Origin of the sequence: Microcoleus sp. w2-18bC1, from assembly GCF_036700365.1 — a bacterium.
In the GTDB taxonomy this organism is placed as follows: domain Bacteria; phylum Cyanobacteriota; class Cyanobacteriia; order Cyanobacteriales; family Microcoleaceae; genus Microcoleus.
On record NZ_JAUBOS010000043.1, the window covers coordinates 1 to 50,762 of the forward strand.

At 45.9% G+C, this 50,762-nt stretch carries 47 protein-coding genes and 1 pseudogene; 23 read left to right on the forward strand and 25 right to left on the reverse strand.

Translation table 11 applies throughout. From position 1 onward, the window contains the following. Positions 1-316 precede the first annotated feature (316 nt). On the reverse strand, positions 317-3,469 hold the full coding sequence (locus QT979_RS19780) for a PAS domain-containing protein (protein WP_333213394.1): 3,153 nt from the start codon (positions 3,467-3,469) through the stop codon (positions 317-319). 562 nt (positions 3,470-4,031) lie between these two features. Next, positions 4,032-4,970 (reverse strand): glycosyltransferase, encoded by a 939-nt coding sequence (locus QT979_RS19785; protein ID WP_333311462.1) that lies wholly within the window; start codon positions 4,968-4,970, stop codon positions 4,032-4,034. Positions 4,971-5,278: 308 nt separating this feature from the next. On the opposite strand from QT979_RS19785, the gene QT979_RS19790 reads away from it, so the two are divergent. Continuing rightward, positions 5,279-6,487: an argininosuccinate synthase gene (locus QT979_RS19790; RefSeq protein WP_333311463.1), complete on the forward strand. Its 1,209-nt coding sequence runs from the start codon at positions 5,279-5,281 to the stop codon at positions 6,485-6,487. Between the two features lie 276 nt (positions 6,488-6,763). On the opposite strand, the gene QT979_RS19795 is transcribed toward QT979_RS19790, so the two are convergent. From QT979_RS19795 to QT979_RS19820, 6 genes are all read right to left on the reverse strand, one after another. Next, positions 6,764-9,406: a polynucleotide kinase-phosphatase gene (locus QT979_RS19795; RefSeq protein WP_333311464.1), complete on the reverse strand. Its 2,643-nt coding sequence runs from the start codon at positions 9,404-9,406 to the stop codon at positions 6,764-6,766. Between the two features lie 290 nt (positions 9,407-9,696). Further along, complete coding sequence (locus QT979_RS19800) at positions 9,697-9,957, reverse strand: AbrB/MazE/SpoVT family DNA-binding domain-containing protein (RefSeq protein WP_333311465.1); 261 nt, start codon at positions 9,955-9,957, stop codon at positions 9,697-9,699. Positions 9,958-10,023: 66 nt separating this feature from the next. Next, the gene (locus tag QT979_RS19805) at positions 10,024-11,418 is read right to left on the reverse strand and encodes a 3' terminal RNA ribose 2'-O-methyltransferase Hen1 (RefSeq protein WP_333311466.1); all 1,395 of its coding nucleotides are present in this window, start codon (positions 11,416-11,418) and stop codon (positions 10,024-10,026) included. A gap of 97 nt (positions 11,419-11,515) precedes the next feature. Continuing rightward, the gene (locus QT979_RS19810; RefSeq protein WP_333311467.1) at positions 11,516-12,985 is read right to left on the reverse strand and encodes a GTP-binding protein; all 1,470 of its coding nucleotides are present in this window, start codon (positions 12,983-12,985) and stop codon (positions 11,516-11,518) included. Between the two features lie 179 nt (positions 12,986-13,164). Then, positions 13,165-13,587, reverse strand: a complete 423-nt coding sequence (locus tag QT979_RS19815; RefSeq protein ID WP_333311468.1) for a hypothetical protein — start codon at positions 13,585-13,587, stop codon at positions 13,165-13,167. A 107-nt stretch (positions 13,588-13,694) separates the two neighbouring features. Next, positions 13,695-15,803 (reverse strand): hypothetical protein, encoded by a 2,109-nt coding sequence (locus QT979_RS19820; protein WP_333311469.1) that lies wholly within the window; start codon positions 15,801-15,803, stop codon positions 13,695-13,697. Positions 15,804-16,018: 215 nt separating this feature from the next. On the opposite strand from QT979_RS19820, the gene QT979_RS19825 reads away from it, so the two are divergent. Then, on the forward strand, positions 16,019-16,852 hold the full coding sequence (locus tag QT979_RS19825; RefSeq protein WP_333311470.1) for a CPBP family intramembrane glutamic endopeptidase: 834 nt from the start codon (positions 16,019-16,021) through the stop codon (positions 16,850-16,852). Positions 16,853-16,933: 81 nt separating this feature from the next. Then, the gene (locus QT979_RS19830) at positions 16,934-17,308 is read left to right on the forward strand and encodes an S-layer protein (RefSeq protein WP_333311471.1); all 375 of its coding nucleotides are present in this window, start codon (positions 16,934-16,936) and stop codon (positions 17,306-17,308) included. A gap of 81 nt (positions 17,309-17,389) precedes the next feature. On the opposite strand, the gene QT979_RS19835 is transcribed toward QT979_RS19830, so the two are convergent. The 4 genes from QT979_RS19835 to psbH form a co-directional block, all read right to left on the reverse strand. Further along, a complete protein-coding gene (locus tag QT979_RS19835; protein ID WP_332958583.1) occupies positions 17,390-17,656 on the reverse strand; it encodes a DUF3146 family protein in 267 nt (88 codons plus the stop codon). Beyond that, positions 17,653-18,315: an aminoacyl-tRNA hydrolase gene (gene pth, locus QT979_RS19840; protein ID WP_333213677.1), complete on the reverse strand. Its 663-nt coding sequence runs from the start codon at positions 18,313-18,315 to the stop codon at positions 17,653-17,655. The genes QT979_RS19835 and pth overlap by 4 nt, the downstream gene beginning before the upstream one ends. Beyond that, positions 18,316-18,579 (reverse strand): TatA/E family twin arginine-targeting protein translocase, encoded by a 264-nt coding sequence (locus QT979_RS19845; RefSeq protein WP_333213679.1) that lies wholly within the window; start codon positions 18,577-18,579, stop codon positions 18,316-18,318. 151 nt (positions 18,580-18,730) lie between these two features. Next, positions 18,731-18,934, reverse strand: coding sequence for a photosystem II reaction center phosphoprotein PsbH (gene psbH, locus QT979_RS19850; RefSeq protein WP_333082642.1), 204 nt, complete (start codon positions 18,932-18,934; stop codon positions 18,731-18,733). Between the two features lie 213 nt (positions 18,935-19,147). Between psbH and psbN the strand changes: the two genes are divergently transcribed. The 7 genes from psbN to QT979_RS19885 all read left to right on the forward strand — a co-directional run bounded on the left by psbN (position 19,148) and on the right by QT979_RS19885 (position 26,019). Beyond that, positions 19,148-19,279: a photosystem II reaction center protein PsbN gene (psbN, locus tag QT979_RS19855; protein ID WP_190742515.1), complete on the forward strand. Its 132-nt coding sequence runs from the start codon at positions 19,148-19,150 to the stop codon at positions 19,277-19,279. 244 nt (positions 19,280-19,523) lie between these two features. Next, positions 19,524-20,624, forward strand: coding sequence for a chorismate synthase (gene aroC, locus QT979_RS19860; protein WP_333311472.1), 1,101 nt, complete (start codon positions 19,524-19,526; stop codon positions 20,622-20,624). 1 nt (position 20,625) lies between these two features. Further along, on the forward strand, positions 20,626-21,537 hold the full coding sequence (locus QT979_RS19865) for an MBL fold metallo-hydrolase (protein WP_333163148.1): 912 nt from the start codon (positions 20,626-20,628) through the stop codon (positions 21,535-21,537). Positions 21,538-22,171: 634 nt separating this feature from the next. Further along, on the forward strand, positions 22,172-23,095 hold the full coding sequence (locus tag QT979_RS19870) for a hypothetical protein (protein ID WP_333311473.1): 924 nt from the start codon (positions 22,172-22,174) through the stop codon (positions 23,093-23,095). Positions 23,096-23,926: 831 nt separating this feature from the next. Next, positions 23,927-24,559: a class II aldolase/adducin family protein gene (locus tag QT979_RS19875; protein ID WP_333311474.1), complete on the forward strand. Its 633-nt coding sequence runs from the start codon at positions 23,927-23,929 to the stop codon at positions 24,557-24,559. A 262-nt stretch (positions 24,560-24,821) separates the two neighbouring features. Beyond that, entirely contained in the window at positions 24,822-25,376 is a 555-nt protein-coding gene (locus QT979_RS19880) for an Npun_F5560 family protein (protein WP_333311475.1), read from the forward strand. Then, positions 25,369-26,019: a hypothetical protein gene (locus QT979_RS19885; protein ID WP_333311476.1), complete on the forward strand. Its 651-nt coding sequence runs from the start codon at positions 25,369-25,371 to the stop codon at positions 26,017-26,019. Before QT979_RS19880 ends, QT979_RS19885 begins: the two co-directional genes overlap by 8 nt. Before the next feature lie 44 nt (positions 26,020-26,063). On the opposite strand, the gene QT979_RS19890 is transcribed toward QT979_RS19885, so the two are convergent. Further along, positions 26,064-26,408: an STAS domain-containing protein gene (locus QT979_RS19890; protein ID WP_333096247.1), complete on the reverse strand. Its 345-nt coding sequence runs from the start codon at positions 26,406-26,408 to the stop codon at positions 26,064-26,066. A gap of 131 nt (positions 26,409-26,539) precedes the next feature. On the opposite strand from QT979_RS19890, the gene QT979_RS19895 reads away from it, so the two are divergent. The 3 genes from QT979_RS19895 to QT979_RS19905 all read left to right on the forward strand — a co-directional run bounded on the left by QT979_RS19895 (position 26,540) and on the right by QT979_RS19905 (position 27,702). Further along, positions 26,540-26,698, forward strand: a complete 159-nt coding sequence (locus QT979_RS19895; RefSeq protein ID WP_333311477.1) for a hypothetical protein — start codon at positions 26,540-26,542, stop codon at positions 26,696-26,698. Positions 26,699-26,755: 57 nt separating this feature from the next. Further along, complete coding sequence (locus tag QT979_RS19900) at positions 26,756-27,379, forward strand: DedA family protein (RefSeq protein WP_333167522.1); 624 nt, start codon at positions 26,756-26,758, stop codon at positions 27,377-27,379. 101 nt (positions 27,380-27,480) lie between these two features. Beyond that, complete coding sequence (locus QT979_RS19905; protein ID WP_333311478.1) at positions 27,481-27,702, forward strand: hypothetical protein; 222 nt, start codon at positions 27,481-27,483, stop codon at positions 27,700-27,702. 201 nt (positions 27,703-27,903) lie between these two features. Here the strand turns inward: QT979_RS19905 and QT979_RS19910 are convergent, their stop codons facing one another. Then, positions 27,904-28,437 (reverse strand): transposase, encoded by a 534-nt coding sequence (locus QT979_RS19910; RefSeq protein WP_333311479.1) that lies wholly within the window; start codon positions 28,435-28,437, stop codon positions 27,904-27,906. A 20-nt stretch (positions 28,438-28,457) separates the two neighbouring features. Beyond that, a complete protein-coding gene (locus tag QT979_RS19915) occupies positions 28,458-28,850 on the reverse strand; it encodes an IS630 transposase-related protein (RefSeq protein WP_333311480.1) in 393 nt (130 codons plus the stop codon). 25 nt (positions 28,851-28,875) lie between these two features. On the opposite strand from QT979_RS19915, the gene QT979_RS19920 reads away from it, so the two are divergent. After that, positions 28,876-29,013, forward strand: coding sequence for a hypothetical protein (locus tag QT979_RS19920; protein ID WP_333311481.1), 138 nt, complete (start codon positions 28,876-28,878; stop codon positions 29,011-29,013). 412 nt (positions 29,014-29,425) lie between these two features. Here the strand turns inward: QT979_RS19920 and purM are convergent, their stop codons facing one another. Further along, on the reverse strand, positions 29,426-30,454 hold the full coding sequence (purM, locus tag QT979_RS19925; protein ID WP_333311482.1) for a phosphoribosylformylglycinamidine cyclo-ligase: 1,029 nt from the start codon (positions 30,452-30,454) through the stop codon (positions 29,426-29,428). Between the two features lie 428 nt (positions 30,455-30,882). On the opposite strand from purM, the gene QT979_RS19930 reads away from it, so the two are divergent. Then, positions 30,883-32,025, forward strand: coding sequence for a septal ring lytic transglycosylase RlpA family protein (locus QT979_RS19930; RefSeq protein WP_333213697.1), 1,143 nt, complete (start codon positions 30,883-30,885; stop codon positions 32,023-32,025). 279 nt (positions 32,026-32,304) lie between these two features. Next, the gene (locus QT979_RS19935) at positions 32,305-33,921 is read left to right on the forward strand and encodes a bifunctional pantoate--beta-alanine ligase/(d)CMP kinase (protein WP_333311489.1); all 1,617 of its coding nucleotides are present in this window, start codon (positions 32,305-32,307) and stop codon (positions 33,919-33,921) included. Here the strand turns inward: QT979_RS19935 and QT979_RS19940 are convergent. Continuing rightward, positions 33,911-34,048 (reverse strand): hypothetical protein, encoded by a 138-nt coding sequence (locus QT979_RS19940; RefSeq protein ID WP_333213698.1) that lies wholly within the window; start codon positions 34,046-34,048, stop codon positions 33,911-33,913. The two genes, QT979_RS19935 and QT979_RS19940, sit on opposite strands and share 11 nt — an antisense overlap. A 364-nt stretch (positions 34,049-34,412) precedes the next feature. Here QT979_RS19940 and QT979_RS19945 point away from each other — a divergent pair, with 364 nt between their 5' ends. Then, positions 34,413-35,348, forward strand: a complete 936-nt coding sequence (locus QT979_RS19945) for a polysaccharide deacetylase family protein (RefSeq protein ID WP_333311483.1) — start codon at positions 34,413-34,415, stop codon at positions 35,346-35,348. Positions 35,349-35,448: 100 nt separating this feature from the next. Here the strand turns inward: QT979_RS19945 and QT979_RS19950 are convergent, their stop codons facing one another. From QT979_RS19950 to QT979_RS19960, 3 genes are all read right to left on the reverse strand, one after another. After that, positions 35,449-35,592, reverse strand: coding sequence for a hypothetical protein (locus QT979_RS19950; protein WP_333167512.1), 144 nt, complete (start codon positions 35,590-35,592; stop codon positions 35,449-35,451). A 39-nt stretch (positions 35,593-35,631) separates the two neighbouring features. Further along, a complete protein-coding gene (locus tag QT979_RS19955; RefSeq protein WP_333311484.1) occupies positions 35,632-36,699 on the reverse strand; it encodes an FAD-dependent oxidoreductase in 1,068 nt (355 codons plus the stop codon). A 64-nt stretch (positions 36,700-36,763) separates the two neighbouring features. Beyond that, positions 36,764-37,516: a methyltransferase domain-containing protein gene (locus tag QT979_RS19960; RefSeq protein WP_333311485.1), complete on the reverse strand. Its 753-nt coding sequence runs from the start codon at positions 37,514-37,516 to the stop codon at positions 36,764-36,766. 478 nt (positions 37,517-37,994) lie between these two features. Here QT979_RS19960 and QT979_RS19965 point away from each other — a divergent pair, with 478 nt between their 5' ends. Both QT979_RS19965 and QT979_RS19970 read left to right on the forward strand, forming a co-directional pair. Further along, positions 37,995-38,840: a YaaW family protein gene (locus QT979_RS19965; RefSeq protein ID WP_333311486.1), complete on the forward strand. Its 846-nt coding sequence runs from the start codon at positions 37,995-37,997 to the stop codon at positions 38,838-38,840. Between the two features lie 43 nt (positions 38,841-38,883). Next, complete coding sequence (locus QT979_RS19970) at positions 38,884-40,383, forward strand: O-antigen ligase family protein (RefSeq protein WP_333311487.1); 1,500 nt, start codon at positions 38,884-38,886, stop codon at positions 40,381-40,383. Positions 40,384-40,536: 153 nt separating this feature from the next. On the opposite strand, the gene glmS is transcribed toward QT979_RS19970, so the two are convergent. From glmS to QT979_RS19990, 4 genes are all read right to left on the reverse strand, one after another. Further along, positions 40,537-42,459 (reverse strand): glutamine--fructose-6-phosphate transaminase (isomerizing), encoded by a 1,923-nt coding sequence (glmS, locus tag QT979_RS19975; protein ID WP_333311488.1) that lies wholly within the window; start codon positions 42,457-42,459, stop codon positions 40,537-40,539. 159 nt (positions 42,460-42,618) lie between these two features. Continuing rightward, a complete protein-coding gene (gene psaC, locus QT979_RS19980) occupies positions 42,619-42,864 on the reverse strand; it encodes a photosystem I iron-sulfur center protein PsaC (protein ID WP_015175986.1) in 246 nt (81 codons plus the stop codon). Positions 42,865-43,461: 597 nt separating this feature from the next. Then, on the reverse strand, positions 43,462-44,673 hold the full coding sequence (locus QT979_RS19985) for a chloride channel protein (protein WP_333213712.1): 1,212 nt from the start codon (positions 44,671-44,673) through the stop codon (positions 43,462-43,464). Between the two features lie 730 nt (positions 44,674-45,403). Further along, positions 45,404-46,309 (reverse strand): CoB--CoM heterodisulfide reductase iron-sulfur subunit B family protein, encoded by a 906-nt coding sequence (locus QT979_RS19990; protein WP_333213714.1) that lies wholly within the window; start codon positions 46,307-46,309, stop codon positions 45,404-45,406. A gap of 383 nt (positions 46,310-46,692) precedes the next feature. Between QT979_RS19990 and acpP the strand changes: the two genes are divergently transcribed. From acpP to QT979_RS20010, 4 genes are all read left to right on the forward strand, one after another. Further along, positions 46,693-46,947 (forward strand): acyl carrier protein, encoded by a 255-nt coding sequence (gene acpP, locus QT979_RS19995; RefSeq protein WP_333082619.1) that lies wholly within the window; start codon positions 46,693-46,695, stop codon positions 46,945-46,947. A 97-nt stretch (positions 46,948-47,044) separates the two neighbouring features. Then, positions 47,045-48,298, forward strand: coding sequence for a beta-ketoacyl-ACP synthase II (fabF, locus tag QT979_RS20000; RefSeq protein WP_333213717.1), 1,254 nt, complete (start codon positions 47,045-47,047; stop codon positions 48,296-48,298). A gap of 173 nt (positions 48,299-48,471) precedes the next feature. Beyond that, positions 48,472-49,779, forward strand: a complete 1,308-nt coding sequence (locus QT979_RS20005) for an AAA family ATPase (RefSeq protein ID WP_333213718.1) — start codon at positions 48,472-48,474, stop codon at positions 49,777-49,779. Further along, complete coding sequence (locus QT979_RS20010) at positions 49,767-50,492, forward strand: DUF4276 family protein (RefSeq protein ID WP_333213720.1); 726 nt, start codon at positions 49,767-49,769, stop codon at positions 50,490-50,492. The genes QT979_RS20005 and QT979_RS20010 overlap by 13 nt, the downstream gene beginning before the upstream one ends. Before the next feature lie 135 nt (positions 50,493-50,627). Here the strand turns inward: QT979_RS20010 and QT979_RS20015 are convergent. Then, positions 50,628-50,762: pseudogene (locus QT979_RS20015) on the reverse strand (photosystem II q(b) protein); the annotation flags it as partial.

Sequence of the window (50,762 nt, forward strand, 5' to 3'; positions counted from 1 at the left end):
TTAAACGGAAAAACTTTTTGACTCCAACTTTTCACAACTGATAAAAAAATTCCACACACATCTGCGGAATGTGGGTTTAAGATAAGATTAAACTAAATGACAGACCGTTCGCAGCAAATACGGGAGAAAATGTCAGGTTATGACGCACTCTAAAATAGGTTCTGATAGACGATTCATATAATATCCGTTGAATTCCCCCCCCATCTGACGGTCGGGGTGGGTTTAGGCTCATCTCTGGCTGATATTATAGATGGTTGGTGAACTGGCCCCTACAAAAATTATGGTTAATTTACCGCCCCTGATTTAACAGCTTATCCTAAGTTTTAACTTTCAACTTTTGCGAAATCGGCAGTTGGAGCGCAAATTCTGTTCCCCGGCCAACTTCTGAATGACACTCCAACTTACCGCCGTGGGTGTCTTTCACAATTTGGTAACTAATCGACAACCCCAAACCAGTGCCGGTGCCGATCGGTTTGGTAGTAAAAAATGGGTCAAACATCCTTGACTGAATTTCGGGACGGATACCGGGCCCGGTGTCAGAGATTCGCACACACACTTGATTTTCGCTGCTGACTTCAGTAACAATGCGAATCTGATTAACTTTGCAAGTACAATTTGCTGATGACTCTTCCATAGCGTCGATCGCATTCACCAGCAAATTCATAAATACTTGGTTTAATTGAGCCGGATAACACTCGACTTTGGGCAGTTCCCCGTAATTTTTAATAACTTGAATTTCCCCACGTTTTACCTGTGGCTGAAATCGGTGCTGCAAAATCACCAAAGTGCTCTCTATCCCTTCATGAATATCTATTACTTTGCGAGCTGTTTCGTCCAGTCTCGAAAAATTTCGTAAAGACAGCACTATCTGCTTAATTCGGTTAGCACCTTCTTGCATGGAAGCCAGCATTCTCGGAAAATCCTCAGCAATAAAATCTACTTCGACTTCTGCCAATTCTTCCTCAATTTCGGCAACTGGTTCGGGATAGTGTTGCTGGTAGAGATTGATCAATTTTACCAAATCGCGAGCGTACTGTGCGGCGGGAATAATATTGCCGTAGATGAAGCTGATGGGGTTATTAATTTCGTGGGCTACTCCCGCTACCATTTGCCCGATACTTGACATTTTTTCTGCTTGAATAAGCTGAGATTGAGCTTTTTGTAAGTCTGCCAGAGTTTTTTCTAACTGTTTCGCTTTTTCTCGTTCTCGCTGTTCGCTAAATTGCAAATCTGCTTCGGCTTGTTTGCGATCGCTAATATCGATATGCGTGCCCGTCATCCGCAAAGGATTTGCCGAAGCGTCGTGTTCCATCACCTTCGCTTGAGCTAAAATCCACTTCCACTCGCCGGATTTTGTCAGCATCCTAAATTCCACTTCGTAAGTAGGACTTTTGCCTTCCAGGTGAGCATTTAGCGCTGCTTTAGCCGGAGGAACATCCTCTGGATGTACCAGTTTCTCCCAGGTGGCGAAACTATTTTCTACCTCCTCTACTTCATATCCCAGCATCGTTTTCCACCGCGGATTAAAATAGACTTCTCCCGTGGTCAAATTCCAATCCCACAATCCCGTAGCACTGCCTTCAAATGCCAGATAAAAACGTTCTTCGCTAAGAAGCAAAGCTGCTTCGGCTTTTTTGCGATCGCTAATATCCATCACTGTTCCCAACAGTTTTATTACTTCCCCAGTTTCGCTAAAAACAGCTTCTCCCCTTCCTTCGACGTATATAATTTGACCGCTAGGATACAAAAATCGGAACTCTCTTTTGTAGGCAATGCCTTGTGAGATAGTCAGGCTGACGGTTTGTTGAAATAATTCTCTGTCGTCGGGATGACACATCTTTAAAAGTTTGGCAGATGTCGGTTCAGTTGCACTTGAGTCAAGACCAAAAATGCGGAATACTTCTTCTGACCAAGTAATTCTATTGGTGACTAAATCAAATTCCCAACTGCCGATATGGGCAATTTTCTGGGCTGCTGCTAGACTAGCTTCGCTTTGTTGAAGTTTAAGCCGCTGTTGTTTATCTTGTTCCAGAAGATTTGCTTGAGCGATCGCAATTCCCATCTGTGCCGCCACAGCGCTCAATAATCTGATCTCATCCTGCGTCCAGTGGCGGGGGCGATCGTACTGATGTAAGCATATCATTCCGTTAGCTTTTCCCTGATAGGAAGTGCGGATGGATATCATCGACTTCAAACCTATTTGACAGCACCAATCTCGGACATTTTCTAGCAGGGGTTCGGAAAAAACATCGTCAGAAACTACAGCTTGATCTTGGGACAATAAAAACTCAACGTGAGGATTGCCCTGTATGGGAATTTCTAAATCTAAAAGCGATTGAGAGGCTGTTTTTCTGTACTCAGCGACATTATAAATTCTGGGAACAGGGTCTTCTGTATAGGTGTGAATCAAGCAGCAATCGGCATTAAAAATTCGACCTATTTGAGCAGTCGCTGTTTGAAAAATTTGCTCTTGATTTAAGCTGTAGCGAATTTCGAGAGTAATTGTTTCTAGCAGAAATTTTTGTTTTATTTGCCGTTCCAAAGCAGCTAAAGCTGTTTTAAGTTCTAGTTCTGCTTGTTTGCGATCGCTTATTTCAGTAGCCGTCCCCAAAATTTTCCAAGGTTTGTCGTCTGCTGTTCTGGCAAACACTGTATCCACGCTAACAAACCAGCGATATTCACCATTTTTGTGCTGAATTCGGTACTCAAACTCAAAGCTTTCCCCGTCTTTTGCTGCGTCAATTTTGCTCAGATGTTCTGAGAATCCTGGTAAATCGTCAGGGTGTATTAAGTTAGGAAGAAATCCTCCTGCCATCTTCTGGATTTCTTCAAGGGTGTAGCCAATATCGCTATAGATTTCGCGGTTGATATACAGAGTTCGCTGTTCTATCAAATCGGAAACGTACAAAAGATTAGGATGTGTTTGAATTACTGCCGATAGCCAGCGTTGGCTGTCTCGGAGTTCTGCTTCGATCCGTTTGCGTTCTTCTATTTCTGCTTGCAGCCGCGCATTTTGTGCTAAAATTTGTTTATAAAGACGGCTCAGAAGCAGTTGATTTTCGACGCGGCTCACCACTTCTTCTGTTTGAAATGGTTTACTAATGTAGTCGGCCCCGCCCACCGAAAAAGCTTTGACTTTATCAAAAACTTCATTTAAAGAGCTAATAAAAATCACAGGAATATCTTTGGTTTGCGGACAAGCTTTTAGCTGTTCGCAGACTTGATAGCCATCCATACCGGGCATCATGATGTCCAGCAAAATCAAATCTGGTGGACTCGACAGAGCAAAGTTAAGAGCCAATTTGACATCTCGTGTCGGCCGCACTTTATATCCCCGCTTAGACAAAAGCTGGGATAAAAGCCGCAAGCTTTCTGGATGGTCGTCCACCATTAAAATATTTTCTTGTAAGGCAGCGTTTTGAAGTCTAAGTGTTTCTAGTCTTGGATTTTTATTGTCAGTTGTATTCATAGCAAACCCTCACACTATTCAAGTTGTATATGTGGGAATATTTTCAAAATCATTAACCACTTTTAGGTAACACTCTCAGATCAAACAGCACAACTATTGGCTTTATAGCACGCTCCTAAATTATCTGTCATTATATCAAAAGTAATGAGCGTTGGAAAATGTTGGTAGATAAAATGATCGGAGCCGAGTGAGAAAACAGCCTATATTGCTCAAATCACAGGCTAAGCAAGCAATTTTGATTAAAGGTAAAGCTGGTACAATTTCTATCAACCAGTTTTGCCTGCCTTTATCTGGTGGCTTTTTTTTCAGTAGATATCCTCACTGGAAAGGTTAATTCAAACAGGCCGGAATATGGGTGTCAACTTAAGACTAAAATTATTTGTTTTTCTGGTTTGTATCCAAGTCTTGAGTTCCCTAAATCCCCCTTCTTTAGCAGCGCTAGGGCAGTGTAGGCATAATTGTCAAACAGTAGGCTTTTACTACATTTGAGCTTAAGTTGACACCAATGGGCCCTGAAATACTCCTACAATATCTTATATTTTATTTGCGCTGTCGGGCTGATTTATGGTATCTTTGTCTCGGTCTGCAATTCCCCGCAAGCGGCGTACACGGCTTTGACGTTATACCAATTCAGAAAAATCCGAGCAATTTCTAGAGCTAACTGCGGTTTGCCTTGGTCAATCAACCACTGCAAAAAAGGAGTCATCGTTCGTTCGTTCAGCATCCCACCTAATGATAAAACTCCCCATAGGATTTGGTGCAGGAAAGTCATTTGAATCATCATCCTTACTTCCCAACTTGGGTGTTTTTGATAAAACAAAACTCCCATTCTACCGCGCTGAATTTCTCGGTCAATCATGCCCGGAATTTGCTCTAAACTAAAAGGTGGATGCCAGTGATAGCCGACAGCAACCGGACATTTAATGAGTTTCAAACCTAATTGTTTTAACCTAACTCCCAACTCTAAATCTTCCCATCCGTACAGTTGAAAGCGATTGTCAAACAGTCCAGCAGCCAGCAGCCAGTGGCGGGCGATTGCCACATTTCCCGTAGCAAAATAAGCCGCCGAAAAATCGGTGATTTTGTAAGGTTCTGAGGTAGGATTCTCAAAATTGCAAGTATTGATCACGCTGCCGTAAGTAAAAACAGCATCAGTATCTTTGTAACCCTGTAGTAAAGCATCGGCGTGTGCTTGCAAAAAATGCTCTGTTACCACCAAATCGCTGTCAATAAAAATAATCGTATCGCCCTTAGCATCTTCAACGCCCAAATTCCGGGCCGCCGCCGGGCCCTGGTGAGATTGACAGATCGATCGCACATGAGGCAACAAGTCAGCATTTGCCGCCAACCACTCCAGCGTCCCGTCCGTCGATCCGTCGTCCACCACAATTACTTCATACTCTCTGACAATCTCACCGAACTGCTGATTTTCCAAAGCCAGTAGACATTTTGCCAAAATCGGTTTACGATTATACGTCGGAATCACAACACTAAAAAACACGGTTTTTCCTCATCGCCACAGTTACCGTATCCCACGGTAGCAGATTTTCCCCAGCAACTCCCCTGGTAAATAGCCAAGTTTAGCAAAAAAAGAATATATAAATCTGTACTATTTCTGACAAGAATCGATCTCAATTAGGTGCATAATGAAAAGTCGGTTAAATCGGATATCTTGCACCATTCTCAAGAACAGGCAAGATGCCTGTTCCACAAAAATGATATTTTTTTGTGGGGTGGGCATCTTGCCCGCCCTGAAAAGCTTAGTGACAATGGTGCAAGATGTCAGTTAAATTCAGGATGTAAAGAGCAATGAGTCGCGCTAAAAAAGTTGTGCTAGCATATTCGGGCGGAGTCGATACTTCCGTCTGCATTCCTTACCTCAAAAATGAGTGGGGTGTGGAAGAGGTAATTACTCTGGCTGCTGATTTGGGACAGGGAGACGAATTAGAACCGATCCGCAAAAAAGCTTTAGCATCCGGTGCTTCGGAATCTTTAGTTATTGATGCTACCGAAGAATTTGTCAAAGATTATGCGTTTCCAGCGATTCAAGCTAACGCACTTTACGAAAACCGTTATCCCCTTTCGACTGCCTTGGCTCGCCCGCTGATTGCTAAATTGTTAGTAGAAGCTGCGGAAAAATACGGTGCAGATGCGATCGCCCACGGTTGCACAGGTAAAGGAAACGATCAGGTACGGTTCGATGTGTCGATCGGCGCGCTCAACCCCAAGATTAAAATCTTAGCACCAGCGCGGGAGTGGAAAATGAGCCGCGAGGAAACGATCGCATACGGCGAGAGATGTGGCATTCCGTCGCCAGTGAAAAAGTCTTCCCCTTACAGTATCGATCGCAACTTATTAGGAATGGCAATTGAAGCCGGAATCCTGGAAGATCCTTGGGCGGAACCGCCAGAGGAAGTTTATTTGATGACAAAGGCGATCGAACAAACTCCCGACACACCCGAATACATAGAAATCGGTTTCGATGGCGGCAATCCTGTCAGTTTAAACGGCAAAAATTTATCACCAGTCGCCTTAATTTCCCAGCTAAATGAAATAGTTGGGAACCACGGAGTCGGCCGGATTGACATGATTGAAAACCGCCTTGTAGGTATTAAATCGCGGGAAATTTACGAAACACCAGCGATTTTAGTTTTGATGCACGCGCACCGAGACTTAGAAAGTTTGACCTTGACAGCAGATGTAACGCGGTACAAGCGAGGCATCGAAGAAACCTACAGCCAAATGATTTACAACGGTCTGTGGTACAATCCTTTGAAAACAGCTTTAGACGCATTTATTCAGGACACGCAAAAGCGAGTAACTGGAACCGTTCGCCTCAAACTGTTCAAAGGAAATGCGACTATTGTCGGCCGCAAATCTGAGAATTCTCTGTACAGTTTCGACTTAGCCACCTACGGCGCAGAGGACGAATTCGATCACAAAGCTGCCGAAGGATTTGTCTATGTTTGGGGACTCCCAACCCGCATTTGGTCGGAGAAAAATAGAGGTTACAAATAGGATAGAATTAGGGTTAAAAACCTGATGTTAAGCCGCCGATTCGTGGAATTAAAGTAGGGTGTACATGACGCACCTTATTTCCCGCAATCGCCTAACCTGTGCCAATTACCTAAGTTAGGAGTTAGTAAGATACAGTAATAATTGGTAATTGGTAATTGGTGGTTATCCTAATAATTTGTTAAACTGTCTTCAGACAAATTTAGCTTTGAGGCAGGGGTTTAAACCCCTGCCAGATTACTGTCAAATCGAGATTTTTGCCTGCTTTCTACCTTCAGATTACAGCCTCGGATCGACAGGTTCGCTCTCCATCGCTAAAACTCCGAAAACGCACTCGTGAACTTGTCTCAATGGAGCGCCCGCAACAAATCTCTCCAATGCTTCTATACCGAGAGCAAACTCTCGCAACGCCAAAGAACGCTTGCCGGAAAGTCCGCGCGATCGCAGTTTTTCTAAATGTTCCGGCAAAGAATATTCCAGACCATAAATAATTCGCAAATACTCTTTTCCGCGACATTTCACCGCAGGCTGTACGAGTCCTTTGCTATTTTTCACAATAAAATCCATTGGTTTAACAACCATTCCTTCGCCTCCCGCCGCCGTCTGTTTTTCCCACCATTGAATCCCCGCCAATTGGCTGTCAAAATCTGCCATTTTAACTATTTTGTATTCAGTAGATAACAGCAATTCAGGGTCAGCTTTACAAATTTGTGAAATCTGTTCCATGTGCCAACAGTGATTTTTGTCAGTGTGAACAGTTCCCTCGGTTGCCAAGATGTGGAAAGGCGCTAATTTGAGGTCCAAGAGCGATTTCACTGGCCAGCAGTAGCGCTGATAGGCATGAACATAGCGATCGGCTAGTTCGGCTCGCTCTTGATAGCTGGTTAGCAAAGAATTAATTTCAACTCCCCGCTGCTGTGCCTGTTCTAAGTTCTTAATCGCCTCCGCAAACCCGTGACGAGATGCTGTTCCCACGGCGGCGTATTGCTCTTTCAATAAACCTTGAGCTTTGGCTGACCAAGGCATTAATTCGCAGTCCAAACACACCCAATCGGTTTGAAATTTCTCCCAAAAATTGCTCGCAGTCAAAGCGACATTTACCCGCGCTAAAAATTCTCTTTCTAAGGTAGAATTATCGAAAAAATGCCGTCCCGTGCGGGTGTAGCAAATGCCGATACTCTCGCTGAGAATGCCAAAGCGGCGTAAAGCTGCCGATGCGTCGCGGCAAACAATCACAACTGCACGGGAACCCATGTGCTTTTCTTCGCACACAACTGTCGATATGCCCTGCTGTTGGTAGTAACTAAATGCTTCGGCTGGATGTTCTAAAAGTCCTGGTTCTTTGGAGGTAGCAGCGGGAGACATCGTGGGCGGCAAATAAATCAGCCATTTGGGATTGGCGGCAAACCGACTCATTACTTCTAGGGCTGCGATCGCATTTTCTTCTTTAATCGTAATGTTACTTTGCAAGCGAGTAGAAATAATGCGTTTTCCTAGTACTTCGCTAATGTTCAGTACGTCATCAAACTGCTGTTGGGCGGTGATATTCACTGCCGCCAAACCGCTAGTGATAATGGGTGAATTGATGTCTCTATTGTTAAGTGGAGTTTGGCTGTCTTGAAAGAGGATCGGTTTGGCAGGTTCGCAGTAAATTCTAGCAGCAGGAACGCTGAGAAATTCTCTTTCGGGATACCGCAAAGCTGTTAGTTTGCCTCCGAAAACGCAGCCGGTGTCAATATCAACTGTATTGTTCAACCATTCTGTTTCTGGAACCGGGGTGTGTCCGTAAACAACCGCTGCCTGACCTCGATATTCGGCGGCCCAATTGTAGCGGACGGGCAAGCCGAATTCATCGATTTCGCCAGTTGTTTCTCCGTACAAGGCGAAATCTCGAATACGGCGCGATGCGCGTCCCTGAAATTCAGCTTTCATCCCGGCGTGGGCGACGACTAATTTTCCGCCATCGAGGACGTAATGCCCAATCAAACTATCTAAAAATTGGCGAATTTCTCGGACTGCTGATTCGCGCCATTCATCCGGTAAAGCGGCAATTTCTGCTAATGTTTGTTCGAGTCCGTGGTTGATTTTGACATTTTTGCCGTTGAGTTTTCGCAGCAGTTTGATGTCGTGATTTCCAGGTACGCACAAAGCTGTTTCTGCGAGTACCATGTTTCGCACGAGTTTGAGGGTGTCGAGAATGCGCGGGCCCCGATCGACCAAATCGCCCAAAAACACGGCTTTACGCCCTTCCGGGTGCGCGTAGGTGGGAAAATTACCCAAATCGGATTCGCTGGATTTTTCGATAATTTGATAGCCCAACTGTTGCAGCAATTGCTCCAATTCGTCGCAGCATCCGTGAACGTCGCCGATGATGTCAAAAGGGCCACGATCGTGTTTGCGGTTGTTCCACAGCGGTTGTCTTTCGACTTCCACGGCCTCGATTTCCTCTGGGGAACGGAGGACGTAAACGTAGCGAAATCCTTCCCTATCTAGAGATTTGAGCGATCGCTTTAAATTCTGAACGTGGCGGCGAATTACATGATTTCCAAAATTGCGGTTTGCACGTTGTTGATTGCGATCGGCACACAATTTTTCTGGTAAATCTAGCACAATAGCAACCAAAAAGCAATGATATTTTCGGGCTAATTCCAACAATGATTTGCGACTTTCCGGCTGAACGTTGGTGGCATCAATTACAGTTAACTTACCTGCGGCCAGACGTTTAGCAGCGATTAAATGCAATACTTCAAAAGCATCAGCGGTGGCCGCTTGATTGTTTTCGTCGTCGGAAACCAGACCGCGGCAGTAATCCGATGAAATGATTTCTGTAGGTAGGAAATGCTGCAGCGCAAAGGTGGATTTGCCGGAACCGGATGCACCGATGAGAACGACTAGGGATAGTTCTGGAAGCGTAATTTTCATTGTTTAATAGTATAGATTTTTACTCGTTACTAGGCTCTGCCCAAGGCGTGAAAAGTTAGCGTAAAACCGAGCGTCTCTCTTGTTTGTATCGAAGTATCGATCCCCCCTAACCCCCCTTAATAAGGGGGGGGACAAGAGTATTTCTCAAAGTCAACCCCTACTCCCCTTACTAAGGGGGATTTAGGGGGATCGAGCCTTCGACTAAAAGCGAAATTTATTATGGGTTTTAGTCTTAAGTTGTCAGCAATGGGCTGTGCCTGGGAACCAGTTAAAAACATCAAAACGTTTGACTACCATTGCCACTCAAGCTTCTCCCACTCCGTAGTGGTGACATCATCAAGAAGGACATCATCATGTTGCTGTGCCATTTTTGCGAACGCTTCCTCCCAGCCGGCACGCGGTTTTTGGGCTGCACGAATGACGATCCGATCGCCGTGAACTTCGATTTCTACTGCTTCGCTAATACCAATTTGATCTAACAAAGATTTGGGAATGCGAATGCCCTGAGAATTGTCAATTGTAACGATCTGGGTTTGAATAGATTTACTCATAGCGGAAGCCTGCATTTTTCCAAGTTTAACTATATTGTAAGCACAAACAGACCGTGGGTATTATTTTCACTGACCGAATACTGCCATTTGCGTAGGCGAACCCACTTCCAAATCCTCCGATCCAACGGAGCGAAACTCCACCCCAAAACCAAACCGTTCAGCAACCCCATTCGCCCAAGTCTGAAACTCTGCGCGCGTCCACTCAAAACGGTGATCGCGGTGGCGAAATTTGCCCGCAGGCAAGTTTTCAAACCTAACGTTATATTCAATATTTGGAGTTGTGACGATCGCACTTTTGGGTCGGATAAATTCAAACAAAACCCGCTCAAAAGCAGCTAACCGTTCTAAATCCAGATGTTCGATCACTTCAATTACCGCCGCCGCATCAAAACCAGTCAAGCGGGTGTCCCGATAAATTAGCGAACTTTGAATTAGTTGAATCCGAGATTGTTGTGCGGGAGACAATCGATCGATTTGCAAACGTTCCCTGGCAATTTCCAATGCGCGATAGGACACATCGACGCCTGTAATTTGTTCGATCGAGCTTTCTTTCAAAAGCAATTTCAGCAGTTTTCCCTCACCGCAGCCCAAATCTACCACTCGCTTAGCACCACTTTCCTTTAAAACCTCCGTCACAGCTCCCAAACGCTCTTGATTCAAGCTAATTCGCTGTTCTAAAACTTCCTCTTCTTGCTGATGAGAAACTTCGAGCTCATCAGGGTAAATATTATCTTCTTCTCCTAACTGTGCCACAGCAATTCGCGTCAAACGGCGCTGGCGTTTCAGATAGCGGTTGGCAATTTGTTCGCGGGCGGGATGCGCGTTCAACCAACCTTCGCCGTGACGCAATAACTTCTCAATTTCCTCATCGCCCACCCAATAATGTTTGTCGTCATCCAACACGGGAATTATCACGTAAAGATGGCTTAACAAATCCGCCAAACGAACTGTATTTTGCAGTTCCACAGAAAAGTAAGGACTCGCGCCCCAATCGGGAAATTGCTCGTCAAGAATCAGGGGTTTTGCTGCGACTTGATAGCCAAGGGGCTCAAACATTTGCCGCAGGAACTTCTCGCCACCGCGACAGGGCAAAACCGACAGATTAACTGTCAAAGGAATAGCTGTTTCTGCGAGTTCTGGGCGGTCTTTGCAGCGACCGGATAGAGCTGTACTAAAGACTTTGGCGAGGGCGACAGACAGAAACGAAGAGGCAACGTAGGGGCGATCGTTCACGTATTGTTCGAGGGGGCGATCACCCGATTTCGACTTGCCCCGCACCAAACCAACCGGATCGACATCTAAGAGTAAAGCGGCCGTGCACCTTTCTGCATTTGCCTCTGGATAAAACACGCTGGCTTGCCCGAAAGTCATGGGAAAGGATTGATGGCGATCGGGATGTTTGTGCAGCAAATAACCCAAATCTGTAGCAGGGACGCGAGTTGTAGAGATGGTTAGTAACATAATATTAGGAATTGGGCATCGGGCATCGGGCATCAGCTATTGGCAATTTGTAATTCCTCCTAATGACTAATGACTAATGACTAATGACTAACGACTACTAAGATTTCTGTTTTTCCACACTTCCCAAATCCAACTTAGCGCGCAACTCCTCCTTAATCCGATTTAAAATAGAATCCTCATCCAAAGAAGACAAAATCTTGCTCACCACAGCCTTTGGCCCATCATCTCCCCAAGAAGCACCATTAGCCAAATAAGCCTTAGTAACTTGACCGATTCCGTAGGAAGAAACCCCCGCGATCGCAGCTTGCGTCACCGCCACAGACAAATAAGGCCCTAAAGCCAAACCCCCCGTCGCCGGCGTCGCCAAACCCAACAAGCCTTTCAAAGAACTCAAACCAAAATTAGCCAACAATTCACCCGCAGTAATTCCCCCCATACTAATCGCAATCTTTTGCAGCAATTCCACCGCGCCCGCTTCCGTCATCGCAATGCCGTAAACTTTAGATAAAGTTAAGATCATCACCACATCAATTACCGCACCGCTAAGAATATCAACTACAGTAATTGGATTAAGTGCGATCGCCACCGCTTTAGTCATTACCCCGTTCCAGATAATGCGATTAGCCGCGTCATCTCGAATCTCCATTTTTCGCTGCACCAACTGCTCGTTAATATCCCCCGCACACAGCATCGTATTCAGCGCGACCAAAGATTTGCCTTCCCGGTCTAAAATCTCCAAAATCTTTAATTTTAAATCTTGCACTTGTGGCAAACTGCGAGTCATTTGCACACCCATACTTCCGTCAGGACGGCGCACCGCCCTCGCCGTCAAAGGCGAAGCCGCCGCCATCACAATTTCATCGGGAGACAACAATTCTCTGACGCGCTCGTCTCGAATTTTATGATAAATTGCCAGCCTGTCTGCATCAGGATACTGGTCAATTTTATTAAACACTAATAACATCGGTTTTCCCGCTTCTCGCAACTGCGAAAGTGCTGCGTATTCCACCTTCGTAATGTCGCCAGCAACCACAAACAAAATCAAATCTGCTTGTTGAGCAACGCGGCGGGCTAAAAGTTCGCGAGTTTCTCCGTCAACTTCATCTATTCCCGGAGTATCGACTAATTCAACTTGCGACAAACGGTAAATAACTGGCGAAAGTCGTAGCGTAGGGGGGCGTAAGCCATCGGGCAAATTCTCATCAATTCCCTCTCCGACATCCCACTGGCCGATAGTCGTCGTGCGAGTCACCCCGTGAGTCGGGCCAGTTTCAAACACATTTTGACCTAGCAGCGCGTTCAAAACCGAAGATTTTCCCCTTCCCACCATCCCAAACACAGCTATTTGCACGCAAGCGCGCTCTAGCTTGTCGAGCATTTTCTCTAACCCACCAATTTCCGGTTCTAGTCCAGTTCGCTCTTGAACAGTCAAGTCGAGATTTTCTACTATATCTCGCAGAGCATCTTTAGCGTGGCGCAGGTTGAGTTCTGCCTGAATGTCTGCGAAGCTTAAAATTGTGTCATCTAATTCTCGATCGACATTTGAAAAATCGGAGGCTTCAGTCATTGTCACCTGGCTTTTTAACTTATTTTACCTAAAGTTGCAACAGATACAATGATATTGTACCTGTTTCTGTCTGCTGTGTACAGCCCGCACCAGTTCGCAGCGCCCAAAAATCTGCTTTGCACAATTAGGAAATAACCGCAAGATTTCAATGTTTAATCTCCCGTGGAATCGGCGAGTTGCTAAAGCATCGGCATCTCTTCCTTGGATACTCGCAACTCCATTTTTCCGCCCACGATCCAGACATCAACAAAAGGAGTCTCTTGCACCCGAATTTCCTTTGTCTGCGTCTGGCCACCCTCCACAGCTACCTTCAACTTAACTGTGGATTCCTCAACAGGAACTTCCACCGCATCCGCGAAGGAAATCGTCAAATCCGTAGTCACGCCAGACTTGCGATAGACTTCCTGTTCATTCACTTCTACAGTCACGGTGTTATTGCTGAAACCGTCGCGAAGTTTGATAAATAAACGCATAGTGGTACTCACTTGGTAATGGTAAGGGGTCAAAAAATCTGCGTGGGGGCGATCGGGTACGCAGGTAGACCCGATCGCCAAAAGTGCCAACAGAATTATCAGGTGTCGAACCAACAACAGACTTATCATTAATGCTGTGAAGTTGTTGCTAGCAGTGTTTTGTACAAACTAACAAAAATTGCTTTACTCATTTAGTTTAAAATAAAGTAAAGCAATCTTCAGGGTAATTCACCAATTCACTTTTTGGCTGCCGCTCGCAATGTCTTGACTTCCATTGCTGAGATTTTGCTAAAAGTTTTGCTAACAGCATCCTCATCGCCGGTTTTAGCCTGAACCTCAGCTAAACAGGAAAGGGACATCTGTGCCGAAACAGGGTCGAGAATATTGGAATCGGCGACTGCTGTCAGCAACTTGGCGCTTTCATCCAACTCCGCAGGGCGTACAATCACCCGGGTTTCACGATCGTCGGTAATCGTTTTAAAGTCACGGCTAGCGTTGATACCCTTCACCATCCGAACATAGTTTGCCATCGCGTGTTTCGGATATTTTGCTAGAACTTCCTCAAAAGCATCGTTACCGCTTCGCAAAGACTCATCATCCGAACCCAGCAAATAGAACAAAGAACCCTGTTCGTCGCCGATAAACAGAGCGGCCAATTCTTCCTCAATTGGCGTCACAGGATAGCGAACGCGAATAGTGATGATATCCGAGAATACCTCTGAACCGTCCAAAGCCCCATAGACCGCCCGTACCCGGTAATTTCCGGGTTGATCGAAATAAAATCCGTCTTTGCCATAGCCGATATATGCGCTTTCTGGAATTACATCATCCCGCGCGATCGTGCTTTCTCGCTGACCGACTAAATGATCGATTAGCGGTTCATAAACCACAACTGCGCCACTAGGCTTGCGAATCACGATTTTGACCAAGCCGCAATTCGGATGCAGCCAAGTATGCACCCGGCGCCCGCCTGCAGCGGTCGTTCCCAGCATTAATTCCAGTACCACAGGCTCACCGAGGGCGAAGCTCTTTTGGTTGGTTGAGATCCTGAAAGTCAGTCCCGACTCATCGCGAATCGGATCAGCCATCACTTCCTGGCCCAGACCAGAGCCGATCGCAAAGTCGTTTCCACCCACAATAATATTGTTGCGGAACGCATGGCGGAGATGGATGACCTCCTCATTGTCGAACTGAAACGCAAACTGGCTCCAGTAGGTAGCCTCGCCACCCGGTGCTGGGTAATTAAAGGGATAGTTCATCCAAGACAACGACAGCGGGCGATTCGTACCGGGGGGCGTCGCCAAGGACTTTTGCCACGAGTGCAGCAAGTTAAAGCTATGCCCCAGCTCGTGAACATAAGTGTAGAGCTGCAATCGCAGCTTTTCGGCAGTTTCTCCGCCTATACCTTGATGAAAAACGGCGCAGCCTTGCCGCTGCTTCCCTTGCTGGTCAAACATGATGCCGTAGAGCCCTGGGCCCAGGTCGTGAAGTTGAGCAACTACCTGCCAAACAGCCCACTGCGGCAAATCCTGCCACAAGGTGAAGTGTTTCTGCATCGAAGCGTGCAGTTCTGAGTTGCTCCATTTAGCGCCCGCACCAGCTTCATCGATATTGATGACGTTGTTTCCTGCTGTTGCGATCATCTCGATCCCAGCTTCTGCATAGGAACTGACGACGCTGAGGTTGCGCGCTGGCCCCCCCGACGGCAGGGAACCCGTGTTGTAGCTGCTGAATATGGGAGTGACAACATCGGAAACCTGGTCTGTTTCTAGTCGCAGACTGCGGAAATAGACAGACTCGAAGACACAAGTGTAAGTTGCTCCGGCGACTCCGCCCTTTGTGAAAAATTCCACCGTTGCTGGCGCCTGCGGCTGGAAGATGAACTTGCGCTGGATAGTCACCTGTATTACGGGAGATCCGGCGGCAAAGGTAAAGCTTCCGAGGCCCTTGATGACGACTTGAGAAGCTGTTACCGTTATCGTCGGCGCATCGACGATAAAGGAGCCAAAATAGGTAGTCGTACCGCCGCTGACTTGGAAGAAGTCGCCGCTTAACCGCTTCATTGGTCGAGTGCGATCAACGTCAACCCGGAGTTCGAGTTGAAAGCTGCCTAATGTACCGCGGTAGCGCCCACTGACGGGCCGTTTGGCGATCACAATTGCGGTCGGTGCGATCGGTAGCGGTGGGATGCTAGGTATTGGTGCGGTTTCGCCCTCGATTGGATGTGTTGGATCGCTAATTCCAGCCTCTATTGCTGCGATCGCAGCTATGTCATCGACTGACATTTCTCCAAACGAAAAATCACTACTGGTTAAATCGATACTTGTAGGATCTTGCTGAGACATTTTTATTTATCCTTTCATATTCTGATACTCCATATATAAGTGGCAGTATTGGAGAGTTTACAGTCGCTTTTTGGAGTGACACTTATTTGTGCTACACCATTTGAGTGTCACTCATTTAAGCGACAGTGTTGTTGACTGTTTCACTCATGCGTCCGACCCGTGCTATGTTTATTTTTACTAAAAATTAAAATTTCTCAGCAAGTAAATTGTAACCAATGATTAACCGCCTCCAAATAATAGCCAGTTATCCATTTCCTTTACGTGTGATAATTTTCCTATTAATCTTGCTAGCAATTTGGCTGCCGCTAGCAGCACCAATTTATCTCTTAGTTAAAGATAGTAACCTAGCAACTATTCTGACAATGGGATTGTTGTTTACCGAGTTTCTGTTCCTAGTGCCGCGCTGGGGAAAACAGGTTTACGGACAAACCCAATTACTCAAAAGTTACGGTTTAATCAATACGCGAAAAAACGGTTTTGAGCTTTTAATCGGATTGGCGATCGGGCTTTTGCTCACTTTCAGCTTATTTGCGGTGCAAGGGCTGTTCGGCTTAGTCGCGTGGCAAAATTCTGATAATGTGCCGAGAATCATCGCAGAAGGGCTGTTAAGCGCCCTTGGAGTCGGTTTTGCGGAAGAGTTGGTATTCCGTGGTTGGTTGCTGGACGAGTTGCAGCGGGATTACAATTATAAAATATCTCTGTGGGCAAATAGCCTGGTGTTTGCCCTATCTCATTTTATCAAGCCTGTGGTAGCAATGCTGCGGAGTTGGCCGCAGTTTCCGGGGTTGTTGTTGCTGGGTTTGATTTTGGTTTGGGGAAAAAGAGCGCGCCAAAATCGCCTCGGTTTGTCGATCGGGCTTCATGCAGGTTTAGTCTGGGGATATTACATCATTAACATCGGGCAGTTAGTGCGATATTCGGCATCTGTTCCCGACTGGGTGACAGGAGTTAACGGCAATCCGCTAGCTGGGGCGATCGGGCTGTTGTTTTTGAGTGTCTTGGCATTGGGAATGCGAAAAATGTCTGAACATTCCAAAGGTTTCGAGTAAGGACGAAGAGTCCTTATTTGCCACAACTTGGAGGACTAAAGTCCTCACTACCACCCAACTAATTCAGAAATTTATAAACTTATGAAACTCAGCATCTTTGGCACTGCTACACTGTTAATGTACACAGGTTTGTTAGCTCCGGCAAACGCACAAAATACCGCACAAGTCAAGCCAAATAATTCTTTAGTTCAAGTGCAGCAAACGCGAGAACAAGTTCTCGATGCTTGCATCCAGAATCAGGTTGAAACCCTGCCAAATCCTTTTACCGATGTACCTTCCAATCACTGGGCTTACAAAGCTGTTTTGACAATGTATTATTGCGGGGCTTACCGAGAAGGGACGCCACCTGCTTTAATTAAAGAATCACTGGAATCGGGACCTCCTATTAGAGAAAGTTTGCCTTCCCGATCGCCATTTCCCAATTTCCCATTACAGCCTTTTCCCGTGATTAATTAAAGAATTACTGGAATCGGGATATCTTACGAGAGGAAGTTTTTATTCCCGATTGCCTTTTCCACATTTCCCATTACCAAGATTTTAAAACTCAGCCCGAACCGTAAACGAATAATCCCCGCCCGGTTCAAGCTGATAATCCCATTTTTCCAGAAAACGGTGCAGCGGTTCCTGAATCAATGCCCTACCCTGAGAAGGCTCAAGAATCAGTGTTTTTTCTGACGTGAAACGCCACTGAAACTGCCACTCAAAATTGCCGGCAGTCACTTCACCCTCAATCGTGCCTTTTTGCCAAGATTGACCAGTAACCCGGACATATGCAGTTGTTTCAGGCAAACGTCTCGAACTCACCTTTTTGTTTCCGCGTTTGTTTCTGCAATTGTGCGACTATTGTAAAGGCTCATGGCTTTTTCTACTCCTTGGTGCAGACTTAGTTCCACAGCTTCTACAACCAGTTTAAGCACTTTCTCTACTAACTGACTTTCCTCTGAGGAAAATTTTCCTAACACGAAGGAAATCGTATCTTTCTCATTTTTAGCAGCATCGTTTTGAGGTTTGCCGATGCCAATCCGCAAGCGGGGAAATTTGTCTGTACCCAAATGAGAAATTGTCGATTTCATGCCGTTGTGCCCGCCGGCAGAACCGGCAAGCCGCATTCTCAATTTCCCGATCGGCAAATCCATATCATCGTATACTATTAATACCGACTCAGCAGGTATCTTGTACCAATCCGTCGCCGCCCGAATCGCTTGACCCGACAGATTCATGTAAGTAAGCGGTTTCAGCAAGCGGATTTTCTGTCCCCGCGGCCGATTTCCCTCGCCAAATATGCCTTGAAATTTGCGATTTTCCGACAGCGAAATCTGCCAAGATTTAGCCAAGGCATCGACAGCATTAAAGCCTATGTTGTGTCGGGTGCGATCGTATTTAGGTTCGGGATTGCCTAACCCAACTATTAGCTGGGGAATCACTAACTCCGCTGGTGTTTCCGACTTCTGAGGGTTGTTCATTTAACTGTCTGTGCTATCTTCCTTCTTAGGAGTAGCGGCTGCGAGTTTTTCAGTTTCCTGTTTGCTGCTAGTTGCTACTGCTTCTTCTAACTGCTTAGCTTCCCGCGTGAACTCCGACTCAAAATCCCGCGAAGCGTCTTGAAAGCCCCGAATAGCTTTCCCCATACTCCGACCGATTTCAGGTAATTTTTTCGGGCCAAATACCAATAGGGCGATCGTAAAAATAACTGCCATTTCGGGCAAACCAATGCCAAAAATATTCATGGTTTTTCTCCAGCAATTTGTTTAGTTAGTTTTTGTTTATTTAGGGCAAAAGTAATCGGAAAGGGTAAGGAAAAACGGGAAAACTTAGCTTTTACCCTTTCTCCTCCACCCTCAGCTTTTACTTTTAGCCTTACTGTTTTGCGATCAATTTTTAGCGGTCGAGACTCGACCAATCCATATCCACACTCTCCAGAATCAGAGAAGAGTTGTAGATTTGCAAAATAATCAACAAGAACACGAAAAACAGTCCAATGAACACGCTCATCAACAGCGTGGTTCCCCAGCCGGGGGCTACCTTGCCGTATTCCGAGTTAAGGGGTTTGAGTATATCTCCTAACCAAGTCCGTTGTGCCATAAGTCACCTGCAATGAATCTCTACAGAAAAGTTTGACATATTTCTACCGCTAATTGCGATCGCAATTTCTCAGAAATGCCGCATGGGGGACTGGGAGAAGGGGGAGTGAGGGTTGGCTGCCATACCGTACAGCGCCTAAAATCACGAGACTTTCAGACGGATTGTTATTTTTTGTAATATTATAGAGTGGAACACTCATAATCGATCACAAATATGGAACCTGCAGCAGTTCTCGGCATTTCTCTCGGTGTGTGTCTGGTGGCCATCACCGGTTTCTCGATCTACACGGCTTTCGGCCCTCCCGCTAAGGAATTGAGAGATCCTTTTGAAGAACACGAAGACTAAAGAAGAAGGAAGGCACAACACGGATTCGGACACGGATATACGGATGAATTTAAGTTTGTTTCCAGATATCTCCTATTCTCTGTCTCTCCCTCTCTCCCTGGTAGATATTCTTCTAGGGGTGGGAAGGGAGTGATGCTGTGAGGCGATCGCCTGTCGCCTACTCGTCAATGGTATATTTTTCATAAATACAGTAAATCTCTATTCCATTTAAGCTAAAAATTATTAGGTGTCAGGCTAAAGCATCATGGGGAACACATTTGGGCATTTATTTCGGATATCGACATTTGGGGAATCTCACGGCGGCGGTGTCGGAGTAGTAATTGACGGTTGCCCGCCTCTGCTGTCGATCGACGCATCGGAAATTCAAGCAGAACTCGATCGCCGTCGCCCCGGCCAAAGCAAAATTACTACGCCCCGCAAAGAAGCAGATACCTGCGAAATTCTGTCCGGGGTGTTTGAAGGCAAAACTTTGGGAACGCCGATCGCAATTTTAGTCCGTAATCAAGACACTCGCCCCCAAGATTACGGCGAAATGGCGACAACTTACCGCCCTTCTCACGCTGATGCTACCTACGATGCCAAGTACGGAATTCGTAACTGGCAAGGCGGAGGTCGATCGTCCGCGAGAGAGACAATTGGTAGAGTAGCAGCAGGGGCGATCGCAAAAAAAATTCTCAAACAAGCAGCAGGAGTCGAAATAGTCGGCTACGTCAAACGCATCAAAGACTTAGAATGTGTCGCCGACCCGGACACTGTTACCTTAGAACAAGTAGAAAGCAACATCGTCCGCTGTCCCGATGCCGAATGTGCCGAAAGAATGATTGAACTAATCGAAAAAGTTCGGGATAGTGGAGATTCGATCGGCGGTGTAGTCGAATGCGTCGCCCGCAACGTACCCAAAGGGCTGGGAATGCCCGTATTCGACAAACTCGAAGCCGACTTAGCAAAAGCCATCATGTCCTTGCCCGCCAGCAAAGGCTTTGAAATAGGTTCCGGGTTTGCCGGGACTCTGCTCAAGGGCAGCGAACATAATGATGAATACTATACTGATGATAAGGGTGTAATTCGTACAGTGACGAATCGCTCTGGCGGAATTCAGGGTGGGATTGCTAACGGCGAAAATATCATTTTGCGGGCGGCATTCAAGCCCACTGCGACAATTCGCCAGCAGCAGCGCACCGTTACCCGAGAAGGCGAAGAAACGCTGCTGGCTGCCAAGGGACGGCACGACCCTTGCGTTTTGCCAAGAGCTGTGCCAATGGTGGAAGCAATGGTAGCTTTAGTGTTGTGCGACCATCTGCTGCGCCATCACGGACAATGTGGAACCTTAAAGCCTGAATTTTAAAATGGAAATCAGCTTGTCCTCTGTAGCGGCAACTCCCGTTGATTGCCCTCAACCCTCCGAATCAATAAAAGGTATAGATGATTTTGTAGTACAGTTCTGGGGCGTGCGGGGCAGTGTTCCGACACCCGGACAGGAAACTGTTCGCTACGGCGGCAATACTTCTTGTTTGGAAATGCGAGTCGCTGGCAAACGCTTGATTTTTGACGGCGGAACAGGCTTGCGGATGCTGGGAGACCAGTTGGTGCAAGAAATGCCCGTGCAAGCTTATATGTTTTTTACTCACTATCACTGGGATCACATTCAAGGTTTCCCGCTGTTCGCCCCAGCTTTCATCCGTGGCAATAGCTTTGATATTTACGGCGCGACTCCGCCGGATGGAGATTGCATGAAAAGGCACTTTGTCGAACGGGTGCTCCACTCGAATTCGCCGGTGCCGCTGATGGGTTTGCAAGCAGATTTGAATTTCTACGAACTCAATCACAACCAGACGATGATGCTGGATGATATTGAGATTAGGACGGGTTCTCTGAATCACCCCAATACTGCTATGGGATATCGGGTGACTTGGCAGGGACGATCTGTTGTTTATTGTTCGGATACTGAACATTTTCCCGATCGGCTAGATGAGAATGTCTACAATTTAGCCCTCGACGCTGATGTGCTGATTTACGATGCGATGTACACAGACGAGGAATATCACAACCCCAAGTCTCCGAAGGTGGGTTGGGGACACTCGACTTGGCAGGAAGCGGTGAGAATGGCTAAGGAGGCCAGGGTGAAACGAGTGGTGATTTTTCACCATGATCCGGCTCACACAGACGATTTTCTCGATCGCATCGCCGAAGACGTGCAAATTGCTTTTCCGAAGGCTGTTATGGCCCGCGAGGGTCTTATTTTGCCGATCGGCTTCTGAACATTCGCCTAGGCGAGCTCGATCAAACCATCAACCGATCGAACCATAATTGTTATGTGAATATGTGGATCTGGTCTCGCCCCCCGATCCACAATTTTTTTTAATTTGCAGCAAACTCTTAAGTGCATGGTATAATTCTTGCTTGTTAAGTTTTTAGGCAGATTATTTAAGGTTTTTTTTATTCTTCAACCGCGTCCGCAAGACGCCAAGACGTAAGATAATTGGAGGATTGCCAAGGGTGAAAAGGAGACAGTTTTGAATGTCAACAAACACGGGGAGGCGAGGATCTCGCACGCCTGAGTGCTAGGCTGATGCCAGTAGACTTCCAGAAGCCTTGTTACAGATTAATTATTAAGGACAAAAACTGAAGTTATAGCTCGGATCAAATAAAAGCGCGATCGGTTTTTTGGACTCATGAATATTGACAACTCTCAAAAGCTAATAGCTTTTAGGTACAAACTGAGAAAATTTTCAGCAGTCAATTTGACTAACCAGAAAGAAACGATCGCTCTGGCGTTTGGCAGTAGCTGCGGCAAGCGAATGTTATGACTTGACTATCAAAATGGGAAATTTACGTTTTAGATCTTCAGCACATCAATACAGATGGATTGCCTTAGGCAGTTTTGCTGTAATTATGGGTATTTCAGGCGCCCTGGCCTACCGCCTCGCCCCGCCCCCCGGATTCATGGCTCAAGGCACTCTCACCTCTAATAATCCGCCAGTCAAATTTTCGACCACAGGCACGACAATTCTCAAGCAGGGAGAGCAACTGACCCCAGAGGTTCTCCTAGCAGATAATGTTGTCAAAGCAGTGGCAGATGCAGTTAAGCTGTCGCCCCAGCAAGTTCGACAAAATGCTAGTGTCAAGATTTCTAAGCCGGAACAACCCCTACAAATTGTGGTTGGGTATCGCTCGCTCGATCAGGAGCAAGCAATCCAAACGGCGGATATGTTGATGAAGGGCATGGTTGAAAAAAGCCGCCTGATTAACAGATATCGGTGGCAATCAGTCAATCAGTCGCTCAACCAACGCTTGGCACAAGTCACTCAAGACCTGAAACAAGCTCAGCAAAAACTCGACCAATACGAAAGAGAACGCGCTCGTCTGTTGCAGCAAATGAAGCTTCAGCAAGACTTTTACAACAAAACTCAGCTTGCAATGGCGGATACGCAAGCTTCGGAAAAAGAAATGGTTAGCAGTTTGGCCGCCGCTACAGTGCCGCAAATTGTGGCGACGCCTACGAGTGATCCGACAGTGCCTCTGATTTTGGGAATTGGGTTGCTGTTGGCGATTTTGGTCAGTCGCGGTTTGATTCCTTCGGTGGCGGATTGGAAGTACAAAGCAGCTTTTCAGCGAGAAGAGAGCGAAAGGCTCCAAAGTGCTTTGTACCGATTGATCAAAGAAGGCCGCGGCGAAATCACTCTGGTGCGGTTTGCGATGGAAACGCGGCTGTCGCCGGATGTCGCTCAGCGTTTTTTGAACCAACAAGCTGAAGTTTTTAATGCCAATTGCGAAATTAAAGACGACGGCAGCATTTTGTATCACTTCCACATTTAAAGGGCTGCGAGCGATCGCGCTTCACAGAAAAATTTAGCCGATCAAGTCATCACTGCTCGATCGGCTTGTTTTTTTCTTAATAGGACTTATATCTGGTTCGGTCATCAACTCTCCCCCTTTAGGTAGGCGCGGGTTTAGGGGATCTATAGCTTACACTACTACTACAGATTTTAGTGAACCCGCTGACGCGAGCTGGCGTTGTGGTGATTTTACCCGACATGATATTACCCTCAATCCGGTTTCTTACCTTCTAGGATGCCCCGGAGCTAAAAATTGCTCGATCGACATAGGTGTTGACTAACCTAGAACACGCGAAGATTGGGCCAGTTCGTCCCAGACGGGCAAAAAATATTTTTTGTGTTCCGCTTGATTCTTGCTTAAATAATAATGCAGATATAATCGTAAAAAATAAGTAAATGTACGGTTGCTTTTTACCGGAGTTACCGGATTAAGGGGTAATTTATCCTTAAATATTTATTAAGGTAGAGTTAAACTCAGTAGAAATGCTGTAGTATAGAGAGATAACCGATTCAGGGAGGTTATGTAGTTTCACATCAAAAACTTGATCGGGCAAAAGCCTGGAATCAAACTCCCCGACTGAAAAGGTCAATTTTCATATTGAACTTTTGTAATCACCTAGAGGCAAAACCATGATTTTTGGAATAATTGGTTCTTCTTTCGTAGCTTACTTTTTGCTAATGTCGATCGCTAATTACGGCGACACTGGAATGTAGATTAGTTAAGGCACTTATGCACCGAGACATAAGGCAGCAGGCAAAAAAAGCTGTTTGACAACTTCTTGACAACTTCGATGAAGTCTCAGCTTTGGTCATGTCTGTCGTGTCAGCTCGGACAAAAAAAGGGATGGATGAAGGAGTCGTTAAGTACCGCTGTGACTGGGAAGAAGCAGACCCTGTAGCTGCCCGGAACATAGCAGATTTGATGCACTGGCGCGATCGGCTCCACGATTGGGGATTAATTGGCGTCTACGAAAATGGCATAGGGTTTGGCAACGTCAGCGTCAGACTCGAAAATTCTTGCCAATTTGTGATTTCGGGAACCCAGACTGCCCACTTGAAGACTCTGGGACCAGAATCATACTGTACTGTTACCAAATTTAACTTAGAACAAAATTACCTCGGTTGCCGGGGGCCCGTACAAGCTTCGTCGGAGTCCCTGACTCATGGGGCCCTATACCTTCACAGAGAGGATGTTGGCGCGATAATTCACGTCCATAATCCTAAGCTATGGCAGCAACTGCTGTTTAAAATTCCTACTACTAGAAAAGAAATACCTTACGGCACTCCCCAGATGGCCTTAGAAATGTTTAGACTTTTTGAGGAGGAGAATTTGGCCGATCGCAAAATTCTGGCCATGGCCGGTCACGAGGACGGCATTATCTGTTTTGGCAGCACCGTGGACGAAGCTGGCAAAGTGCTTTCTGCTGTGACTGGTTACACCTAAGCTCTTGCACTATTCTCAGAAAAAGCTAAGACACCTGGTTTATTGACAAAAAACCTAGGACTTTACCTGTCTCTATAGCAAGAAACTAACGTGATGACGTGGATGCCTGATTTGAGTTAGACTGAGCTTTACCCTTGACATCGGGCCGCTGGCTAGATTTAGCCTAATGGGTTCAAAACTTTTGAAATGCCTCTTGCCTCTGCGGTAAGGGAAAGATATTTTTAAATAGAAACACATTATATAACAAAAGCTGAGAGTCATCGTGAATCAAACTAAACTTGTAAGCTCCAAAGAATTGCAATCAGAGGTATCTCGTCTCACCGAAGAGCTGCAAATGCGCGACCAATTGGTGCAGCAGTTGTCTCAAGAACTTTTCAGGCTGGTGAAGGGCAATTCTAATTTTGTGCCGGCGCCGGAAGTTTCCGATCGCCACCAAGCTCAAATGCAGGCAATGCGGGAACAACTCCAAGCTGTTGAAGAACAGGTGGGTTTTTATCAGGAACAAATCGCAGAGCGGGATGCTGAGGTTTACCAACTGCGGCAGTCGGTGCAAGAATTGACGGATCGCTCTCGGATGCTAGAACAGGTGGTTCAGGAATTGCCTGGGGTTTACCGCCAGAAGTTTGCCGAGCGCATCGAGCCAATTAAGGAAAAATTGGATCAACTGCAAAAGGAAAACCGCCAGTTGCACACTGAGTTGCAAAGCGTAACTTACCGTCTCGCTGTGCGGAGCCGCAAGGCTAAGGGCCTGGATCTGCCGAGCGTCGATGCTGAGGACGATCGAGGAATTCAAATGCCGAGCTTTGGCAATGTCTAAGGTTTTGATTGTGGCGGGTGGTGAGAAAGATTCGGCCGCAAGTCTCAAGGCGGCGATCGCTCAATCTCATCCTTTAACAGAAGTCAATATCTGTGGGCTTTCGGAACTCAATTCAGGCGCGATCGCTCCGGGTGGGGCGCTCGTTTGTCCTTTGACGCTGGATGTGCCAGAAAATCTGGTTTTTCCGGCTCAAGATGTGTTTCGATTTTGCGGCAATGTTTCGGCGGCGCGCGATCGAGTGTCCCAGGAGTTGCTTTTTCCCGTCGGCGGTGGCAATTTTTGGCTGCCTGTGGTGTTGACGGCAAAGGGCCCACTGTATGCTGAGGTGATCGGTGGGGAACCTGACAAGCAGTCTGGCGAGTTTAGTTACTCTCAACCGGTGCATTTGTCGGATGTTTGGCGGCAGCAGTTGTATGAGTTGGCTTACGGCTTGCTGAATCTTTTAAATGCGCCGCCGACGACTTATTTGATGCAGTTCGGGTTTGTAGGGGAAAGGATTTGTTTTGATCGACTTTGGCCTTTTCCGGCTGCACCTGCGATCGCTTCTGTCGGCGTTCAAGTGCCGGATTTATTTGTTTGTCATTGGTATTGCTTGACAAATCAACCTATTTATGATATTGAAATTAGCTCTGCGGTTGCTTGAAGCATCTGGGAAAATTGAGATTTAAACTTGGGATCTCATTTTAATCAAGCAACTAAAGCCGGAGTTTCAGTGGAGATAACTTGCTCGAAACTGTCGAAGATTTCAAAGAGTTGGTCGAGTTGAGTAATTTCAAAAATTAGCTTGACTGTGGCTGAGAGGTTGCAGATGACGAGGCGGCATCCCCGGTGGCGGGCGGCGTTGAGTCCGCCGACTAAAGCGCAGATCCCGGAACTGTCGATGAAATCTACGGCGGCCATGTCTATTACCCAGAGTTTGTGGCGATCGGGCACAATCTCGGCTAGCTGTTGTTGGAGGAGGCTGCCGGCTTGGGAGTCGAGGCAGTTGTGAGGTTGAAGGACGATGGGTTGGTTGAAGTTGGGAAATTCCATAGCAGTTATCCTACGATCGTAAAGTATGAATAAGTTTGTTTAGTTGCTGACTCTCTTAAGAGACTCAGGGGATTTCAGCGTATGTTTTAGGATGGGCGATCGCCCTTGTGGAATCGGTGGGGAGAGCCGTTGTGATAAATTTAGTAGGAAACTGGCTGGCGATCGCCCAGAACGCAACTGCAACACTTCTCTACTCATCTAGTATGCCTGAAAGCCTAATTTTTAGTTGGGCCAGCGATCGCGACAACAGTGTGTTCTTCATCACAGCGAAAGATTGCACTATTGGCTGAATCGAGCCAATATATAAATGTATTGAGCTTTGCAAAAGTTTACGAAGGCAGTATCGAATGTCTTTTGAGTTTTTATCGTTAGAGACTATTCAGCAGTTTGCGCGTGATTACGGCTACTGGGCAGTATTTCTGGGAATTTTGCTGGAAAATCTGGGAGTTCCTCTTCCAGGCGAGACTATTACGATTGCTGGCGGGTTTTTAGCTGGCAGTGGGGAACTGAATTACTGGTTTGTGCTCGGAAGTGCGATCGCTGGTGCTACATTGGGGGGAAATTTTGGTTATGCGATCGGCAGGTACGGCGGCTGGCCACTGCTGCTGAAGCTGGGACAATTTTTCCGCTTTCGAGAAGAACAACTGTTTGACTTAAAAGAACAGTTTAGCAAAAATGCCGCTAAAGCCGTATTTTTGGGCCGTTTTATCGCACTGCTGCGAATTTTTGCTAGCCCCCTAGCAGGTATTGCAGAAATGCCTTTTTGGAAATTTTCGCTGTTCAATGTTCTGGGTGCTGCAAGCTGGGCATCTGTAATGGTGAGTTTATCCTACTTCTTGGGACAAGTTGTGTCTTTAGAGAAATTGGTAGCTTGGGCTGCTCAATTTGCGGTATTTGCTTTGCTGTTAGCAGTTGCTTGGATTGCAATTCCTATTTGGTTGGAGGCGCGGACTTTGGACAAGACTAAGTAAGATTGGTGGTTAGACTTTTTGCAAGAGTTCGGGATTTTCTGTTTTTAACCGCAGATAAACGCAAATGAACGCAGATATTATCTATTTTTGCAAAAAGTCTAATGATTGGCGATCGCCTATTAATAAGTCTGGACTTCTGTCTCAAAATCATCAATTTTGTAGCAAGAACTTCTGGCAGCAAAATCATCAAGTTGGTAGTGAGGACTTCTGTTTTAGATAAAACTATAAATGCTGATAGTGAAACTGAATTATCTGGCTCAGAAAATGAAATTGACTGGAACGGTTTTTGCTTTCACTCCGACGCACAAGTTAAAATTGCCTAAATACTCGATCGCACTTCCACTCTCTTCATCCCCAACTCCCAACTCCGACTCGCAACACCCGCAGAGAGACAAAACCAACAAGCTAACTTTCTGATCTTCCACCAAAACAAGCTAGGGATACTGAAAATTGACAGCGCATCATCCAATGCAAACGCAACACAAGATGAAATCTGCCAGCTTTTCATACAGCGTATTCCAGGTTTATGAAGTACAGTAGCAGCAGCTTGTAAACCAGTTTTTAAAGTGCTTAGGATTGACCAAATCAAGGGCCGTAGCCAGCAAGATGTCAACCATCTTGCTGGTGGTTGGTGAGAACTGACGTAAAAAAGATTTGAGTTGCGACCACCATAATTCTATAGGATTGAAATCGGGAGAATAGGGTGATAAGTTCAGTAAACTAGCACCAGCGGCTTGTATCAATGGTTCAATAGTCCCCAACTTGTGAGCAGGTAAATTATCCATAACAACTACTGCACCCTCCCATAAGTTGGGGACTAAAAAATGTTCAATAAAGACTTCAAAAGCTCTACCATCCATTGACCCATTGAGCGTCATTAATCCTACTACTTTTTTTAAGCTAATTGCTCCGACAACTGTGACTTTGGCGCCCCGATAAAATGGTTTTAAATCGTAGACTCTACTACCACATATTGAACGTGCATGAGTTCGTGTTAACCCTAATAAAACGCCCATTTCATCCAAAAAAACGAGGTTGTCAGGGTCAATACTTTTCACTTTTTCCCAATATTCACACCTCAGAATTTGCACTCTTTCAGTGGCAGCCTGACTACTGCGTATGGTCTTTTTTTTCGCGTTAAATTTTGTTTTTGTAATTCACGACACATCATGCTAGGGCTGACAGCTTCCTTGTAGTTCATAAGCCAATATTCACAATATTCTGACAACGTGCTATCCGGATATTTTTCTACCATCTGGCTCAATTCAGTTGTGCGCGAGTTTAACACACTTTTAAGACTTCCACCTTGTTTTCTGGGTTGAACATGACCAATGGTTTGTTTTTGTTTTAAGATTTTTTGAACAAACCCTTTACTCACATCAAATCTGGCGGCTACTTTTCTAATCGAGGTATCACCTTGTTCATAAATTTTAACTATTTTCTCACGCAACTCGATCGAATAAGGTTTCATTTTTTTCGCTTATGTACTAAATACAGTGTATTATATATACATGGAATATGCTGTAGATTCTGGCATCAGTCTTGTCAAACATTACGATGCTACCCGATGCAGCGAACAACCGGATCTAGTTGTGCAGGAGTTTTTGGAAATTTTGAGTCACGTACAAGCCTAATCAGGTGTTTTTTATTTAAACTGTGATACAAACATTACCTTGGTTTGTAATATTTTCTCCCTTCATCTATTAAGCGTCCTTCATTTCAGAGTCGATATAATAAATAGTATAGCTCTTTAACTAATTTAAACGTTCGGCGGAATTTTTTACACTAATTCACAGAATTAATTTTGAATTATACCATATTTAAAAGCACAATAGCTTATTTCAATTGCATTTAAAATTGTAGCAACGAGTTATCTCTTGTGAACTCCTTTTTCTCTTTCATCCTCTGTGTCCTCTGCGGTTACTTTCAAAAGTATAAATTTAACCGCAGATATACACAGATGAAGGCACATTGAAATTGCCTGTTATTGCACCAAAAAAGCGAAGCAATCTTCAGCCCCTGCGATTGCTTCTTACTAATTACCCATTACCCGTTATCCATGATCAATTCTCCCTTCCCCTCAATCACTTCCCCGATCGCCCAAGCACCAATTCCCTGAGACTCAAACCATTTAACAGCCTGTTCTACTTCCCTCGAATCGAGCAACAGCACAAAGCCAATCCCCATATTAAAAGTATTGAACATATCTGCTGGGGCAACTTGACCCGCTTCAGCAATCCACTGGAAAATTGGCAAATTTGGCCAGCTATTGCTGTCAATTTTCACAGATTGATTAACTCCCAAACAGCGGGGCAAATTTTCCGGCAAACCGCCGCCCGTAATGTGAGCCATGCCGTGAATTTCTAGACCGCTCTTAATTGCTTCGAGGACTGGTTTAACATAAATTTTAGTCGGAGTTAGCAGCACTTCTCCTAAAGTTTTGTCACCTAACTTTTCGGGTTGGGAATGCCAGTCAAAACCCCGATCGCCCGCAATTTTTCTCACCAAACTAAAACCGTTGCTGTGCACGCCCGAACTTGCCAGCCCCACAGCCACATCTCCCACCTGCACCCGCGAACCGTCCAACAATTTGCTCTTTTCGACAATTCCCACACAAAACCCCGCCAAATCGTACTCACCCGCTTGGTAAAAACCGGGCATTTCTGCCGTTTCTCCTCCGAGTAAAGCACAGCCCGCTTGCTTGCAACCGTCAGCAATGCCGGCCACCACCGCAGCTAATTGTTCGGGATTTAACTTTCCCGTGGCTAAATAATCGAGAAAAAAGAGGGGTTCGGCCCCGGATGTCAGCACGTCGTTGACGCACATCGCCACCAAGTCGATACCTACCGTGTCGTGCCGATCGAGATTGTGGGCCAATTTCAACTTAGTCCCAACGCCGTCAGTACCCGAAACCATAATCGGCTCTTTTAAACCCTCCGGGACGCTGAAAAACCCGCTAAACCCGCCGAATCCGCCCAAAACTCCCGATCGGTGCGTGCTCTTAACCATACTCCCGATGCGCGAGACAAAAGCTCTGCCCGCCTCAACATCCACACCTGCTTCTCGATAATCCATAAGTCCGCCAAATCGATTTCTTCTAATTTTTAGTTTATTCCCATAACAGTTGACAAACAGCTTTTTTAAGACTAGCCATTCCGCAGCCCACAAAATACACTAAAGTTTTGTAAATTTTTGTAAATTTTTCCGTAATGGCTGAAACGGCTGTAACCGCTGGCACTAAAGGATTTTATGATAGAGAGTTTTGAGAAAATTTGATGAAGATTTGGTGAAAATCGCGATCCCAGCGATCCCCAAGCACAAAAGTTTGTGGTAGTCTGTTGCAGTTCGTGAACAAAACACAAATTGCGAATCGAGTATGAGTTGTCAAGTGTCAGGGAAGTTTCCGCCAATTTTTTTTGGGTAGGAGCATTAAAGCAAAAACGCACCCGGATACTTTGCTTTGACTCACGGGGGAATGGCGAAGGGCAAGAGAGAAATCCTTGATGCCCGCCGCCAAATGGCCAATCCTCCAATCTCGGTTGGCAATGGCTATTCACAAAAATGGACGTATGAAGGAAAAATTTGTTGGTGGTCTACTCGCTGTCCTGTTAGTTCCTATGGTAGGAACGGCATCCTCTTGTCACGCACAAGCAACAGGTGCCGACAACCAAAACTCTCAGGTTTCCGAGCAAGTAATTGCCACCCAAGCGTCCCGGCAGTTAAACGCTACTCGGGTCGAAGCGCAAAAAGTCGGACAGTATCAGTATCAAGCAAGAGCTGAAATTGCCCGAGACTCGATCGCCAAAATTCAGCCCCACGACTTAGGCGGGCGACAAGCAGCGACAGTCTACGTGCGAAACATTCCAGTCATCACCTTTCTGAACGCGAATCCGGAAAAAAACACGCCTTTGGGAGAAACTGGCAACAGCCAAGCCGGTGCTAGCAGTCCGTCAAAAGTAGCGGGCGCAAAAGACAATCCCAAAGTCGGAAACATTGCCAGCAACTCTAGCAACCAAGAACCCGATCCAGTTTGGCGGGCATCAAGCTTAGCAGCAAGACTCAATCAGCTAGCCCGCAACAACATCGATCCCAATAGCATTACCGTGAAGTGGGAAAAAGGCGATCGCTACATTATCCAGGCAAACGGCGAGGACTTGGTAAATATCAACGCCGAAACAATCCTCCCCGACACCACCAGCAACTTTAGCCGAGACGCCCTGCAAGCAACCAATCGCCTCCGCCGGCTTCTGGGCAACGCCCCACCCCTCGAAGAAGTCGCAGGCAAACCCCAACCAGAACCCCCCGTGCTGTCTCTGGGCCCAGTTCAAGTGCGCCTCAGCGGCTGGGCTTCCTGGTACGGCCCGGGATTTGATGGCAACCTCAGCGCCAGCGGCGAGCGTTTCAACCAAAATGATTTGACCGCAGCCCACCCAAATTTGCCTTTTGGAACGAGAGTCATGGTGAGAAATCTCGACAACGGCCGCACCGTAGTCGTCCGCATTAATGACCGCGGCCCCTATGTGGGCGATCGGCTCATTGACTTGTCCGCCGGCGCCGCCAACGTGCTAGGAATGATCAGCAGTGGCGTAGCCAGAGTGGAAATCGAAGTGATCGAACCGCCGCAGCAAACAACCGTTGGACGCTGAACGGTAGTCTAAGGCCGAATACAAAAGTTATCCGAAGTGTAGAAGGCAGAAAGTAGAATAAAACTGACATCTTGCACCATTCTCAATTACTTGTTTAGGAACAGGCAAGATGCCTGTTCTTGAGAATGGTGCAAGATGTGAGATAAAACTGACATCTTGCACTATTCTTTGTGGAAAAGGCATCTTGCCTGTTCTTGAGGATGATGCAAGATGTCAAGTCGAACAAATTCCGACAAACAAATTCTGCCTTCTGCCGAATGCCTTCAGGAGATTCTACCGGTGCGCCTGTTTACTACCATTGCAGCACTTCGCTGCTACTTAAATTCACAAAAATCTACTGCACCTCATTTGACAGTCGGTTTGGTGCCGACGATGGGAGCTTTGCACGCAGGGCATCTCAGCTTGATCCAGCGGGCAAAGCAAGAAAATGCGATCGCCCTGGTCAGCATTTTTGTCAACCCGCTGCAATTTGGGCCGACAGAGGATTTTCAAGATTATCCTCGGAATATCGAGCAAGACCGGCTGTTGTGCGAACAAGTTGGGGTTGATGCCATATTTGCTCCCTCAGCAAAGGAAATGTTCGGCAACCAAGCGCTCGATTCCTTACGGGATAGCTTCGCCGCGCGTACAGAAACAGAGCAAACCGCCCAAAAACAGATAGAGATTCACCTTTCATCCTTAACTCAAGTAGTGCCGCCACCGGCGATGACATCGGTTTTGTGCGGCAAAGCAAGGCCAGGTCATTTTCAGGGCGTCGCGGCAATTGTTACTAAACTTTTGAGTTTGGTGCAGCCGACAAAAGCTTATTTCGGTCAAAAAGACGCCCAGCAGCTAGCAATTATTCGGAAGCTGGTCTTGGATTTTAACTTGCCTGTAGAGATTGTCGCTTGTCCGATCGTCCGCGAAGAGTCTGGACTGGCAATGAGTTCTCGCAATCAGTATTTAACAGCAGAGCAAAAACAGCAAGCCTCCGTACTCTATCGCGCGCTGCAACAAGCCTCGAAAACTTTTTCTTCAGGCGACCGCACCGCAGCAGCCGCGCTCGCTGCAGCCCACGCAGCATTCCTAGAAGAACCCGCAGTAAAGCTCGAATACGCCGAACTCCTCCATCCCGACACTTTGACGCCCTTGCAGGTTGTGGAAACAGCGGGACTTTTAGCCGTGGCCGCCAGAGTTGGCTCTACTCGTTTGATTGACAATATAATTCTCAGGAATCGCCGGCCCATTGTGGCGATCGACGGCCCGGCGGGAGCTGGCAAATCTACCGTAACTCGCCTTGCAGCAACAGCTTTGAACTTGTTTTATCTGGATACCGGCGCGATGTATCGGGCGCTGACTTGGCTGGCATTGAAAACAGAAACACCGATTTCCGACGAATGCGCGATCGCCGAATTAATCAGTTCCAGTTATTTGGAATACAACCTCGATCCCGCATCAAAGATGTTGAAGATTAATGGTGAAGACGTAACCGAGGCAATTCGCAGTTTGGAAGTGACATCCCGCGTCTCGGAAATGGCGGCAATTCCCGCCGTGCGACAGTTTCTGCTGGAGGAACAGCGGCGGTGCGGCACAAAAGGCGGGATTATAGCAGAAGGCCGCGATATCGGCACTAACGTGTTTCCTGATGCAGAACTGAAGATTTTTTTGACGGCTTCAGTACAAGAGCGATCGCGCAGGCGGCTGTTAGAACTTAAAGATAGCGATCGGGCTAATACTAGCTTGGCGCAATTGGAACAAGACATCGCCCTGCGGGACGAAAAAGACAGCACCCGCGAGGTTGCACCTTTGCGTAAAGCGGCTGATGCTGTGGAAATTCAAACAGACAATCTGACTGTTGCCGAAGTTATCGATCAGATTGTCGGCTTGTACAACGAGAGAATCGGCCTTAAAAGTTAATTTTACGACGCTGGGGGCGCGCGATCGCCCTCATATCAAATGCGGTTAACCTCACATCTTGCACTATTCTCAAGAACAGGCAAGATGCCTGTTCCACAAAGACTAGATTTTCTTGTGGAACAGGCATCTTGCCTGTTCCTAAAAAGCTTATTGACAATAGTGCAACATCTGACGTTAAACCAACTTGCAGTGTCAGGTAGGGACGTGGGGCGATGCGGGCTGACTCCCTCACAATATCGTGCCATGAATCCGATTTGAGCGCCGTCCCCCTGGCTGGGGAAAAACTTCAACCATCCCGCGTTTTCATGGGTTAGGGGATTTCTGGCGTACAAATCTTAATTTTTTTTATCCGGATGGACTTCCCCACGATCGGTTATTTCCAGTAGCATTTTTACGGACTGTCCAATTTAAGATTATCCTCTTAAGTGGATTAACTTGATATCAACATAAAATCTCAAATTAACTGTATAACGTGTGAAGGAGAGAATAACGTGACAAAATTGAAACTGCTGTGGAGGCGGCGAAAAACTTTAATCATTGCTTTTATGGCAGCAACAGGAAGTTTTCTGCTGGGTGTGACATGGCCCATTAACTTGCGGGCCAGTCAGCCATTGCAACCGATTCAGGCGCAAGTCTTGGCCGTATCCCAGTCGCAAGAACAACCCCCGATGTCCAATATTAATAAGTTCTCCGAGGCGATCGCCCATCGAGTTGACTTTTCCCAAAATGCTCTAACCCAATTGCAGGCAATCCGATTTCAATCAGCCGTACCGTCGCAGTTTCAAGGTACAACGATTCGTCACGCGAAACTCGACTCCCAGCACAAGGCGATCGCCCTGACATTTGACGACGGCCCCTGGCCAAAAACAACTACACAAATCCTAGATATTCTCAAGGAAAATAATATTAAGGCTACATTCTTCTGGGTAGGAAAATACCTGCAAAATTCTCCCGAAATTGGCAAACAGGTCGCAGAAGCCGGTCACGCGATCGGCAATCACACTTGGAACCATCAATACCTTCAGTATAACGAAGACGGTGCCGCTCGCGAGATCGATCGCACTTCATCCTTAATTGAGGACTTGACCGGCATCCAAACATCGATGTTCCGCCCGCCAGGAGGCATTTTAAACAATGGATTGACAGCTTATGCTCAAAAGAAAAATTATGCAGTTGTGATGTGGTCTGCTGATTCTTTTGATTGGCGCACCCTTACGGAATCTTTGATAGACAACGTGATGAGGCAGGCCAATTCCGGTGGCATTGTGCTGATGCACGATGGCGGCGGCAATCGAGCAAGAACTGTAAAAGCTTTGCCTGATATTATTGCTCGCTTGAGAAATGAAGGGTACAGTTTCGTAACAGTTCCCGAATTATTGCAGATGCAAGAACAAGACTTACAACAACAGGAAACAGCACAAAAGTAACAATTTGGAAAAGTGGGAGATTACACCATTTTTCCATTTTTTTGTAAGGAGTTAGATGGATTTTTCATAACTATATCGCGCAGGTGAAGGTTAATCGCAGTTATAAAATTAATACAGAGACGGCTGTGGTCATCGCTACTCCCGCCATCGCGTACACCAAACCGCGCCGATATTCATGCCGGACGGTATGATCACGTTCGAGGGCAAGGTAATCTTCGGGGCTAAACCCAGACGGGATGGCCATAGCGTTAGAGGCAAAATCGATACCTTAACTGTAGCCATATTACCAATTTAGGCTGGAATCTAATGGCAAATTTTGCAACTGAGAATTCACCCAATTAGCCGCCGCCAAACCCGATCGCAAAGCACCCTCTATTTGACCTTCCCCGCACAAATCCCCCGCACAAACCAGCGGCAAATTCCCCCCAGCAGGCAAACAAGAAACAGGCAAAGGATTTCGACAAAAAGCATAGCGCCAGCGGTGAACCTGCAACCATTCTGGCTCTTTCAGCCAAGGGATTAAATATTCAGAAGTGCGATCGAGCAATTCTTGACCGACAGTATCCAAATCAGCAGCTTCTAAATAGCATTCTGCAAAATTTGTGCTGCTGTGAACCACAAACACAGGCTGGTGCGACTCAAGCCGCTTGCTGCTATCTAAACCAACCCAAGCTAAATCAGAATTATCGGGAAAAGAAACAGATTTCCACTGGGGATTTAGATTACTTAAATCTTGTTGTTTTGTCGCAGAATAGCCAGCCATAACCGTAATGCAAGGGTCGTACTCCACAGAGCGCAATTTGTCAATAAAATCAGATTTTAAACCAATTTCCGAATTCAAAAACATTAAAGCTTGAGGAGCGGGAATTGCTACTACAACAGCCTTAGCAATCAATTCTTGAGGTGTCTCTAAATTGCTGTCAGTGACTTCTAGGGAAAGATGCCACATTTGGTTATCTGTAGTAGAAATAGCTTGTAGGCGGCGGCCAAACCAAATCTCTAAATCCTGGGCCAAATACTTACCGATAGCATTCATACCTGCAGGTGCGACATAACAACAACGAGGAATAGTAGAAAGTTTTCCCTGTCTGAATTCCCAGACTGTATCAGTCCAGAGTGTGAGGATGTGGCGATCGACCAAAGCCTCAATTAACCCCTGCCCCGCATCCCCCTGCGGTTCCAGATATCGCGCCCCGTGATCGGCCCTAGTACCCTGTACGCGGCGGGTAGCAACACGCCCCCCCGCGCCACGAGATTTCTCAACAACAGCCACAGAATAACCAGCTTGACGCAACCGTTGAGCGCAACTGAGCCCCGCCATACCCGCACCAATCACCGCAACATCGAACATAATTGGACTTTCAGATACATTACTTACCGGACTTTTTCTAGGAAATAAGCCTTAAGCTGATTTCTTAACTTGCAGTTAATTTGCGATAGCAACGAGCGGTGATTAAATGAGGGTGAAAAACCTCCATATAATTAGACTGAAGTTTACTAAAAAATGTGTTCATCTCTTGCTTATCTTCTAAATGAAAAGGAAATTCTTGATTAAAACCTTTAAAGAAATACCAGTTAAGGATAATCTTCCCTGACGGAGCCAGCATTTGGTGAAAATCCATCAGTTGCTGACTGGGATTGACTAAATGTTCCATCACATCTAAACAAATAATCGTATCGAAAACCTCTGTGGGAGATACTTCCAGACTACAAGAAATTTTCTCACTCAATCCTAACTTAGCAGCTCGGCTTTGAACAAAATTGCAATTTATGGGGTTAAGATCGCAATAGACTACTTGTTCTACTTGAGGACAAAGAGCTGCTGCAATAGCATGAGTGCCAATACCGCCGCCAAAATCTAAAACTCGACCGACAGCCATATCTGATATTAATGTTAAAGTACCTCCTATGTAATCCTGATTGGACATATGCCAAGCTCCGAGGTCAAATAGGTAAGCTTGTCCGACTCCATCGCGATAAAACTCGCTAGCTTTTTCCCAATCAAAATCCCGATGACCTATTTCTTTTAGGGATTGTTGACCGAGTGCCAACTCTTGTTCAATTGTTTCTAAATCTAAGTTTAAAAAATCCTGTAGATGCTGCTTGAGATTGAAAGTATCTTGCCAATATCCCTGCAAAAAAGACGGTGCGACAGAAGAAGACATCATTTACTTTTTTCTAAAAAACCCAAACTTATTATAGGATTAACTGACATTTTTGAACAGAACTACACTAAATTATTTTTCTTTTGTTTATAGCGAATAAAATAGTGGGGGTTCAGGGCGACGGTTTGACTCCTCAAGCTGCGGGGTTGCAGACGTACCGAGGGTTTCCGGGTTTGCGGTTAGGCATCTAAATTGTATTTTTAGGGCGGGCGGGACACCCCAAACTTGACTCTAAAATTTAGATGCGCGTCCGCTTATCAATGTAGCTGCTGAGGTTATGGCTTCTAGCAGTCGGATATTTTGTGCAAAGCCTGTCGATCGTCCTGCGCCAGGTAGTAGAATAAGGGACAGCACGAATCCATGATTAAGACAAAATAAAAAAAGCCACTGTAGGTAAATACTAAATCCCACTGGTTGTCAATCAGCAGCAATCTAAAATCTAAAATCTAAAATCTAAAATCGAATACGGGAGGGCAAAATTTTGGACGAACTCAGAGCAGCACTCGAATTGACAACAGAAGAAGAATTGCAGCAACTAACAGAACTTCTGTTCAGCCGCAAGTTTAACCCTTTAGATTATGTGCAAACCCCCGCACCGATAGATGTACAAAGTCGCGATCGCGAAGCATGGATCGACGCCGTAGAACAGCGGTTTCGCTATCTTGCAGCGGACGGGTTGACGGTACTCCGAGGGCGAAGCCAACAAGTAACTTACAGACAAGCACTAATTCAAGTTTGTCGCTATCTCAAAATCCCTTATCCCAGACAGTTGTCAACCACCGACTTAGAGGCAGAAGTATTTCTGCACTTAATGGGTCGCGCGTGGAAGCGTTTACCAGCAGACGAACAGCAAGCGCTGACACTGCGCGTACAGCGAGCGATCGTTGATTCTAAACTCTCAGAACCCCTGCCAATTTCTGCTGAAAAAGACCCGCTGGGTTTACTGTTCAAAGGCGGCAGCGCTTTAGCTGTTAGTTCCATCTTAAAACCAATGCTGCTCAAACTAATGGCCAATCAATTTGCGCTGCATTTTGCCACCTATCAAATGGCAAAACAAGGAGTGCTTGCAGGCACTGCAACTGCCGCAACCCAGTTTCAAAATTATGTCGCAATTCAGACGGCGCGGCGTGGTATGGCGGTGAGTGCGGCTCGTTACGGTGCAACGCGGAGTGTATTTTCGTTGGTTGGCCCGGTGATGTGGACTTGGTTTTTAGCGGATTTGGGTTGGCGATCGATTTCCACGAACTACGGTCGCATTATCCCGACCATTTTTGCCCTAGCTCAAATTCGATTAACGCGATCGGAATGCGTTTGGGAACTAGCTTAACGATGGTAAATTGTAGATTTTAGATTTGAGATTGGGAGTGTGGGTGAATATCAAAAATCGCTTGAAATTAGCTGCCAAACAGACAGCCGAAAATCTCAAGTCTCGCCTCCAGAAACATCCAGATCCCCGCCTGCAAATCCCTTGGAATTTCGCCCAAGTGGGGATGCTGATTTTTCCCTTAATTCCGATTTTGGGAGCTTTAGGTTTATTCCTGGCATTGGCCGGCACTTGCAAACAAAAGTTCCGTCAAATTAGTCGCCGCCCGTTGAATCGAGGATTCGCAATTCTGAGCGCGCTGCTAGTCATCACAGCCGTTTTTGCCCACAACCGCATCGAGGCTTTTATAGGGTTGTACAATTTCTTGCCGTTTTTTATATTGTTTGCCGCTTTCAGCAGTTTAATTCAAACTTCTGCTCAATTATGGCAATTGTCTTGGATGATTGTAATTAGTTCAATTCCAGTGATAATTTTAGGTCTGGGACAGCAATTTTTAGGCTGGAACGGCATCGATCAATTGCAGCCTGTTTTTGGCTGGGTACTGGCATCCCAAGGCAATCCCCCCGGCCGTATGGCTTCTGTATTTATGTACGCTAATATTTTAGCTTGCTATCTGACAATTGCTTTTATTTTAGCACTGGGACTGTGGATGTCAGAAGTCAGAAGTCAGTTGTCAGTTGGCAGTTGTCAGTTGGCAGTTGTCAGTCGTCACCGCTTACCAATACCCAATGCCCAATGCCCAATGCCCAATGCCCAATTCCTATTTTTAAGTTTGGCAGTGATCGGAAATGCTGTTGCTTTGATTTTTACTAATTCTCGCAATGCTTGGGGACTGGCAGTTTTGGCAGTTTTGGCTTTTGCACTTTATGCAGGTTATAAAAAATTATTAGCTGCGGTTTTGAGTGTGGCTAGCACAGTTTTTTTGTCTGCCTTTGGCCCGGAGCCTTTACGGCAGTATTTGCGAAGAATTATCCCGGTTTTTTTCTGGGCGAGACTCACCGACGAGATGTTCCCAAATAGACCGACAGCTACTTTAAGAAAAACTCAGTGGGAATTTGCTTGGTCGATGACTCAGCAGCGTCCTTGGACTGGTTGGGGATTGCGAAATTTTACGCCTCTCTATCAAGCTCAGATGCAAGAATGGCTCGGTCATCCTCACAGTTTGATACTGATGTTGACTGCGGAAACGGGAATACCCGCAACGCTTTTTTTGTTTAGTTTAGTTGGTTGGGTTTTGGCTAGAGGTGTTTTGGTGCTAGCGAATTTGCCGCTTTTTTCTGGGGATATTAAACACGAGCAAATAACAACACAGGAACAAGCGGAAAATGCTTTAGTGATCAATCAACAGTCTATAATTATTAGAAAAAATCAGGTAGTTTGTCAAGATGTAAGAGCAACCGATCGCCTAATTTTTTTCAGTTATTTATTAGCCTTCGCCGCCTGTACGCTTTTTAACACTGTAGATGTGACGCTGTTTGATTTTCGAGTCAATACTACAAGCTGGTTGCTGTTAGCCGCAATTTGCGGAGTCAGCCAGAGGGAATAGGCGATCGGGCATCGGGCATCGGGCATCGGGCATTGGAGTTTGAGTCCGGAAGGTTATTGATAACAAATAACAAATAACCAATAACAACTGCTAACAGCTAACAGTCAACAGCCAACTGTCAACTGTCAACTGCCAACTGGCAACTGAATTCTTTTATTCTACCGTCACAGACTTAGCCAAATTACGTGGCTGATCCACATCCAAACCCCGACGGGCTGCAATGTGATAAGCCAACAATTGCAGCGGAATCACTGTCACAATCGGTGACAACAATTCATCCACCAAAGGCACCGGCAAAATGTGGTCAAAAATATCGGCTTCCGCCGCACCTTGCTTGGGTGTAACGCCAATTAAACGGGCGTCACGCGCCTTCGCTTCCTGAGCGTTGGAAAGCACCTTTTCGTAGACGCTTCCGGGCATGGCGATCGCCACTACAGGCACTTTCGCATCCAAAAGGGCGATCGGGCCGTGTTTCATCTCTCCCGCCGGATATCCTTCGGCGTGAATGTAGCTAATTTCCTTCAGTTTCAGCGCCCCTTCCAAAGCAATCGGAAAGTTAATTCCCCTTCCCAAAAATATAAAATCTTGGGTGTCTGTAAACTGGTGGGACAATTCCTCCACATACTGTTCTTGAATCTCCAAAAACTTCTCAATTTCTGCGGGTAACTGGCGCAAACCCGTAATAATTTCTGCCAATCTCTCCGTGCTGATTGTTTGCCGCTGGTGCGCCAAATCCAAAGCTAAGAAATAGAAGGCCATCAACTGAGTGACAAAAGTTTTAGTGGCAGCAACGCCGATTTCTATACCAGCGTGGGTGTTGATTACCTGTGGCATCATGTGGGCGATCGAACTTTCAGTTCGGTTAGTAATGCCTAACATTCTTGCCCGGAATTTATCAGTAAAACCCGCGCGGCGCTGCTGTTCCATTCCCAACGCAGCCAGCGTGTCCGCCGTTTCTCCCGACTGAGTTACCCCAATAGTTAAAGTATTTGCTGTCAGCGGTGGCGGTGCGTAGCGGTACTCCGAAGCGTACTGCACGGCAGTGGGAATATTAGCTAATTGTTCCAACAAATATTTGCCAATTAGCGAGGCGTGCCAGCTCGTTCCGCAGGCGAGAATTGAAATTTGCTCGACATCAGCGCAAAGTTCCTTGGGCAAGTTGAGATTGATAGGAGAACGCTGATTTCCTGGCTGCCAATCGCTGTCTAAGTAAGCCTCCAAACACGCTCTGACTACGGCGGGCTGCTCGTAAATCTCCTTGTGCATGAAGTGTTTGAAGCCTTGCTTTTCGACTAAAACAGGACTCCAACCAAGGATGCGCGGGCTTTTTTTCAGCCTTTCTCCTGCAAAGCTGTAAACTTCGACTCCCATCGAAGTTAGCCTTGCCAATTCGCCATTTTCCAAGGACAAAACAGTGCGGGTGTGAGATACTAAGGCGGGCGTGTCGGAAGCACAGAAAAATTCGCCAGCACCAAAGCCAATCACCAAAGGAGCTTGCTGTCTGGCGACAATAATTTCCTCTGGAAAATCTGCACAAATAACGGCGATTGCAAAAGCTCCTTCTAATTTATTTACCGCCTTTAAAACCGTTTCCAAGAACGATAAATCAGCAATTTTCTCTGTTTTTTTATTTTTTTGTTCTTCTTTCTCCCTTCTTGCTTCTTTCAGGAATTCAGCTATTAAATGAGGAATAACTTCTGTATCGGTATCGGAGACAAATTTATGTCCCTTTGCTTTCAATTCTTCCCGCAACTCGCGATAATTTTCGACAATTCCATTTTGAACTACCGCAATTCGCCCGCTATTATCTAGGTGAGGGTGAGCGTTATATTCCTCTGGTTTGCCGTGAGTTGCCCAGCGGGTGTGTCCGATGCCGATGGGAGCCAGAGAGTCTATCTCTGCTAACTTTTCCCGGAGGTTGTGCAATTTGCCCTTGGCTCGGATGCAGGTAATTTCTCCTTCGGAGATGGTAGCGAGGCCCGCTGAATCGTAGCCCCGGTATTCTAGTTTCTCTAATCCTGCTAGCAAAATCTCGCTTGCTGCTTGCGTGCCGATATAGCCAACGATTCCGCACATTTAACGTACTACTCCTGCTTAGCGATCGCAATAAAACTCAAGTTTTATCATTTTTACCTTCTTCCGGCCCCAGAATGCAGATTCCGCGACAAAAAAGAGGGGGCAATTTAATCGCCCCCTCTTTTGTACCCGTAATTCGATCGGTGTGTCGATCGATATTTAGTAGGCTAGACCCATACTGCGAGTAGTTTCTGCTCCCAGGTAAACCCGGATGCTCAGAAAATCGGTGGGGCAAGCAGTTTCGCACCGCTTGCAGCCTACACAGTCTTCGGTGCGGGGAGATGAGGCAATCTGAGCTGCTTTGCAGCCATCCCAGGGCACCATCTCCAAAACGTCAGTCGGACAAGCGCGGACGCATTGAGTGCAGCCGATGCAAGTATCGTAAATTTTGACTGAATGAGACATTGAATAAAGGCTCCCAACGAGTCACTAAAAATTTGCTGCCTCTGCGAGTGAACAGATTTGACGGCGAAGTGCCACCGCTATAGCCTGCACAGAGAATTAAAGGTTAGTCTACCGCAGTGCCTGGAAGCACTTCGCGAAAAAGCGACAAAACTTCACAGTTATTCACGCGGAGAGTCTTATGGAACCCTTTTGGGCTCTCTGTCATTCGCCAACCGTTTGAGCATCAGCCTGATTAAATACAAATTGAGTTTGGCATTAGGATTGGTGAGAGTGGGCCCAAAGTTCTTGACCAAACTGCGATGATTTTATGCGGGTGATACCCCTTACCCTTGCAGAATGGTAATCTTCGGAATATTGACGGGCCCGATTGTGAAAATAATCGAGGTTGTGACTCAACATTTCAATCAAGCCATAGTCATCGGACACCCTGGCTTTTGTGGAATGGATAAAAAACGGCAAGCTGAATAGTATCAACGGCTAGATATGGTTTGATGCCATTGGTGCATTTGTAATCACAAAATCTTTAAGACTCTACCCTCGCAAATTCACGTATTTTTCATCGCTACACGGAGCTATTAGAGGAATTCTAGCCGTTTGTTAATCAATTTTACGCTGTGAGGTAATGAAGGGAGAGCGGGGAGCCAAGAAGAAACCCACAAGACTAGCGAAGAGAATCGGTGTAAAAGTGCTAAATCCTGTCAATTTGGCGAGTAGCAGAGTTGTACTAATTGGAGTTCGAGTAACTGTTGAATTCAGAGCAGCCATTACACAAATCATTGCCAAAGTCTCGTTGGATGCGGGATTAATGATAGCGATTGCCTTTCCTAAACAGGCTCCTATAAAAAACAGTGGGATGATAATACCTCCCCGCCAGCCTCCATTTACAGTCGTACTAATGGCAAACACTTTAGCAATAACTAAAGTTAAGAGAAATCCCAAAGAAAAATTTCCCTCAACAATTTTTTCAATTTGATGTTCACCAAAGAAACGAGTGAGCGGAAATAAAGCTGACAAAACACCAAGTCCTAGCCCAGCTAAAGTAGTACGCACATAGATTGGACTGGGTATCGAATCAAACAAGCGACCTACACTGCGAAATACAGCGATAAAAAGCCACCCCATGATCGCACCTACGATTCCATAAGCAATCGCTGCGGCAAAGTCATAAAGGCTGTCCACATTGTATTGAGGAAAATGCCAGGTAGGACTAATTCCTAGCTGGGTAATTGCTACAAAGATGGTGTAACTTGCACAACTTGCCACGACTGCAGGCAATATTGCTTCAAAATACTCCACAACATTCTGATGATGCAGAATTTCTAAAGCAAAAAAAGTACCACCCAATGGAGCCCCGAACAAAACTGTAAAACCAGATGCCATGCCAGCAATACTCAAAGTTCGTAGTGCCTCTCCGCTCAATTGAAAGCGATCGGCTAACCACGTACCAATTGAACCCGTGACTTGCACCATTGGTGCTTCTGGACCAGCACTGCCTCCACTTGCAATACTGATGAGCGACGACAGAATCATCGAAGGATTCTCGTTCATTGGTAACCGCCCACCATTGAGATGAATATTGTCAATAATCAACCCTATTTCGCCAGGATTTCCCAGCCAATGAATGAGCAAACCGATGAGTAAACCCGCAAGCGGCATGATGATTAGTAGAGAATGTCCACTAAAATATTCAAATCCCAACATTATGTAAGACAAAAATATCCAATAAATTGCACCAAACAAACCACAAATGATTCCTAGCATTGCCCATAGGAATACCGAACGTGTGAGATTTACTGGGTTTCGTTTCATTGCTGATCCCTTATCCATAACTAGGCAGTTAGGAAGTCTTAAAAAACTATTTTGTGTAATTGTATACAACTTCTGTTTCTATTGTCTGCATATTAACCTACCAACCACCACACTTGCTTTGGAGTGTAGATCCGGGCTATGGAATGCGAAGAGAGCAATCGCAGTCTAACAAGGACTGGCAACGGAACTGAGGCATAGGTTATCAGTGGTGTAGCCACCTTGCAACGCCGTTCGCTGAAGCCCTCGCCGTTAGACCGATTCTTCTATTGGTGGTGTCAATAGCTTAAAGAACCATTTGGGCTCTCTGATGACGAGCTAAGATCAGAAATAAATGGCATTGTCGCGCAACTTAACCGACAAAGAGTGATCACTCCGCAGCGCCATTGCTGCCCCACCAGAAGAAGACTAGACCACCTCTGGGAGCAAAACGACAAATTGTGGACGGTATCTTATATCAACTCAAGAGTGTATGAGCGCGAGCGATCGTCCCGCTAGCACTCGGCTATAATTCCGCTCTAACCGGATTTGTATCCGCTCAATAATTCGGGGCGGACTACCCACTCAGGAACGATTTTGCGTCATTTGATGTGCATTGTTGAGCGATTTACCCCGGATTATTGAGCGGATACCCGGATTTGATGTGAGAAAAAACTAAAGTCTTTACTACCAACCTGGATTTAACACGAGAAAGGACTAAAGCCCTTACGACAAACCCGCGCCAATCGATCGACTAAAAGCCTAATTTTTCTAACACGGGCTTAGTTGACACGATATGTCGATCGAGTCCTAGTTTTTTCGGCTCCACACCCAAAGCCAAAGCCACCAATTGCGACAAATGCAACACGGGCAAACCCAACTTGCGCCCTATTACTTTTTCCACCTCCGGCTGTCGCGAATCCAAATTCAAGTGACAAAGCGGACAAGGCGTTACCATACAATCAGCGCCATTGTCAAGAGCATCTTGAATATGTTTGCCTGCCATCTGAAAAGATTGGTTAGTGGCATAACTCGCCAAGGGCCAGCCGCAGCACTGCGTCCGCCCTCGATAGTAAACCGGAGTTGCCCCGATCGCCCGAAACACATTTTCCATCGATTCCGGTTGGTGCGGGTCATCGTAAAGCAGCTTATCCTGAGCTCGCAGCAGATAGCACCCGTAAAAAGACGCGCACTTCAAACCCGAAAGCTTGCGGGTGACTCGCTTCTGCACCTCCTCTAGGCCGTAATCTGCAACGATCGCCCACAACAGATGTTTCACCTCGGTACTGCCTTGATAAGGCGAACAGCCTTGTTTTTCCAGTAAACCGTTGACTTTTTCTATGTAGTTAGGATCGGTTTTCTGGCAATCCTTGAGGCGATCGTCCACATGACCGATTACCCCTTGACAAGTGCTGCAATGCGTCAGCAAAGGCAAATTCAGTTCCTCGGCTAAAGCAATATTGCGGGCGTTGACAGTATCTTCGAGTAACTGCGAATCTTCCTTGAAAGTGCCAGAACCGCAGCAGGAAGCTTTTTTGAGTTCCACCAGTTCAATCCCCAACGCTTGAGTGAGCGCCATTGTAGACAGGTAAAGTTCGCGGGCCGCCCCTTGGGCAACGCAACCGGGAAAATAAGCATATTTCAGATTTTGGGATGGCATAATCGTTTCTGCTGGGGACACAAGGTTCGGGAAAAGAAACTTGAGCGATCGAAGTCGGGAGGCTTCCTGCTTAGTTTTCCCTCTTTATAATTAACCGATCACCGCCTAGCTAAGAGCCAATTGTCAGCTTTTCTCAAGCATTTTGAGTTGATGACTGACGCACCATCGACCAAAAATCCGCTTCCTCAACGTTATCAGGTGGCTAAACGAGATGATTGATTTTGGGCTATTGGGTTTTTTTGCCTGAGTCCTAGAGTTGCTGCGATCGTCCGTGTCCCAATTGTCCCTGGCCCGTGTCACTTAGAAAAGCGGCCAGCCTTTGTCCTGCAGATCCCCCTTTCGGATAAGATTAGATACGCAGCAACCAATGAGGACACGATGTTATGAGCCAAGACGACATTTTTGCTAGAGTCCAGAAAATTGTGAAAGAGCAACTGGAAGTCGAGCTGAGCGAAGTCAAGCCGGAAGCCAACTTTGCTAATGATTTAGGAGCAGATTCCTTAGATACAGTAGAGCTGGTAATGGCCTTGGAAGAAGAGTTTGATATTGAAATTCCCGACGAAGCAGCCGAAGGAATTACTACGGTTCAAGCTTGTGTAGATTACATCAGCAGCCAACTTGCAGCTCCAAAAGCATAAAATACCTGTCTTTTCCCCTAAGAGGAGAGAAGTTATAAAACTGGAAACTCCTCTTTAGTTCTGCGTTCTGGGTGTTTAATTTTTTGAAACTGAAATCATGACAAATTTAGAGCGTAAGCGCGTTGTTATCACGGGTCTAGGCGCGATTACACCGATCGGCAATACCTTGTCCGAATATTGGGACGGGTTGCTTGCCGGGAAGAATGGTATAGGCCCGATCACCTTATTCGACCCGTCGCGGCACGACTGCCGCTTTGCCGCAGAGGTGAAGGGTTACGACCCACACGACTATTTAGAGCGCAAGGAAGCAAAGCGGATGGATCGCTTTGCTCAATTTGGGGTGTCAGCGAGCAAACAAGCTGTTGCTGATGCAAAGTTGGAGATTAATGACCTGAACGCAGAACAGGTGGGTGTCATTCTTGGCACTGGCATTGGTGGCTTAAAGGTTTTGGAAGATCAGCAAGAGATCTATCTGACTCGCGGCCCAGATCGGTGCAGCCCGTTTATGATTCCCATGATGATTGCGAATATGGCCGCGGGCCTGACGGCGATTCAAACGGGTGCTAAGGGGCCAAACTCTTGCACGGTGACGGCCTGCGCTGCCGGGTCAAATGCCGTGGGCGATGCGTTTCGCTTAGTTCAGGCGGGTTACGCCCAAGCCATGATTTGTGGCGGTACAGAAGCTGCGGTGACACCTTTGTGCGTGGCGGGTTTTGCTGCGGCGAGGGCGCTTTCGACTCGCAATGATGACCCGACTCATGCTTGCCGTCCGTTCGATCGCGATCGTGATGGTTTTGTCGTCGGCGAAGGTGCTGGCATTCTAATTCTAGAAGAAATGGAACACGCTCTGGCGCGTGGCGCGAAGATTTACGCAGAAATCGTCGGCTACGGTTTAACTTGCGATGCCTATCACATGACTTCTCCGGTACCGGGGGGAGAGGGTGCGTCGCGGGCAATGGCTTTAGCGCTCAAGGATGGGGGTTTGACGCCGGATATGGTGAGCTATATCAACGCTCACGGCACAAGCACGCTTCCCAACGATTCTACGGAAACGAAAGCGATTAAAAAGACTTTGGGAGACCATGCTTACAAAGTAGCAATTAGTTCTACCAAGTCAATGACCGGCCATCTTTTGGGCGGTTCTGGGGGAATTGAGGCGGTGGCGACGGTAATGTCGATCGCCAATGACAAAATCCCGCCAACAATTAATCTGGAAAATCCCGATCCTGAGTGCGATTTGGACTATGTTCCTCATACAAGTCGCGATCTAAAAGTTGATGTGGCGCTGTCGAATTCTTTTGGATTTGGCGGCCACAACGTCACACTGGCATTCAAGAAGTTTGTTCGGTAACGGCTAATCCAAAATCGAGAGTTAAAAGGTGAAAAATTAATTTTTCACCTTTTAATTTTTAGATAAATTTTAGATTTGGCGATCGGCTATTAGCTGTAGGTGCAAATTTTAAATTATTGTAGGGTAGGCATCTTGCCTACCCTAACTTTCTGAAGTATAACCGGAGCGATCGTATGAATCAACCAATTATTCGATTTTTGACAACAAAGAATTATAAAAATCTGCACTTAGATCCATCTGTAAATTTAAACAACCTTAATATATTTATCGGCTCAAACGGTTCAGGCAAAAGCAATTTCATCAGTTGTTTAAAATTTTTAAAAGATTGCCTAATAGCTATTCCTGACGCAAATCGGGACGTGAGTAGTTTTGAGGATGCTATTTCTAAAATTGGTGGTGGTAGAATTTTAGATGTCAATGTTGAAAGTCCAGCCAAGGTCAGTATAGCTTGTTGTTTTTCGCAAATTAACCACACTGGTAATCTTCAAAAAGACAGCGCAATTCTTGATTTCAAACTTTATACCGATAGACAAAAAGTAAGGGCGAGCATCTCTGAAGAATATCTATATGGCGGAGAAGATTTGCAGGAAACTTCCAGCAGGCAACCTTTCTATTACTATAAATTGCATAACAGAGAATTAGGGCAAGGAGTTTTATCTGTTTACAAGTCTCTCGGTCAAGAGCCAACTCAGTTTGAACCTTTAGATAACATTCCTACCAATTCCTTTGGTTTATTGACAATTCCGACACTGCTTGAAAATAGTCTATTACCACCAGAAACTACACCTATTTACAAAATTAGAAGAGAATTAATTGAATTTATTTCAAAATGGCAATTTTATAATGCCAATAACATGAATTTGAATTCAATTAGAACCGCCGAACCTAAAATAGGTGGAAGTGATATTTACTTATCTGCATCGGGAGATAATCTGCCTTTAGTATTGTACAATTTAAACCAAAAATCTATCAATTTTGAAGATAGCATTAACGAGGCAATGAAGTCCATCCTGCCAAAAACTCGTCGCCTTAGAGCTTTACCTTCTGGTCGCCTATCTCTCACTGTAGAATGGTATTTTGAAGGTATTGATGATGAAGCATTCTACCTAAATGAAATGTCGGATGGAACTGTCAGGATGCTTTGTTGGGCAACTATATTACATTCTCCACTTCTTCCTTCTTTGATAGTCATTGATGAACCTGAATTAGGATTGCACGTCTCGTGGATGCCAATTTTAGCTGAGTGGATTAAAAAAGCTGCCACCAGAACTCAGATAATTATTACCACGCATAGTCCCGACCTTTTAGATCACTTTACCGATCGTTTAGAGAATGTTCTTTGTTTTTATCCCGAAAACAGAACGTATTTCTCAGTCAAATCTCTTTCAAAAGAACTGCTGAAGCCAAAACTTGAAGAGGGATGGCAATTGGGCGACTTATACCGTGTTGGTGATCCAAGTATTGGAGGATGGCCGTGGTAGTGTGGGTTTTCTCTGGTGGCGGTGAGGCTGAGGTTAGAGGATTCTTTCCTTTTTTAGAAAAAACTTTTCCGGGCTGTAGATTTGAACGAAAAACACCAGTTCGCCAAAAACCCGGCCCTAAAGCTAATAGAGCAGGTAGTTATGGAAGAACAGGTCAAAGCTTAATCGAGCAAATAAAGCAAGAATTACCGATCGCCTTAAAAGCGGAAGCAAATAAATGCGACTTGATTTTAGTTTTTGACGATTTGGATTGCCGCGATTCTCAGACACAAAAATCAAAAATATTGGCAGAGTTATCAAAAATACCCGAATGTGCTGACATCGAAAAATTTGTTGGGTTTGCCGCGCCGGAAATCGAAGCTTGGATTATTGCTGATTGGAATAATTCAATAGCTAAACATTCAGATTTTCGTCGAGGCAAAAGACATGAACGGATGCGTTGGTGGCTAAGTACACAAAGAAAAGTTTCTTTTGAGAATCCAGAAGCATTTAGTGAATACGATGCTGAAAAAGATTGCTGTCGAGAAAAAATATCAGAATATTTAATTGAGTCAAGTGTTCAAGATGAACTCGATCGCGATAAAGCACGCTTTTCTAAAGGAAATCATACTCCTTTGCTATTGAGGGAAATCGATCCAAATGAAGTCCAGAAAAAATGTCCCTTATTTCGCGAACTTTATAACTATCTCAATAATTTTTGTCGTTGTCCATAAAGGGTCAGATAAAAATTTATTTAGGTAAACTGTAAGCCAACTTTTGCCAAGCATTAGTAGTGCTAAATTAGATTTTCCCCAAACAAAAAGCGCCCCTATTTCTAGGAGCGCTTTTTGTTAATCTCAAGTTAAAAATTAACCGTTTATAGAAGGAGCAACCAAAGCTACGGGAGTTGTTTCACCAGCAGCCAAATCAAGCGGGAAGTTGTGAGCATTGCGCTCGTGCATTACTTCCATACCCAAGTTAGCGCGGTTGATCACATCAGCCCA

What these genes read in the sequence shown, in the direction of transcription:
- QT979_RS19780 (WP_333213394.1), bottom strand. Translation starts at nt 3,469, where the DNA reads ATGAATACAACTGACAATAAAAATCCAAGACTAGAAACACTTAGACTT.
- QT979_RS19790 (WP_333311463.1), top strand. Translation starts at nt 5,279, where the DNA reads ATGAGTCGCGCTAAAAAAGTTGTGCTAGCATATTCGGGCGGAGTCGAT.
- QT979_RS19795 (WP_333311464.1), bottom strand. Translation starts at nt 9,406, where the DNA reads ATGAAAATTACGCTTCCAGAACTATCCCTAGTCGTTCTCATCGGTGCA.
- QT979_RS19800 (WP_333311465.1), bottom strand. Translation starts at nt 9,957, where the DNA reads ATGAGTAAATCTATTCAAACCCAGATCGTTACAATTGACAATTCTCAG.
- QT979_RS19805 (WP_333311466.1), bottom strand. Translation starts at nt 11,418, where the DNA reads ATGTTACTAACCATCTCTACAACTCGCGTCCCTGCTACAGATTTGGGT.
- QT979_RS19810 (WP_333311467.1), bottom strand. Translation starts at nt 12,985, where the DNA reads ATGACTGAAGCCTCCGATTTTTCAAATGTCGATCGAGAATTAGATGAC.
- QT979_RS19815 (WP_333311468.1), bottom strand. Translation starts at nt 13,587, where the DNA reads ATGATAAGTCTGTTGTTGGTTCGACACCTGATAATTCTGTTGGCACTT.
- QT979_RS19820 (WP_333311469.1), bottom strand. Translation starts at nt 15,803, where the DNA reads ATGTCTCAGCAAGATCCTACAAGTATCGATTTAACCAGTAGTGATTTT.
- QT979_RS19825 (WP_333311470.1), top strand. Translation starts at nt 16,019, where the DNA reads ATGATTAACCGCCTCCAAATAATAGCCAGTTATCCATTTCCTTTACGT.
- QT979_RS19830 (WP_333311471.1), top strand. Translation starts at nt 16,934, where the DNA reads ATGAAACTCAGCATCTTTGGCACTGCTACACTGTTAATGTACACAGGT.
- pth (WP_333213677.1), bottom strand. Translation starts at nt 18,315, where the DNA reads ATGAACAACCCTCAGAAGTCGGAAACACCAGCGGAGTTAGTGATTCCC.
- QT979_RS19845 (WP_333213679.1), bottom strand. Translation starts at nt 18,579, where the DNA reads ATGAATATTTTTGGCATTGGTTTGCCCGAAATGGCAGTTATTTTTACG.
- psbH (WP_333082642.1), bottom strand. Translation starts at nt 18,934, where the DNA reads ATGGCACAACGGACTTGGTTAGGAGATATACTCAAACCCCTTAACTCG.
- psbN (WP_190742515.1), top strand. Translation starts at nt 19,148, where the DNA reads ATGGAACCTGCAGCAGTTCTCGGCATTTCTCTCGGTGTGTGTCTGGTG.
- aroC (WP_333311472.1), top strand. Translation starts at nt 19,524, where the DNA reads ATGGGGAACACATTTGGGCATTTATTTCGGATATCGACATTTGGGGAA.
- QT979_RS19865 (WP_333163148.1), top strand. Translation starts at nt 20,626, where the DNA reads ATGGAAATCAGCTTGTCCTCTGTAGCGGCAACTCCCGTTGATTGCCCT.
- QT979_RS19870 (WP_333311473.1), top strand. Translation starts at nt 22,172, where the DNA reads ATGGGTATTTCAGGCGCCCTGGCCTACCGCCTCGCCCCGCCCCCCGGA.
- QT979_RS19875 (WP_333311474.1), top strand. Translation starts at nt 23,927, where the DNA reads ATGTCTGTCGTGTCAGCTCGGACAAAAAAAGGGATGGATGAAGGAGTC.
- QT979_RS19885 (WP_333311476.1), top strand. Translation starts at nt 25,369, where the DNA reads ATGTCTAAGGTTTTGATTGTGGCGGGTGGTGAGAAAGATTCGGCCGCA.
- QT979_RS19890 (WP_333096247.1), bottom strand. Translation starts at nt 26,408, where the DNA reads ATGGAATTTCCCAACTTCAACCAACCCATCGTCCTTCAACCTCACAAC.
- QT979_RS19900 (WP_333167522.1), top strand. Translation starts at nt 26,756, where the DNA reads ATGTCTTTTGAGTTTTTATCGTTAGAGACTATTCAGCAGTTTGCGCGT.
- QT979_RS19905 (WP_333311478.1), top strand. Translation starts at nt 27,481, where the DNA reads ATGATTGGCGATCGCCTATTAATAAGTCTGGACTTCTGTCTCAAAATC.
- QT979_RS19915 (WP_333311480.1), bottom strand. Translation starts at nt 28,850, where the DNA reads ATGAAACCTTATTCGATCGAGTTGCGTGAGAAAATAGTTAAAATTTAT.
- purM (WP_333311482.1), bottom strand. Translation starts at nt 30,454, where the DNA reads ATGGATTATCGAGAAGCAGGTGTGGATGTTGAGGCGGGCAGAGCTTTT.
- QT979_RS19930 (WP_333213697.1), top strand. Translation starts at nt 30,883, where the DNA reads ATGCCCGCCGCCAAATGGCCAATCCTCCAATCTCGGTTGGCAATGGCT.
- QT979_RS19940 (WP_333213698.1), bottom strand. Translation starts at nt 34,048, where the DNA reads ATGCCTGTTCCACAAGAAAATCTAGTCTTTGTGGAACAGGCATCTTGC.
- QT979_RS19950 (WP_333167512.1), bottom strand. Translation starts at nt 35,592, where the DNA reads ATGGCCATCCCGTCTGGGTTTAGCCCCGAAGATTACCTTGCCCTCGAA.
- QT979_RS19955 (WP_333311484.1), bottom strand. Translation starts at nt 36,699, where the DNA reads ATGTTCGATGTTGCGGTGATTGGTGCGGGTATGGCGGGGCTCAGTTGC.
- QT979_RS19960 (WP_333311485.1), bottom strand. Translation starts at nt 37,516, where the DNA reads ATGATGTCTTCTTCTGTCGCACCGTCTTTTTTGCAGGGATATTGGCAA.
- glmS (WP_333311488.1), bottom strand. Translation starts at nt 42,459, where the DNA reads ATGTGCGGAATCGTTGGCTATATCGGCACGCAAGCAGCAAGCGAGATT.
- psaC (WP_015175986.1), bottom strand. Translation starts at nt 42,864, where the DNA reads ATGTCTCATTCAGTCAAAATTTACGATACTTGCATCGGCTGCACTCAA.
- QT979_RS19985 (WP_333213712.1), bottom strand. Translation starts at nt 44,673, where the DNA reads ATGAAACGAAACCCAGTAAATCTCACACGTTCGGTATTCCTATGGGCA.
- QT979_RS19990 (WP_333213714.1), bottom strand. Translation starts at nt 46,309, where the DNA reads ATGCCATCCCAAAATCTGAAATATGCTTATTTTCCCGGTTGCGTTGCC.
- acpP (WP_333082619.1), top strand. Translation starts at nt 46,693, where the DNA reads ATGAGCCAAGACGACATTTTTGCTAGAGTCCAGAAAATTGTGAAAGAG.
- fabF (WP_333213717.1), top strand. Translation starts at nt 47,045, where the DNA reads ATGACAAATTTAGAGCGTAAGCGCGTTGTTATCACGGGTCTAGGCGCG.
- QT979_RS20005 (WP_333213718.1), top strand. Translation starts at nt 48,472, where the DNA reads ATGAATCAACCAATTATTCGATTTTTGACAACAAAGAATTATAAAAAT.
- QT979_RS20010 (WP_333213720.1), top strand. Translation starts at nt 49,767, where the DNA reads ATGGCCGTGGTAGTGTGGGTTTTCTCTGGTGGCGGTGAGGCTGAGGTT.